This is a genomic window from Sporichthyaceae bacterium (assembly GCA_036269075.1).
GTDB lineage: Bacteria > Actinomycetota > Actinomycetes > Sporichthyales > Sporichthyaceae > DASQPJ01.
The window spans coordinates 1-48,085 of sequence record DATASX010000107.1; the positions used below are offsets into that span (position 1 = coordinate 1).

Consider the following 48,085-nt stretch of genomic DNA (forward strand, 5'->3'; position numbering starts at 1 on the left):
TCTCTCCGATGCCGCGGTGCGGCGGATCTGCTGCGACGCGGAGTTGACCGCGATCCGCCTGGACGCCCACGGTGTCCCGTTGAGCATGGGCCGCACCCGCCGCATCGTCTCCCCGGCGCAGTGGTTGGCCCTGGTCGCCCGGGACTCCGGCTGCGTGTTCACCGGCTGCGATCGTCCCGCGCCGTGGTGCCAGGCCCATCACCGGATCCACTGGTCCGCCGGGGGCCCGACCGACCTGTCGAATCTCCTGCTGTTGTGCGACCGGCACCACGACGTCGTGCATCACCAGTCCTGGGACGCCGAATTCGCAGCGGACGGCCACCCCGAACTACGGCCCCCGGCGTGGGTGGACCCGATCCGAGCGCCCCGGCGGAACCATCACTGGCACCCGCCGCAACCCCGCACGGCCTGACGCTGCGTCAGGTCGCTTGTCTGGCGATGAACTCGGCCATGCCCGGAACGGTATAGGCGAGCGAGCCATGCTCGGGTGCGTAGACGATCCCCTTCGCGATGAGGTTCGCGCGCGCGGGGCCGATGCCGCTGCGGCTCTTGCCGAGGCGGGTGGCGATGTCGGCGGTGAGGCTGCTGCGACCGCCGTCGGCCGCCACGGCGCGCAGGAACCCCTGTTCGTTCGGCGTCGCCCGCTCCCAACGCACCCGGTAGAAGCCGGCGTCCAGCAGGGCTTGCCCCAGCCGGACGCCGTTGCGGGCGTCGTTCAGGCCGATCCGGTCCGGTCCTTCCGCTGCCTGCCAGGTGTCCCGGCCGAACTGTTGCAGGAAGTACGGGTAGCCGCCGCTGTGCGCGATCACGTGATCCACGGCCTCCGACTGCCAGGCGACGCCCTCGACGGAGGCAGGCTCGGTCAGCGCCCGCCGCGCGACATCCTCGGGCAGGTGCTCCACCGGGTGGTAGGCGAACAGCCGCTCTGCGTAGGACTTGGCCTCGGCCAGCAGTCGCGGGAGGCTGGGCAGCCCGGCCAGCGCGAACAGGCACGGCCAGCCCTGCTGCCCGACCTGGTGGGCGGTGGCGCACAGGGCGACCAACTCGTCACCGGAAAGGTCCTGTGCCTCGTCGATCAGGAGCGCGAGACCGCAACCGAGTTCGGCCGTGGCACCGGAGAGGTCCTGCACAAGCTTGGCCAGGTCGGTCTCCAGTGCGCCGGTGTCCGCGCCACCGCCGGAGGCCTCGTCCAGGTCCAACCCGAAGCTCCACGACCCGGCCGAATCCAGCACCGCACGGAAACTCGTCGCGGTGCGCAGCGCTTTCAGCACCCGGCGCCCGGCCGACGGCCGCGCCAGGTCGCTCAACGGTCCGTGCAGGGCAGTGGCCAGCACTTCGCGCAGCGGCTTGCCGGCACCGGCCTCGACCTGCGCCACCAACCAGTCGCGCCGCAGCGCCGCGGAGCTCAGACTCGACAGCAGCACCGTCTTGCCGACGCCCCGCAGGCCGTAGAGCGCCAACGGCTGCGCGCCGCGACCTGCCTCGAGTCGCTGCAGCGCGACCGAGAACGACTCCTGTGCGGCCTCCCGGCCGACCAGCGCGGGCGGGCGCAGGCCGGCGCCGGGGGAGTAGGGGTTCCGGACCGGGTCCACCAGCCAACTGTAGCTGTGTGTATGTCAGTGTAACGAGTTCTTACACACAGCTAGATCTTCCTACCTCGTCGGGAGTCGGGTACCGATGAACTCCAACTGCTCCGCGGTCTGGGTACGCCAGTAGCCGAAGCCGTGGCCGCCCCTGCCGAACGACGTGACCACCGCCGGCTGATGGGGGAGCGCGACGAACTTACGGACCCGGTCGTGGAACGGGTCCTGCTTGCCGCAGACGATCCGGACCGGGATCCCTGCCAGCTTCGCGACACCGGCGGGCACGTCGTTCGCCGCGAAGTCGGCCGCCGAGTCGAACGCGACCGGTGAGGCGTGGCGGTAGCTGTCGAACAACGCGGGCGCGAAGGCAGCCACCGCGGCGACACCGGCCGACCCGAGGCGCTCGGCCAGCAGCAGCGCGCCGTAGCCGCCCATCGACCAGCCGAGCAGACCGATGCGGTCGGTGTGCAGACCCCGTCGAGCGAGTGCGGGTAACAGCTCGGTCCGGATCATCGTCTGGACGCCGCGGCCGTCGGCGCGGTCGTGCCAGTACGAGGTCGGGCCGGCTTCCACGGTGACGATCGCGAAGGCGGGGACGCCGGATGCAACTACGGCGGCCTGAGCCTTCTGCAGGCCGACCTCGTCGGGAGACAACGCGGTCTGGTAGGTGTCGCCTCGCCCGTAGAGCGCCAGAACTATCGGCAGGTTGTCATTCGGCCTGGGCCAATAGGGGTAGCAGATCGCGACATCGACCAGGCCGTTTCTCATGTGGGACGAGGGGAACGATCCCGTGACCACCTTGCCGCGGGTCGGAACAGCCGCCTTCGGTCCGGGCACCGCGAGGGTCTGATCGACCTCGGGACTGGTGGGCCGATGCATCTTGTAGATCGCCCAGCCGCCTGGCCCGAGCCCCGCGACCTCGGCCGCCGCAGCGGCGCTGAGACCGAGGAACCCGCGGCGAGTCACCGACATCCGATCCTCCGGCCCAGGCAACGCAGGAAGCCCGTATCTGATGCTAAATCAGATACGGGCTTCCGGCAGCGCGAAGTCTTACGGCGCTGGATCGAACTACAGCGGCAGGCCCAGGATGTTCAGGCCGTCCGAGGAGTCGGTGGTGCCGGTCGGGTCAGTGCCGTTCGCCAACTCGTGGGCGTAGCTCAGCGCGGTCGCGATCGGGATCGCGAAGGAGTCCTGCGCGGGGCCGTCGTCGTTGCCGCGGGAGAACTCACCGGCGGTGTCCATGCCGACCACCTGGCCGGAGGTGTTCACCAGCGGGCCGCCGGAGTCGCCGGGCAGGATGCCGGTGGTCGACTCGATCATGCCGGTGACGCGCTCGGCGGAGCCGCCGCCCTCGTCGGTGGCGGTGATCGACTTGTTCAGGCCGGTCACCGTGCCGATCGCGTAGCTCGGCGTGCCACCCTTGCCCAGGCCGTTGCCGACGCCGGTGACGGTGTCGCCGACGGCGGCCGGGGTGCTGGAGATCGGGGCCACCGGCAGGCCGCTGGCGCCGACCAGTTGGAGCACCGCGACGTCGTGCGTCGGGTCGCGGCCGACCAGCTGGGCGGTGTAGGTCTTGCCGTTCGCGACGTCGGTGGCCTGGATGGCCTCGGCGCCGTCGACGACGTGATTGTTCGTCAGAATCAGGCCGTTCGAGCTGAGCACGATGCCGGTGCCGGCCCCGATGCCGTCGGACAACCGCGACACGACGTCGACGACGTCGGAGCTGACCTTCTTCTCCGCGGCCTGCCCGGCGGACTTCTCCGCGGCGGTGAGGTTGGCGGCGGTCGACGGGCTGGTGCTCGACGGGGCGGTGCCCGAACCGAAGGCGCCGCTGAGGCCGGAACTTGCCCCGCTGCCGCTCTGGCGCCGGCCCAGGAAGCCGCCCGGGTAGTAGACCCGGGTGCCGTTGGACCACGACGGCATCAGGCCGGAGCTCGACGAACCCGACGCGGTCAGGTTGCCGTTGCCGGCGTTGGCCGTCTGGGTGGCGATGAAAGCGACAACGCCGATTGCGGCAGCGGCTGCACCGACCGCCGCGCGGCGGCGGTAGACCGTCGCTCGGGCGGCCGGCCGGGCCGGGACGCCCATCTCGCCGAACGGCGCCGCGGTGAACGGGTTGGGCGCCGCGGCGCCGGCCTGCGCCGGCTGGTCGGCGGACCAGGGCTGTGCCGACTCAGCGGTCGGCGCACTCTCCGGCTGCTCGGCCGGCAGGGCCGTCCACCAGGAGGCAGACTCGGGCTGCTCCGGCTGCTGCATGTCCTCGTTCATGGCCAACCCCCGTTTTTCGCTTCCTCGAAAGGAAATCCCCCGCCGTTTCCGGCGCCTGAGGAGAATGGTGCGCTGCCGGACTTTCCGCTTCCTGACGTTCTCCTTTGAGTCTTCTGAGAGCGATCAGGCCGAGGGCATCTTGAACTTGTAGGTGATGTGCGCCTGTCGGGGGTCGCCCTGACCCTGGGTGCCGATGATCGTGGCCGGGTCCGGGGCCGGCAGCGGGACCACCGGCATGCCATTCAGCGCGCCGTTCATCATCTGCTGCCAGATCGGCGCAGCCACGCACGCACCGCAGACCTGGGAGTAGAACTTGCCGCCGATGGTGATGTTGGCCATCTTGTAGCCGTAGTTGTCCGGGTCGCCGACCCAGATCGAGGTCGCCATCTGCGGGGTGAAGCCCGTGAACCACACGGCGACCGCGCCGTTGGTGGTACCGGTCTTGCCGGCCGCGGGCCGGTTGTTGTCGAGGTTGGCGTTCGCGCCGGTGCCGCCGGGCTCCATGACCGAGTGCAGCATGTCGGTCACCGTGTTCGCCACGGCCGGGGTGAACGCCTGGTGGCAGTCCGCCGACGGGACGGCCAGGGTCTTCCCGGCCGAGTTGGTGATGGCGTCGATCGCGATCGGGTTGCACTGCGTGCCCTGCGCGGCGAACGTCGCGTAGGAGTCGGCGATGTCCAGCGGCGAGACCTCGTTGAAGCCCAGCGTGAACGGCAGGTACTCCTGCAGTGGGGTCCCGTCGGCGCGGTGCTCGCCGGCGGCCTCGGCGGCCTGCACGGTCGAGCACAGGCCGACCTTGGCCTCGAGCTGGGCGAAGTAGGTGTTCACGGACTTGCGCAACGCCTCGCGCATCGTGATCACCGGACCGTAATCGGTGGCCACCTCGTCGTTGCCGGGGTGCCAGTTGCCGGTGGCCACCCGCTTGCCGTCGCAGTTGGTCGGCGCGGCGAACCCGCCGATCGAGTTCGGCGAATCGATCTTGTACTCGGTGCCGTAGCCCTCCTCCAGCGCGGCGGCGGCGGTGAACGCCTTGTTGGTCGAACCGTCCTGGAAGCCGTTGCTGCCGCCGTCGACGTGGTCGACCGCGTAGTCCACGGTGGTCTCGTTCTTGCCGGTGCCGTAGGCCCGGCTCTGCGCGATCGCGAGCACCCGCCCGGTCCCGGGCTGCACGGTCGCCAGCGCGGCCTGAGCCTGGTCGGTGGGGTTGGTCGCGGTCGCCAGTGCGGCATCCGCCGACTGCTGGGCTTGTGGGTCCAGCGTGGTCTTGATGGTCAGGCCGCCTTCGTAGAGCAGGTTCTCGCGGTCCTGCTCGGTGGCCCCGAAGGTGGGGTCGTTCTCGATCACATGCACGACGTAGTCGCAGAAGAACGCGTATTGCGAGGTGTCGCAACCGCTGTGCGCGGCCTCCACCCGCAGCCCCAACGGCTGCGCCTGGGCCTGCTGCATCTGCGCGGTGGTGATGTCGCCCACGTCGCGCATCCGGGTCAACACCTCGTTGCGGCGGGTCAGCGCGGGCCCCGGGTTCAGCACCGGGTTGTACTCCGTCGGGTCCTGCACGATGCCGGCCAGCAGGGCGGCCTCAGGCAGCGTCAGATTCGCCGACTCCGTGGAGAAGTAGTGCCGGGCAGCGGCCTCGACGCCGTAGGCGTTGTCGCCGTAGAACGCGATGTTCAGGTAGGCGTCGAGGATCTGATCCTTCGTCATCTCCTTCTGGACCTCGCCGGCGTACCGCAGCTCCTGCATCTTGCGCGTGAGCGTGTCGGCCTGCGCCGCGGCGATCTTGTCCGGGTCGCCGTTCGCGGCCTGGATGAGCACGTTCTTCACGTACTGCTGGGTCAGGTCCGAACCGCCCTGCTGGTGCCCGGAACCCGAGTTACGCAGCAGCGCGCGCAGCGTGCCCTCGAAGTCGATCGCACCGTGCTGGTAGAAGCGGTAGTCCTCGATCGCCAGCTGCGCCTGCTGCATCAACGGCGCGATGGACGTCAGCGGCTCGTTGATGCGGTCGGCGTCGTAGAACGTGGCGATCTGCGTGCCGTCCGAGGCCAGGATCACCGAGGCCGAGGCCGGGGTGAGCGTGGGCAATTGGTCCGGCAGGTTGTTGAACGACGCCGCGGCCTTCTTCGTCTCGATGGCGGCGACACCCACCACCGGCATGACGACCCCGGCCAGCATCGCACCGGAAAGTGCTGCGACACCGAACAGATTTCCGTACTTCGCCGTGCGGGTCGCGCCCGGGCGCGAGGCCCCGCCGCTACCCAGACGCTTTGCGGTTCTGGCTGCCAGGCGGTTGGCTCGCCGCGGCGCAATTCTCATACGGGTCCCTCCCCAAGGAACACAGACAAAGATGCTGCGAGCGGCTGTCGCCGCGTTGGGTTGGGGCCATGAGTTTGCTGTGGCCACGCCGTCAACTTGCGCGGCGCTTGCTCCGCTCCGGGTGATGTCCGGATTGCGCACTCACCGTGTGCACCCGCTGCTGCCCGGACGGGTCCGGCCGCGGCGCCGGCTCGATCTGGGCGTCGGTGGTGGCGGTCGCCCGCCGGACGTTGCGGCCGTCGGTGACGGTGACGGTGATCCGGTACATCCCGGACCGGGCGTAGTAATGGGTCGCCGAGATCGCGTACCGCTCCGGGGCGATCAACGTCATCCGGGCGGAGCCGATCGTCCCGTCGCCCCAGGTGACCGAGGCGAGCTGGCCGACCCCGGTCCCGGCCTCGTAGAGGACGGCACCCAAGGAGGTTGCGCCACCTGCCGTCCCGCGCACCGGGGCGACGCTGACCACCGGCATGCTCGCCGCGGCCGTCCGGACCGTCGACGGCGCGGGCATGTCGACCCGCAGGACGTGGTCCACGTCCGGCTCGGTGAACCAGATCGCGCCGTCCGGTCCGGTGGTGATGCCCAACGGGTGGCCGCCGGCGACCACGCCTTGCGTGTACTCGGTGACCGCGCCGTCGGGCTCGATGCGGCCGATCTTCTCGGTGTCCGGTTCGGTGAACCACACGTTCCCGTCGGTGCCCGCCGCGATGCCGAAGTCGTGGCCGCCCGGGGTGATGCCGGCGGAGAACTCGCTCACCGAGCCGTCCGGGGTGATCCGACCGATCCGGTCGCCGTTGAACTCGGTGAACCACAGGTTGCCGTCGAGGCCCTGGGTGATCCGGTCCGGCATGCCGCCCGCGGTGATCCGCTCTCCGAACTCGGTGACGAGGCCCTGGGGGGTGATGCGGCCGATGCGGTCCAGGTTGGACTCGGTGAACCACACGTCGCCGTCCGGCCCGACGGCGATCCCGATCGGCTGCGCTCCCGTGGTGATGCCGCTGACGTACTCGGTGACGATCCCGTCGGTGCTGATCCGCGCCACGTGGTCGGCGTCGGGCTCGGTGAACCAGATCGCGCCGTCCGGTGCCGCGGTGATGCCGGTCGGGTGAGCGCCGGAGGTGATTCCCTCGCCGAACTCCCGGACCGTGCCGTCCGCGGTGATCCGGCCGACCTTGTCGACGTCGGGTTCGGTGAACCAGACGTTCCCGTCCGGCCCGGCAGTGATCCCGACCGGGCGACCGGACACGGCGAACTCGCGCACCCCGCCCGCGGGCGCGACCCGACCGATGCGGTCGGCGCCGAACTCGGTGAACCACAGGTTGCCGTCCGGACCGGTGGTGATCTCCAGCGGCTTGCTGCCCGGCGTGATCCCGGAGTCGGTCGTGCGATTGGGCGGCCGGGCGGTCGCGGCGTGGCCGGCCGCCACCGGACCGGTCAGCACGAGGGCAGCGCTCAGCAGCGCGACGAGGGGGCGCACGGCCCACGCGCGGGCGCGGCGGGATGGGCGGCCGACGCCGAACATGCCGATCCCCCTCCCCGCCGAGCCCCGGAACGGACATACGCGTCGCAAACGGGACGTAGGCAGCACCAGACAACTACGCGGGGCGGCGACATGCCGGGCCACGCACCCGGACGGGTGAACGCCGGCGCTGGGTCCGTCAGGTCAGGCCGAACATCTCCCCGGCCGTCACCGGGGTCAGGCCCTTCTGGCGCAGGTGGTCGAGGATCTGGGGAAGTGCGGCCAACGTGCCGGCGTGCCCGAGGTGCAGGCTGATCACCGATCCGTGCTGGACCTTGTCGACGGCCGCCACGATGTGCGCCGCGCCCGGGTCGGTCCAGTCGGTGGTCTCCACGTCGTAGGACAGGCAGTGGGCGTAACCGGCGCGGCCGGCCTGCGTCAGCACCATGTTGCTCGCGTGCGGGCTGCCCGTGGTCCGGAACCAGGTACCGGGCGTGCCGGTGAGCTTGCGCAGCACCGTGGCGCACCGGGCAATCTCCTCGTAGGCCGCATCCGGGCTCAGCCGGGCCAGGTCGGCCGGGTGCGAGTACGTCTGATTCCCGAGCTCGTGCCCGCCGTGCAGGATTCGGTGCGCGATGAACGGGTGCGCCAGCAGCCACGTCCCGACGGCCAGCACGGTGACCCGGACGTGTGCCCGCTCGGCCTCGTGCAACATGTCGCGGGCGATGCGGGCGTCGCCGGAGCCCTGGAACGACAGCACAACATTTGCGCTGCCGCGATTGCCGTGCTCGACCTCGACTGCGGGGGTGTACCCGTTCCGCACCGCTGCAGGGGGGCGGTTGCGCGAGAGGTCGGTGACGCCCGCGTTGGGCGTGCTGACCGGCGTCTTCCCGGGCGCGGCGACCGGGGTCGGGATCGCCTTGAACACCTCGCTGCCGCACGCGCTCAGCAGACCGGTCACCAAACCGGCCTGCAGCACCCAACGGCGCGGTACGGCCACTTCTGGAAGTTAGCCCCGTTCGGCTAAGTGGACGGCAAGCTGACTCTATTCGGGTGGTATCACCCGGGTCGACGGACGACGGAGCCGCCTGTCGGCTTCCCGGCCGCAGGTGGACCAAACCTGGCGGATTGCCCGGTTGGTCCGGTTCGCGATTGCCGCTGACCAGCCCGGATGCGTCCATTCGGGCGATCTTCGTTGCACCGGCCCGGTGCAGCCGGGATCGTCTGGCCAGCGGCATCGTGGGGACAATGCCGTGCCGCGCAAGGAGGGGTCGGGTCGCCCGCGGGTGACCCGGTCGGCGCGGACACCCGGCGCGGTCGGGGCGCGGAACGGCGCCCCGACCCGTCGCGGGCCGAGCTGGAGGCCGGCCACGACTCGCCGGGGGTGCAGTGACGGGTGCGAACGTGAGGGGCAATTAGGATTACCGCACCCAACGGGTCGCGGTGTCGTTAAGCCACCGCGACGACCGGTTCGCAGTCGACTAGGTGGGACGCCCATGAGCGAGATCGTCACCTCGACCGAGTACCTGCAGGCACTCGTGCCCCGGGACGACCACCACACCTATCTCACTGTCGGCGGGCACCTGATGGATCCAGGTACCGACGAGGAGACCAACTACATCGTTCTCAGCGTGACCGATCAGGCCGACACGGACGAGAACGGTCGGTTCCTCGAACTTTACTCCTATCTGCTGCCCGACGAGGCCCGGCGGTTGGCCGCCATGCTCGCCGCGGCGGCTGATCGGTACGCCCCGGTCTCCTGACCGCGGTCGGTCCTCGACCGCGCTGTTCAAGCGTCGCCCGGCCCCGGGAACTCGGTGCCGGGCGTCGGCCGTTAACCGGGTCGTACTCATACGGTGACCCGCCGCGTCACCCTCGAGTCACACAGGCCGGGTTGCTCCGGCATACGCTGGTGGATGCAGGCCCGCGCGGCGCGGGCCGCGGAGGTGTCCAAGGACATGCGCAGCAGCAACCCTGTTCTCTCGCGGCCGGACGTATTCAGCCGCGGTGCTTACGGCTCGGCCCCCGGGACGGTCGATCCGGCCTCCCGCCCGATGACCATGAACGACGTCGTCGAGCGCACGGCCGCCCTGCTGATCGTCGCGGCCGGTACCGGCGCCGTCTCCTGGTCCGCGAACGTAGGACCAGGCCTGGCGCTGGCCGCCGTGCTGGTCGGCCTCGTCGTCGGCATCATCACCCAGATGCAGGCCCGGGTGAACCCCGTGCTGGCATTCGCCTACGCGGCGATCGAGGGTGTCTTCCTCGGCGCGATCTCGCGCTGGCAGGAACAACTCCACCCCGGCGTGGTCATCCAGGCCGTGGCGGGCACCGCGGTCACATTCGCGGTGATGCTCGCGCTCTACCGCAGCGGGGTCGTCCGGCTCTCCCCGAGGTTCACCAAGGTCCTGATCGGGGCCTCGCTGGGCTACCTGATCCTGATGCTCGGCAACCTGCTGCTGATGGGGTTCCACCAAGGCTTCAACCCGTGGCACGGCGGCCTGGGGCTGCTGACCGCTGGTGTGGGCGCGGTCATGGCAAGCCTCTACCTGACTCTGGACTTCGACATGGTCGAGCGCGGCATCCGCTCGGGTGCCCCGGAGTCCGAGGCCTGGCGAGCAGCGTTCGGGCTGACCGTGACGCTGATCTGGCTGTACATCGAACTGCTTCGACTGATCTCGATCCTGCGCGACTGACGCTGCGTCACTAGCAGCACCGCCAGTGGAAGACGAAGGCCCCCCGTCCGGATCGGATGGGGGGCCTTCGTCAGTGTTCGCGTCCGCTCAGAGGAACGAGCGGTGGGCGCGCCGCAGGTCGTGCTCGTGGACGATCGCGGTGGCGTGCCCGTGGGCGATGCCGTGCTCGTCGCGCAGCCAGTTCACTTTTTCGTCGAAACGAAGGAAGGCGGGGCCGTCCTCGATTTCTCGGAACCACTCGGGGAGCTCTTTGCCGGTCGCACGCGGAACTCGTGCGACCAGGTTCTGATGCGTCTCCTCGGAGTGGTGAAGTGACATTGGACCGCCTCTCGATGGCGAATGATTCAACTAAGGTGCCCGATACCGAGTGGTGACACAAGCCTTCGGGGACAAACACTCGGGCGGTATTAAGGCACCCCCTCCGCAGCGCGCCTGCCTGGGACGATTCGTCCCGATCGGGGGTCTCGACGAGGCCGGTGGGGAAGTGTTCGTGGACGACCTCCGGACGGCTCTGGATGCCTTGCTGGACAAGCTGTCCCGGCTTCCTGAGAGCAAGCTGACAGCGGGCCTGGACGCCGGGGCCGGACCGGCCCGCGACGGCCATGCACTGGCGCAGAAGTTGGCCGACGCGGCGGCCGGAATCGCGTCGTGGGCAGCCGCCGTGCCGCCCGCGGTGCAGCCGGTCCCGTGGGTCGGTCCGTTCGTGGTCGCCGATCAATTGGCCGTCACCGGTGCCGACCTGGTCGTGGCCGCCGACGGACTCGACGCCGAGCTGTCGGTCTGGTCCGGTGCGGTCCGGGGCGATCTCGGGTCGGTTCTTGCCGAATGCCTGGCGACCGTGCTGGCGCTGTCCGGGCGGCTGGGCGGCTGAGCAGTGAGGCGGTCGAGGAGTCAGGCGGTCGAGGAGTCAGGCGGCTGAGGACGCCGGGTCGCCGTCCGCGTGCGAATCGACCCGCGCCGGCGCAAGGGCGTCGGCGTCCGGAAGCTCGGAACGGCGGCGATGGCGCAGCAGCGCCCGCGCACCCCAGATCCCGCCGTGGTCGTGCGCGCCGTCCGGCGAGACCTCGGTGCCGGGACGTTCCACCGCGGTGGCCGCGGCGACCGCGACCGGCAGCACGCCCTCGTCGCGGGCCGGGTCGGGGTGCCGCTCCTCCTCGGGCCAGTAGCCCAACGCCGCGCAGACCGACGGGAGCACCGCCATCGCGGCGCTGGCGTAGCCGGCGGCCGACGGGTGGAACCGGTCGGGGCTGAACATCTCGTGCGGGGCGGAGGAGAACTCCGGGCCGATCAGGTCGCCCAACGACACCGTCCGGCCGCCGGCCTGCACGGCCACGATCGTCTGCGCCGCCGCCAACTGTCGGCTCCACCGCCGCGCCAGGTACCGCAGCGGCTGGGCGATCGGCTTGATCGTGCCCAAGTCCGGGCAGGTGCCCACGACAACCTCGCAACCGGCTGCTCGCAGGCGCCGCACGGCCGCGTCGAGTTCGGCCACCGCGGCGGTGATCGCGACCCGGTGGGTGACGTCGTTCGCGCCGACCATGATCATCGCGACGTCCGGCCGCTGCGCCAACGCCAGGGTCACCTGTCGGTCCAGGTCGGAGCTGCGGGCGCCGACCAGGGCCACGTTCACCAGTTCCACCGGGCGCTCGGAGACCGCCGCCAACCCGCAGGCGATCCGCGCACCCGGGGTCTCGTCGCCCTGTTCGACGCCCAGTCCGGCGGCGCTGGAGTCGCCGAGCACCGCGAACCGGATGGGCTCGCCCGGACAGAAGCCGTAGCTGGCCTCGTCGCTGGGGGGCAGTTCGGTCGGGTTGCCGACCCACCGGCGAGCGAGCTTGGCCTCGGTGAACAGCACCCCGGCGAACGTCCCGCCGACCACCGCGGCACCGCTGGTGAACAGGGCCATGCCCGCGGCAACGCGACGGGCCATCGCGGCGCGGGTCACCGTGCGCCGTCGTTGCGGCCCATCGACGCACCTCCCCGCGCAGCCGTAGCTACCCGCGGGCGTCGGCCGCGACGGGTGGCCCCGCGGTTGGATCGTCCGGACGACGACCCAGGATCATGAATGTAGCTCCGCCTCTACCCTGGCGGAGGCCGATCACAAAGGCTCGCCGAAACCTCGCCGAAACGGTGTGGGTACGCCGGCCGCGCCGCGACGATTTCCACCCGGGTTCTGGAGGCTTCGTTGGAGTACGTCGACTCGGTGCTGGACCTGATCGGCAACACGCCGCTGGTCCGGCTGCGCTCGGTGGCCGCGCACGTGGCGCCGACGGTGCTGGCGAAGGTTGAGTACTTCAACCCCGGCGGGTCGGTGAAGGATCGCATCGCCACCCGGATGGTCGACGCCGCCGAACTCAGCGGTGCACTGAAGCCCGGCGGCGTGATCGTCGAGCCGACCTCCGGCAACACCGGTGTCGGGTTGGCGCTGGTCGCCCAGCAGCGCGGGTACTCGTGCGTGTTCGTCGTGCCGGACAAGGTTTCCAACGACAAGATCAACACCCTGCGGGCCTACGGCGCCGAGGTCGTGGTCTGTCCGACGGCGGTCGCGCCCGAGGACCCGCGCTCGTACTACTCGGTGTCCGACCTGCTGGTCCGCGAACGGCCACTGGCGTGGAAGCCCGATCAGTACTCCAACCCGGACAACCCGCGGTCGCACTACGAGACCACCGGCCCGGAACTGTGGCGGCAGACCGCCGGGCGGATCACCCATTTCGTCTCGGGCATGGGCACCGGCGGCACGATCACCGGCGTGGGCCGCTACCTGAAGGAGGCCTCCGGCGGCGCGGTGCGCGTCGTCGGGGCGGACCCGGAGGGCTCGGTGTACTCCGGCGGCACCGGGCGGCCGTACCTGGTCGAGGGCGTCGGCGAGGACTTCTGGCCGAGCACGTACGACCGTGACATCGCCGACGAGGTCATCGCGGTCAGCGATGGCGATTCGTTCGCGATGACCCGACGGCTGGCCCGCGAGGAGGGCCTGCTGGTCGGCGGGTCGTGCGGGATGGCGGTCGCGGCGGCGCTGCAGGTCGCGGCGCGGGGGACCGCGGACGACGTGATCGTGGTGCTGCTGCCGGACTCCGGGCGCGGCTACCTGTCGAAGATCTTCAACGACGACTGGATGGCCGACTACGGCTTCATCACCGCCGACGCCGGGTCGGCGACCGTCGGGGAGGTGCTGGCCCGTAAGTCCGGCTCCACGCCGGAGTTCGTGCACATGCACCCCAACGAGACCGTGCGCGACGCCATCGACGTGCTGCGCGAGTACGGGGTCTCCCAGATGCCGGTGGTCCGGGCCGAGCCGCCGGTGATGGCGGCCGAGATCGTCGGGTCGATCGGCGAGCGCGACCTGCTCGACAAGCTCTTCGCGGGCACGGCGTTGCTGGCCGACCGGTTGGAGCAGCACCTGTCCCCGGCGCTGCCGATCATCGGCTCCGGCGAGCCGGTCTCGATCGCCCTGCACGAACTCGGCCACGCCGGCGCGCTGGTCGTCCTCGACGACGGCCGCCCGGTCGGCGTGATCACCCGGCAGGACCTGCTGGGCTACCTGGCTTCCTGACAGCGCACCTCGGTGATGGCGAAGTCGACCGGCACCTCGAGCTTGTCCGACCCGCAGCTGAACGGTCGGGCCGGCGGTCGCGGCACGGTCTGGACGAGCAGACGGTGCGTCGTGCCGGCCGCGCGCAGGTCGACCTGCGTCGGGTCGCCCGGCGTCCAGCCCAGGACCGTCACCTCGTCCAGCCCGGTGGCGCAGAGCTCTGCCCGCAGGTGCTGCTCGGCCGCCTGGACCGGGGCCGGCCAGCAGGTGCGGCCCCGGTAGTGGTCCAGGCTGACCCGGCCCTCGAGGTAGTCCTGGGCGATCCTGCGCCCGGTGTCCTCGGCGGCCCGGCCGTACATCAACCCGTGCGGGAAGCAGACCAGGTTCGCGGCGAAGCGGTGCCCGCCGACGTGGCTGGTCTCCCAGACGGCGGCGCCGAAGCGTTGTGCCAACGCAGTTGCCACCGGCCGTCCCGCGCGGGCGCAACAGGCGTCGCGGCTGCCGTGCGTGCAGACCGCGAGCACCGGCCCGTCGAGTTGTTCCAGATCCGGCTCGTGCCCGGCGGCCAACCCGGCCAGGTCGAGGTCGAGCAGCTGCGCGGGTTCGCCGATGCGGGTGGTGCGCTGCCATGGGCGCTGCGGCCCGGTGTGGATCAGCAGCACCTGGGTCGGCCCGCGACGGGTCAGGTGGCGCTCGGCAGGCACTCGCCGGATCAGGCCGATGCGTACCCCGGTGGCGTCGAGTCGGGCCTGTAGCTGCGCCTGGACCTCGTCCGGCCACGGGATGCCCTGCGGGGCCTTGGGCGTCCACGCGGTGGAGTGCTCGACCAGCAGCCAGGCCGGCGCGTGCGGTGCCGTCCCGGTCATCGGCTCCAGGTGGCTGTGGCTGATCTGCCGACAGGTCTGCTCGTCGGTCGCCACGGCACGATCCTGCCGGCCGGGAGCTTGCCGGGGTCGGGGCCGCGCGGTTCAGTAGGTGAAGACGCTCTGGACCTGGAAGCTCGCCGTCGCCAGCTCGCGGACGAGGGTGTCGTTGACGATCTCCAGTACCCGCAGCTGGGCGCTCTGCCCGGGGCGCAGGTTTGCCGCGGTGCCGGTGTCGGCGGTGATCTTCTGGCCGGTCTTGTCCAGCGCCACGACCGTGACGTCGAACGAGTGGGTGAGCGGGCCGGTGTTGGTCACCGTCACCGGCAGCGAGGTCTGGGTGACGCCGCTGTAGTCGGTGGTCGTCGACAGCTGGCCGATCTCCACCTTCAGGGTGTGGTTGTCCGGGGTGCGCGGCAGGGCGGCTGCGCCGGGGTTGGCCGATCCGGCGGGCGCGGCCTGCGTCACCGGCGCGGCCGGATCGGCGGCGACCGGCGCGGGGCCGCTGGGGTGCGCCGATCCGCTGCCGGTCACTCCACGCGAGTACGCGGCGGCCCCGACGCCGAGGACGGCGCCGAGCGCCAGTAGGAACGGGAGGACCATGCCGGTTCGGCGCCGGCGTCGCGGGGGAAGCGGCTGCGCGGGACGCGAAGCGGGCGTCATTGGACGGGTCGTCCCTTTCTGCTGGCGGGCAGCGGCCCCCGGGACGCGTGGCGTTCCGAGGGCGCAAAGTCGTTCAAGTGCCTCAGGATGCCCGTTCGGATGGGAAAGGTTCGCCCAAAGCCGAGTAGATTTCGGTCGAGAAAGTCAGGTTTGCGATCTTTTGTCCTGACTTGGGTTCAGGCTGTGACCTCGGCCCGTCGAACCTCGACCGGCAGGTGGGCATATCCGCGCAGGATTCGGGCCGGGCGGCGAGTGCCCGGACCGGCCGGACGCAGGTCGGCGAAGCGGTCGAACAGCATCCGGAAGCCCACCTCGCCCTCCATCCGCGACAGCGCGGCACCCAGGCAGTAGTGCGACCCGCCGCCGAACGAGACGTGCTCGCGCGCGTTCGCCCGGGTCACGTCGAAGCGCTCGGGGTCGTCGAAGACGGCCGGGTCGCGGTTCGCGCCGGCCAGCACCAGCGCGATGAACTTGCCCCGGGGCACAGGCACGCCGGCGATCTCCACGTCGCGGATCGTGTGGCGCACCGTGTTCTGCGCCGGGGAGTCGTAGCGCAGGATCTCGTCGATCGCGTTGCGCCAACCGCTCGGCTCCGCGCGGAGCCGGGCCAGTTGGTCCGGGTGCGCGAACAGCAGCGCCGAACCGTTGCCGAGCAGGTTCACCGTGGTCTCGAACCCGGCCGCCAGCACCAGTCCGGCGATCGAGACCAGGTCGACGTCGGACAGCGGGTCCGACTCGGCGGCCGCGGTGGTGATCATCCGGCTGAGCAGATCGTCGCCGGGCGTGACCCGCAACCGGGCGAAGTGCTCCCGGAACCAGGCGTTCATCTCGCCCATGGCCCACTCGGCGTGCCGCATGGTCCGGTAGTCGCGGCCGAAGTCCAGCGACGCGGCCAGGGCGTGCCCCCAGCGCAGGAACTGCGGCTGCATCGCCGTGGGCACGCCGAGGATCTCGGCGATCACCCGGACCGGCAGAACCTCGGCGTAGTCGGTGATCAGGTCCGCGCGGCCGGACTTCGCAATGCCGTCGAGCAGTTCGTCGGCGATCTCGACGACCCGGTCGTTCAGGTCGGCGACGGCTCGGGGGGTGAACGCCCGGCTGACCGCCTTGCGGTGCCGGTCGTGGCCGGGGCCGTCGCTGACGAGCATGGAGGGGGGGTCGATCGGGCTGAGCAGGTCGGGCTCGAGGGACCAGGTCAGCACGGCCCGCATCGGGCGCGGGGCGACGTCGATGGGGAATCCACTGTGCAGGTCCGGCGAGCGCAGCAGTTCGCTGACCAGGTCGTGGCGCGCGGTGGCGCAGGCGAACCGGCCGGGCACCAGCGGTGCCTGCTCCCGGATCCGCGCGTAGAACGGGTACGGGTCCTCGCGCAGCGTCGGGTCCAGGACCAGGCGGGCGTAGACCTCGCCGCGGCGCAGCCCGACGCCCAGGGCGAACTTGCCGATCGCGTGGCGGGTCACCCAGCGGGTCAAGCCCTTGGGGTGCACCCGGGCGAGGGGCTTGGCGGCGGCTGGGCTGGTGCTGGGCATCGGGACCTCCGGGCGGTGCGGGTCAGGTGCGGGCGGGGGCGGGTGCGTCGAGCCGGACGGGCAGCGAGGCGTAGCCGCGCAGGATGCGGGTGGGCCGGCGCACCGGGGTGCCGGCGCAGCGCAGTCCGCCGAAGCGCTCGAACAGCAGTCGCAGCCCGATCTCGCCCTCCAGGCGGGCCAGCGCGGCGCCCAGGCAGTAGTGCGACCCGGCCGAGAACGCCAGGTGCTCCTTGGCGTTGGCGCGGGTGACGTCGAAGCGGTCGGGGTCGGCGAACACCGCGGGGTCGCGGTTGGCCCCGGCCAGGCACAGCAGCACGAACTGGTTGCGCTGCACGGCCCAGCCGCGCAGCACGGTGTCGCGGGCGGCGTGCCGGCCGGTGTTCTGGACGGGGGAGTCGAACCGCAGGACCTCCTCGACCGCGTTGGCCCACCGGTTCGGCTCGGCGCGCAGCAGTTCGAGCTGCTCCGGGTGTTCGAGCAGCTGCACGGTGGCGTTGCCGATCAGGTTCACGGTGGTCTCGAAGCCGGCCGCGAGCACCAGCCCGGCCAGCGAAGTCAGCTCGGTGTCGTCCAGCTCGGGGCCGTGCTCCGCGCGGTTGCCCGACCGGGTCAGCTCGGTGTCGTCCGGCTCAGGGCGCGCAAATTCGGCCCGGGCGGCCAGGATCACCCGGCTGAGCAGGTCGTCGCCGGGCTCGCGGCGTAACGTCTCGAAGTGCCCGAGCAGCCAGGTGTTCAGCTCCCGCAGCGCGGTCTCGTAGCCGCGGAACGTGCGGTACTTGATGTCCAGGTCGAGGCTGGGCGCGAGTGCCTGGCCCCAGCGCAGGAACGTGTCCTGCATGGCTGCTGGGACGCCGAGCACCCCGGCGATCACCTGCACCGGCAACCGGGCGGCGTAGGCGGAGATCAGATCGACCGGGCCGGCGGAGTCGATGCGGTCGAGCAGGTCGGCGGCGATCCGTTCGACGTCGCCGCCCAGCGCGTCGACCGCCCGGGCGGTGAACGCCTTGCTGACCAGCCGCCGGTAGCGCAGGTGCTCCGGACCGTCGACGACAAGCAACGAGGGCGGGGTGACCGGGCCGAGCACGGCCGGGTCGCGGGCCCACGCGATCACGCGGCCGAGCCCGCCGGGCAGCGTCTCCGGGAACCCGGAGCGGTAGGTATCGGTGCGCAGCACCTCGGAGATCACGCCGTGGTCGGCGCTGATCAGCCCGAACCGGCTCGGCGTCACCGGGCCCCGGGCCCGGATCTCGGCGTAGATCGGGTACGGATCGGCCCGGACTGCCGGGTCGATGACCATCCGCGAGTGCAGGTCGCCCTTGCGGGCGCCGGCCCGCACCAGGGCGCCGGTCAGCCCGTAACGACCACCCCAACGAACGAATGACTTCACCTGGTCCACCGGAGCCATCGCACCTCCCGGAGGTCCGGGCGGCCGGCTCCCCACCGGACGACCGCGCAGACTTACGGCGTAAGTTTACGTTCCGACGGTGCCACGGGGAAGGCGACCTGTCAACGTTCGGTGGGGCGCGCCGCGGCCAGCGCCTGCAGCAGCAGGTCGAGGCCGAACTCGAAGTCGGCCTCCGGGTCGAGTTCGAGCAGGCTGGGGCCCAGCGCGGTCAGGTGCGGGAACTCCTCGGGGGAGACGGCGCCGGGCAGCAGCATCCCGGCCGTGCTGAGCGCCGCGGCGGCCTGCATGCGGGCCGTCTCGGTCGCGATCGAGCCGATCACGAACGAGGTCACCGCACGAACCACGCGGATGGCGTCAGTGCCGGTGAACCCGGCCTGATGGACCATCGCGTAGGCGTACTCCAGCGGTCGCAACCCGACCCAGGACATCGGCGCCCGGGACATGGCCAGCTGCATGCAGTTGGGGTAGCGCCGCACGACGTCGCGGAAGGCGCGGGAGATGGTACGGGCGCGGGTGTCCCAATCGGCGTCCGGGTCGGGCGGCAGCTCGATCTGCGCCCCGACCCACTCGGCCACGGCGTCGAGCAGCGCGGCCTTGTTGGGCACGTGGTTGTACAGCGACATCGCCGCGACGCCGAGCTCGGCGGAGATCCGGCGCATCGAGGCCGCCGTCTCGCCCTCGGTCTCGATGATCCGCACCGCGGCCTCGACGATCAGCTCCAGGGACAGCCGTCCGCGTGCCGCCGAGGAACTCGGATCCGCCGCCATGCTCGACACTCTAGGAGCACCGCCGCCCTAGGCTCATGCGTCGTGACCGATGAGAGGTTCATCGAGACGGCGCGGCAGATCTATGCCACACCGGAGTCGCTGCGCGACTTCAACGCCGACATCGTCGCCCAGTTCCGGGCCAACGGCGGAGCGATCGTGTCCGGGCCGTTGGCCGGGGCCCCGTTGCTGCTGCTCACCGTCGCCGGCCCGGATGGCCCGGAGCTGGTGCCGTTGGCCTGGGTTGACGACGGCGAGCGGTTGGTCGTGGCCGCCTCGAAGGGGGGATCCGACGAGCACCCGTTCTGGTACTTCCGCCTGCTCGACGACGCGTTCGCCACCGTCGAGGTCGGTACCGAGAGCTACCGGGTCCGGGCCACCGAGGCAACCGGTGTCGAACGCGACCGGCTCTACGAGGTCGTCGCGGCCGCGCTGCCGATGTTCCGGCACTACGCGGCCCGCACCACGCGGATCATCCCGGTGTTCGTGCTCGAGCGCCTCGGGCTGCGCGACGACGTGCCCTGAGGAGGCTGGGAATGCACCGCCTGGTTACCGGATTCCGGCAGGACGACCTCGGCGACTGGATCGCCGATCTGGACTGCCTGCACAGTCGGCATGTGCGCCACCAGCCGCCGTTGACGTCACGGCCCTGGGTGCAGGACGAAGCCGCTCGGAGCGAGCGGATCGGCACCGGGTACTACTGCCCGGCTTGCGACCGCGCGGAACTGCCCGACGGCCTGGTCCTGGACCGGATCGCCGGGCCGTTCGACGCGGACACGATGCCCGCCGGGCTGCGGCGCACCCATCGCGTCGCGGCCGGTGTCTGGGGCCTGCTGCGGGTGCTGGAAGGCACGCTGGATTACTCGATGCAGACCGATCCGGCGGTGGAGCGGGAGATGCACGCAAGCGACACCCAGCCGATCCCGCCGGTGGTCGACCACCAGGTGGCACTGCTCGGCCCGGTCCGCTTCCAGGTCGAGTTCCTCAAGCGGCGCTGACTCACTTCCAACGGCTGCGCTATTTCCACCGGAAATGGACGAACACCCGGCCGAAGTTGTCCTTGTCCTTCTCGACCCGGTGGTAGAGCCCCTTTATCTCCGGTTGCTGCAGGAACCGGAGCACGTGCTTCTTGAGCTGGCCGGACCCCTTGCCGGGGATGATCTCGACCAGCGGTGCCCTGATCCGCACCGCCTCGTCGATGACGTCGCGCAGCGCCCGGTCGATCGAGTCGCCCCGGTTGTAGATCTCGTGCAGGTCGAGCTTGAGCTTCACCGGCCCGGGTACTTCACGCCGGTCTCCGAGTGGCAGTCGTAGCCGTTGGGGACCTTGAAGAGGTACTGCTGGTGGTAGTCCTCGGCGAAGTAGAACTCCCCGGCCGGGGCGATCTCGGTGGTGATCTCGTCGAGGCCGGCCGCCGTCAGCGCACCCTGGTAGATGTCGCGCGACTCCTTGGCCACGCGGGCCTGCTCGTCGGTGGTCGTGAAGATCGCCGAGCGGTACTGGGTGCCGATGTCGTTGCCCTGCCGGTTCGGCGTGGTCGGGTCGTGGAGCTCCCAGAACCGGGCCAGCAGGTCCTCGTAGGACAGCACCGCGGGGTCGAAGACCACCAGCACGACCTCGGCGTGGCCGGTTCGCGCCGTGCAGGTCTCCTCGTAGGTCGGGTTGGCCGTGTAGCCACCGGAGTAGCCGACCGCGGTGACCCACACGCCCTCGGTCTGCCAGAACTTCCGCTCCGCGCCCCAGAAGCAACCCAGTCCGAGGATCGCCACCTCGAAGCCGTCGGGGTAGGGCCCGGCCAGCGGTCGACCGTTGACCGCGTGCAGTTCCGGGACCGGGTACGGGCGCACGTCGCGCCCGGGCAGGGCCTCGGCGGGGGTGACCATCGTCTGCTTCGCGCCGCGACCGAACAACATTGCCGCCTCCGTGGCTCTCGGGGTCTGGTTTCACCGTAGCCATAGGTTGGCCCCCATGACGGATGCGGCCGCTTACGGCTTTGCTACGAAGGCGATCCACGCAGGCCAGGAGGCCGACGCGACGACCGGGGCCGTGGTGCCGCCCATCTTCGCGGTCTCCACCTACAAGCAGGACGGCGTGGGCGGGCTGCGCTCCGGTTACGAGTACAGCCGCAGCGCCAACCCCACCCGGACCGCGCTGGAAACGTGTCTGGCCGCCCTGGAGGACGGGACCCGCGGACTGGCCTTCGCCTCCGGGCTGGCGGCCGAGGACACGTTGCTGCGCACCGTGTGCGGCCCGGGCGACCACGTGATCATCCCCGGCGACGCCTACGGCGGCACGTACCGGTTGTTCGCCCGCGTGCACGCCCGCTGGGGGCTGGAGTTCGACGCGGTGCCGCAGTCCGACCTCGCCGCCGTGCGGGCCGGGCTGCGGCCGAACACCAAGCTGATCTGGTGCGAGACCCCGACCAACCCGCTGCTGGGGATATCCGACATCGCGGCGCTGGCGGGCATCGCGCACGAGGCCGGAGCGTTGCTGGCCGTGGACAACACGTTCGCCTCGCCGTACCTGCAGCAGCCCTTGGCCTTGGGTGCCGACGTCGTGCACCACTCGACGACGAAGTACCTGGGCGGGCACTCCGACGTGGTCGGCGGGGCGCTGATGGTCGCAGATCCCGAACTGGGCGCACAACTGACGTACCATCAGAATGCGATCGGCGGAGTGGCCGGGCCGTTCGACGCCTGGCTGGTGCTGCGCGGGGCCAAGACGCTGGCCGTCCGGATGGATCGGCACTGCTCGAACGCCAGGGCTGTCGTGGAGTTCCTCGAGGGCCACCGGAAGGTGCACCAGGTGCTGTACCCGGGGCTGGCCGCGCACCCGGGCCATGACGTGGCGGCCCGTCAGATGCGGGATTTCGGCGGCATGGTCTCGTTCCGGGTCTCCGGCGGTGCGCAGGCCGCGCTGCAGATTTGCGAGCGTGCCCGGTTGTTCACGCTGGCCGAGTCGCTGGGCGGTGTCGAGTCGCTGATCGAGCACCCGGCGAAGATGACCCACGCGTCGGTCGCGGGCTCCGCGCTAGAGGTCCCAGACGACCTTGTGCGGCTCTCGGTCGGCATCGAGGACGTCGAGGACCTGCTCGCCGACCTGGCGTTCGCGCTGGGTTGAGTCGCGGCGCAACGTCTCCGGCATGCGCAGCGACATCAGCAGGCCCAGGCCCAGCACCGCGCTGGTCGATCCGAACGCGGCGCCGTAGGAGATGTGCTGGGCCAGCGCGCCGGTCACAAGAGGGCCGACCACGGCGCCCAGGTCGCTGGTCATCCCGAACACCGCGACCACCGTCCCGGCCCGGCCGCCGACGACGTCGCCGACGACCGCTGCCGGGCTGGCCGACAGGAACGAGGACGTCACCCCGTAGAGCACCATCGAGAACAGGTACGCGGGCAGGTTGTGTGACAGCGCCAGAAGTCCGGTCGCCACGCACCCGCAGGCGCTGCCGATCAGCAGCATCGGCCGCCGGCCGGTGCTGTCGGCCAGGCGCCCGGCCGGGTACAGCGTCGCCACGTCGGCCAGCGAACTGGCCAGCAGGCCCAGCCCGGTCCACAACGTTCCCCGGTGCAGCACCTCGACCACGAACAACGGCACCAACGACGAACGCACCCCGAAGATCGCCCAGCCCACCGCCGCGTTGACCGTCAAGGCGGCCTGGTAGGCCGGGTTGCGCAGCGTGGGCCACAGCTTGGCCGGCGGCGTGGCGTCCAGGGTCTTGGTGTCGGCCAGCGCGCCCGGCCGGTGCAGTTGGGCCAGTGCGATCACGCCGGCGAGGCCCAGCGTCCCGGCGTAGATGAAGAACGGCAGCCGCAGCGAGATCCCACCGAGCACACCGCCGAGTGCCGGCCCGGTCAGCCCGCCGAGCAGGAAGCCGCCCCGGTACATGCTGCTGGCCCTGGCACGTTGGCTCGAGTGCACCGCACCGAGCAACAGGGATTGCGCGGAGACCGTGAACATCACCGAGCCGACGCCCCCGACCGCCCGCAGCGCCAACATCTGCGTGTAGTTCCCGGCCAGGCCGGTCAACAGGCTGGAGAGCGCGACGATCCCGATGCCGACAGCCATCACCAGCCGTTCGCCGAGCCTGTTGACGATCGCCCCGGCCGTCGGTCCGAACGCCAGCCGCATGAACGCGAACGCGGAGATCACCAGGCCGGCCGCGGTCTGCCCGACGCCGAACTTGCGGGCGAACACCGGGATGACCGGGGCCACGATTCCGAAACCCAGCGCGACGGAGAACGCCACGGCGGCCAGCACCCAGACCTCGCGAGGCAGGTCGGAGGCTGCTCTCCGGCGGCGGATCAAAGAGCGCACGCGGGCGCCATCACGTCAGGGACCGGGACCACGAGGGCGCCAACGCCGGCAGACGTCGGTCTTGTTCCTGGCCGGTCACCCCCGTGCCAGACTGGCGCCTCGACGACGGCGGAGGGCCTGGACATGAGCGCCTCGGAACCGACCCCACGCACGCTGTGCGAGGCCTTCCGAACCGTGGCGGCGCGCCACTCCGAGAAGCAGGCGCTGAGCACCCCGGACGGGCAGGTCACGTTCACCTGGGCGCAGTACCGGGCTCGGGTCGACAGCATCGCCGCCGGGCTGCACGGCCTCGGCGTGCGCCGCGGCGACACCGTCGGGCTGATGATGGTCAACCGCCCGGAGTTCCAGCTCTGCGACGTCGCGGTGCTGCACCTGGGGGCGACGCCGTTCTCGATCTACAACACCAGTTCGCCCGAGCAGATCGAGCATCTGTTCGTGAACGCCGGCAACGAGGTCGTGATCGCCGAGCCGCAGTTCGTGCCGCGCCTGGTGGAGGCCGGCGCGAAGGTCGTGATCAGCCTGGGCGAGTGCGCGGGCGCCCGCGACCTGGCGAAGGTCGAGGCCGACGCCGACCCGAGTTTCGACATCGAGGTGGCCTGGCGGGCGGTCGAGCCGGACGACCTGGCGACGTTGATCTACACCTCCGGTACGACCGGCCCGCCCAAGGGCGTCGAGTGCACGCACGCGCAGTTGCTCGCGCACAGCGAGGCCTGGGGATTCTGCGCGCCGGCCGGGCCGGACGACGTGACGATCTCGTTCCTGCCCGCCGCGCACATCGCGGAGCGGGCCGTCGTGCACTGCTTCCACCTGCGGTGGGGGACCTCGCTGGTCACCGTCGGCGACCCGAAGGCGCTCGGTGCCGCGCTGGTCGCCGTCCGGCCGACGGTCTTCGGGTCGGTGCCGACGATCTGGCAACGCATGCGCGGGGCCCTGGAGGTCGCCATGCAGGCCGATCCGGCGCTGGCCGCCGGGATCGCCGCCCGGCAACCGCAGGTACTGGCCGCCGTGCGGCAGAAGCTGGGTCTGGACCGGGTGCGCTTCGCGGTCAGTGGTGCGGCGCCGATCCCGCCGGAGACGCTCGAGTTCTTCATGGGCCTGGGGGTGCCGATCCACGAGGTCTGGGGGATGTCGGAGACCTGCGGGGTCGGGCTGGCGAACCTCCCCGGTCACATCCGGCTGGGCACCGTCGGGCGGGTGGTTCCGGGATCGCGCGTCGCGTTGGCCGACGACGGCGAGCTGCTCTTCGCCGGCCCGGCGGTCATGCGCGGATACCGGAACCAGCCGGAGGCGAGCGCGGCGGCGATCGACGCCGACGGCTGGCTGCACACCGGCGACGTCGCCACTATCGACGACGACGGGTACGTGCGGATCATCGACCGCAAGAAGGAGATCATCATCAACGCGGCGGGGAAGAACATGTCCCCGGCCAACATCGAGAGCGCGATCCGCGCCGCGGCACCGTTGATCGCCGCGGCGGTGGCGATCGGTGACGGCCGCCCCTACGTGACCGCCCTGATCGTGCTCGACCCCGATGCCGTCGCGGCCTGGGCCGCGCAGCGCGGCCTCGACCCCGCCGCCGACGGTGAGCAGGTCGCCGTGGAGGTAGCCGCGGCTGTGTCGGCAGCCAACCAGCGCCTCTCGCGGGTGGAACAGATCAAACGCTTCCGGATCCTCCCCGAATTCTGGGCGCCGGGCGGGGCAGAGCTGACGCCGACGATGAAGCTGCGCAGGCGGCCGATCGCCGAGCGGTACGCGGGGGAGATCGAGGAGTTGTACGCCGATCCGCCGGGCGCTGCCGTACGAAACCTGCCGACGGAGGTGAGTCGATGACGATGGGTCAGGAGATGACCGCCAGCCGGACGTCGAGGTTCGGCAGCGCTCTGGTCCGGGTCGGCGCCGAGGCGCCGGACCTGGTCACGGCCGCCGAGCAGGCCGCCCGGGCCGCCCTGGACGGGCTGGGCGGTGCCGTGCCCGACCTGTCGTGCGTGTTCGTGTGTGGGCCGTCGGATGCCGCGCCGAGCGCCGGCGAGGCCGCCTGCTCCGTGTTGGGCGGCAACACGGTGATCGGCTGCAGCGCGCCCGGGGTGATCGGCCCGGGTGCCGGGGTCGAGGGCGCGTCGGCGGTGTCGGTCTGGTCGGCCGTGCTGCCCGGCGCACAGCTGCGCACGTTCCACCTGCGGGTGATCCGGGCGGAGGACACGCTGACCGTGCTCGGGCTGCCCGAGGGCGCCGACGAGTTCGCCGTCGGGGTGCTGCTCGCCGACCCGCGCACGTTCCCGATCGACGGGTTCGTCGCCGGGTCCAACGACGCGTTGCCCGGCCTGCCGCTGGTCGGCGGCCTGGCCATGAGTTCCGACGGCGGGCCGACCTGGCTGTGCCAGGACGGCGTCACCCACTCCGCCGGCGCGGTCGGGGTGCTGATCGGCGGCGAGGTCGAGTTGGCCACCGTGGTCAGCCAGGGCTGCCGGCCGATCGGCCCGACGATGGCAGTCACCCGCTCCGACGGCAACGAGCTGTTGGAGCTGGCCGGCAAACCGGCCTGCGAGAAGCTCCAGGAGATCCTCGAGGCCCTCCCGGCGGCCGAGCAGGCGATGGCCCTGACCGGGTTGCAGATCGGCATCGCGATGGACGAGTACGCCGACACCCACGACCGCGGCGACTTCCTGATCCGCGGCGTCGCCGGGCTCTACCCGGACCGCGGCTCGGTGGTCGTCGGCGACATCATCGAGATCGGCCGCACGGTGCGCTTCCAGGTTCGCGACTCGGCCGCCGCGCACGACGAACTGGCCGAGGTGCTGGGGCGGTTGAAGGCGGACTCGGGCAGCCCGGGCGGTGCGTTGCTGTTCTCCTGCAACGGCCGGGGCCGGGCCATGTTCCCCAGCGCCGACCACGACCCGCAGGTGCTCGGCGCCGCCCTGGACGTCGAGCCGATCGCCGGGTTCTTCGCCGGTGGCGAGATAGGGCCGGTCGGGGGCCGCAACCACCTGCACGGGTTCACCGCGTCGATCCTGACCTTCGGGGCCGGCACGACGCGTGCCCACTGAGCCGGTCGGCCCGCGGGCCGCGCTGGCCGTGGACGTCGGTGGTACCAAGCTCGCTGCGGGGGTGGTCGACGAGACCGGTCGGGTGTGGCACAGCGCCCGGGTCCCCACCCCGCCGGGGGGAGACGGGGACACCGTCTGGCAGGCGCTGGTCGGGCTGATCGCCGACGTCCGAGGTGCGGCGTCCGCGGCGGGGGCGCCGGAGCCGGCGGGAATCGGGGTCGGGTGCGGCGGGCCGATGCGCTGGCCGGCCGGTGCGGTGTCGCCGTTGAACATCGGGGGATGGCGGGAGTTCCCGCTGCGCGACCGACTGGCCGGGCTGGCTGACGGCCCGGTCCGGGTGCACAACGACGCGATCGCGCTGGCGGTCGCCGAGCACTGGCGCGGCGCCGGGGTCGGCCACCGCGACGTGCTCGGCATGGTCGTGTCAACCGGCGTCGGCGGCGGTCTGGTGCTCGGCGACCGGGTCGTGGACGGGACGTCGGGCAACGCCGGGCACATCGGCCACGTGGTGGTCGACCCGGCCGGGCCGCAGTGCGCCTGCGGCGGCTTCGGGTGTCTGGAGGCGGTGGCCGCGGGCCCACGGACGGTCGCCTGGGCGCTGGCCAACGGCTGGGCCGCCCCGGTGGCGGACGGCCGTTCGCTGGTCGCCGCCGCGCGGGCCGGGCACCCGGTCGCTGTGGCCGCGTTGGCCCGGGCCGGAACCGCCGTCGGGGTGGGCATCGCGTCGGCGACGGCGTTGTGCGACGTCGCGGTGGTCGTGGTCGGCGGCGGCCTGACCGGGGCGGGGGAGTTGCTGTTCGGGCCGCTGCGCCAGGCGTTGGCGCGGCATGCCCGGCTCGGGTTCACCCGCGATGTTTCCGTGGTGCCGGCAGCGTTGGGTGCGGATGCCGGGCTGGTCGGAGCGGCCGCGCTGGTGCTCGCGGGCGACCGCTACTGGTCGGCGGACTGAACCGCGACCGGTTCCGGATCCCGCAGCGAGGGAGCCGTGCGCGGGATCCGCAACGAGATCAGCAGGGCCAACGCCGAGGCGGGCGCGACGATCCAGAACACCTCGTGGGTCGCGTCGGTGAACGCGGACACGAACGCCGCGTGCCGCGCGGCGGACAGGTCCCGCAGCCGGTCCGGCAGGACGCTGAGTCGGTCCACATCGACCCCGGCCAGCACCGGGTTTCCGGACCGGTTGCGCAGCACCGCCGCCAGCGCCGTCGCGCAGACCGCGGTGCCGACCGTGCCACCCAGTTGCCGGAAGAACGAGACCGACGCGGTAGCGACCCCGATCTCCGCGTGGACCACGGACTGCTGGGCGATCAGCACCAGCACCTGGGACACCATCCCGATGCCCAGCCCGAGCAGGCCGAGCACCAGCACCGTCGACCACACCGAGGTGTGCGGTCCGAGCCGAGTCAGGGCCAGCGCGGCCACGGTCACCAGCGCGGTGCCCGCCGCGGGGAACATCCGATAGTGCCCGGAGCCGGCGATCACCCGCCCGGCGCCGACTGAGCTGAACAACAGGCCCGTGGTCATCGCCAGCAGCACCAGGCCGGAACCGGTGGCGCTGCGGCCCTGCGTCACCTGCAGGGTCAACGGGACGAACAGGATCGCGGCGAACAACGTCGCGCCGAGCAGGAACGCGATCGAGACCGCCGGCCCGAAGCCCGGCGACCGGAACAACCGGGACGGCAGCACCGGCTCCGCGGCGACCCGCTGCTGGGCAGCCAGCGCGGCGAGCAACCCCAGGCAGGCCAACCCGGGCAGCCAGCTCTGCGCCGCCGAGAACCCGGCCTGCTGGCCGCGGACGATCCAGAACAGGAAGCCGAGCACGCCGCCGCTCAGCAGCAGCGCCCCGGCCAGGTCCAGCCGGTGCGGGCTGCGGACCTCCGGGGCGTGCAGGTTGCGGCGCACCACGGCGAGCACGAACAGGCCCGGCACCAGGTTGACGTAGAACAGCCAGCGCCAGGAGGCGTGGTCCACGATCACCCCGCCGACCGGCGGCCCGATCAGCGCGGCCACCCCGTACACGGCCCCGAACATGCCCTGCCACTTGGCGCGGGCGCGGCCCGGCACCAAGTCCGCCACCACGGCCAGCGCCAACGTCATCAACCCGCCGCCGCCGAGGCCCGCGACCGCCCGGGCACAAGCCAACTCGGTGATGTTGTGCGCCAGGCCGCACAGCGCCGAGCCGACCAGGAAGATCGTCGTGGCGGCCAGGAACACCGGGCGCCGGCCGCGGGCGTCGGACAGCCGGCCGTAGAGCGGGGTCGAGGCGGTCGCGGTGAGCAGGTAGGCGGTGACCACCCAGGACGTGTCGCCGACGTCGCCGAGCGCCCCGACGATGCGCGGCATCGCGACCGCCACGATCGTGTTGTCCAACGCGGCGAGCAGCACGCCGACCAGCAGGGCGGTGATCACCGTCGCCACCTGACGGTGGGTCATCCCGGTGGCGGTCGGCTCGGTCGGTTGGGGCATCGCGGGAACAGGCTAACCCCGTCCAACCCTCCCGACTTCTGCTGCCTGTCCCACGTATCGAGGCGCTTCGATGGGTGGGACAGGCAGCAGAAGTGGCGGAGTTGGGGGCCGGCAAACTGCGGCGATGACGGAAGCCCAGCGGGAGACCCCGGCCACGGTCAGCCTGGCCGACGTCCTCGCGGCCCGCGAACTGCTCGGCGACGTGTGCCGGGTCACGCCGGTGCAGGGCTCTCGGGTGCTGGCCGGCAAGTGCGCCGGCGAGGTCGTGCTCAAATGCGAGAACCTGCAGCGCGCCGGGTCGTTCAAGATCCGCGGCGCCTACGTCCGCATCGCCCGGCTGTCGGCGGCGGAGCGGGCCCGGGGGGTGGTCGCGGCCAGCGCGGGCAACCACGCTCAAGGTGTCGCTCTGGCGGCGTCTCTGCTCGGGACCACCTCGACGGTGTTCATGCCCAACGGTGCGCCACTGCCGAAAGTCGCGGCCACCGAGAACTACGGCGCCACGGTCCGCTTCGCCGGGCATGACGTGGCGGCCGCGATCGAGGCCGCCATCGAGTTCGCGAACGAGACCGGGGCGGTACTGATCCACCCGTTCGACCACCCGGACGTGGTCGCCGGTCAGGGCACTGTCGCACTCGAGATCCTCGAGCAGTACCCGCAGGTCCGCACGATCGTGGTGCCGACCGGCGGCGGCGGGCTGCTGGCCGGGATCGCCGTGGTGGTTGCCGCGCTGCGGCCGGACGTGAAGGTCGTCGGGGTGCAGGCGGCCGGCGCCGCCGCCTACCCGGGGTCGATCGCCGCCGGGCACCCGGTCACGTTGGCCGGCACCGCGACCATGGCCGACGGTATTGCCGTCGCCTGCCCCGGCGACGTGCCGTTCGGGCTGATCAGGGACCTGGTCGGTGACGTCCGGACGGTCTCGGAGGAGCATCTGTCGCGGGCCCTGCTGCTGTGTCTGGAACGCGCGAAGCTGGTCGTCGAGCCGGCCGGGGCGGCCGCGGTCGCGGCGCTGCTGGACGACCCGCAGGCCTTCGAGCCGCCGGTGGTCGCCGTGCTGTCCGGCGGGAACGTCGACCCACTGCTGCTGCTGCGGGTGCTGCGCCACGGGTTGTCGGCGGCCGGCCGGTACGTGGCGTTCCGACTCCGGGTCACCGACCGTCCCGGCGCGCTGGCGGCCCTGCTGCGGGAGCTGGCCGAGGCCGACGCGAACGTCCTCGAGGTCGAGCACCTGCGGACGAACCCGCGGTTGCACGTCGACGAGGTCGAGGTCTACGTGCAGATCGAGACCCGCGGCGGCAAGCACACCGACGCGGTGCTGGCCCGGCTACGGGCGGCCGGCTACTCGCTGGCGTTCGGCTGAGGCACCCGACTTCTCGTGGCGGGTCGGGCTGTCGGGGCCACCTGATAGCCCCACCCGCCATGAGAAGTGCAAATGGGGGGCACCATTGGCCGGTGGACGCGATCGTGGTGGAGGGGCTGACCAAGCGTTACGGCTCCGCCGTCGCGCTGGACGGCCTCGACCTGGTCGTCCCGGCCGGGACCACGTTCGGGCTGCTCGGGCCCAACGGTGCCGGGAAGACCACCACCGTCCGGATCCTCACCACCTTGTTGCGGCCGGATTCCGGGAGCGCGATGGTCGCCGGGGTCGACGTCGTCCGCCACCCGACGGTCGTGCGCCGCCGGATCGGCTGCGCCGGGCAGTACGCCGCGCTGGACTACACGCTGACGGGCCGGGAGAACCTGGTGATGTTCGGCCGGCTCTACCGGCTCGGGCGCCGCCAGGCCACCCGTCGGGCGGACATCCTGCTGGAGGCCTTCGGGCTGTCCGCGGTCGCCGGTCGCGAGGTCCGGACCTATTCCGGCGGCATGGCCCGGCGGGTGGACCTGGCCGCCGCGCTGGTCGCCACCCCGAGTGTGTTGTTCCTGGACGAGCCGAGCACCGGGCTGGACCCGCCGTCCCGGCTGGAGCTGTGGGACCTGCTCGCCGAGCTGGTCCGCGGCGGCACCACGCTGCTGCTGACCACCCAGTACCTGGAGGAGGCCGACCGCCTGGCGGACCAAATCGCGGTCGTCGACCACGGTCGGGTCATCGCGTCCGGCACGCCGGCGGAGCTCAAGGCCGAGATCGGCGGCGACCGCATCGACGTCCGGCTGGCCGACGAGGCCGACTGCGACCGGGCGGTGGCCGCGCTGCGCGAGGTCGCGCAGGGCGAGCTGGTCGTGCAACGGGCTCTCGCCACTGTCGGCGTGCCGGCCGCCGGTGACGCCTCGTCGGTGATCGCGGAGGTGGTCCGCGCGTTGGACCGCCACGACGTCGCGATGCTCGACATCACCACGCACCGCCCGACACTGGACGACGTGTTCCTGACGGTCACCGCCGCCGCGGCCCCGGACACCGGAAGCCGGATACAGCGGCGCGGTGGCTCGGGACCGGAGGCGGCATGACGACCGCCGAGCAAAGCGGGCGCCGGTCCGGCGACACCGCCGCAGGCCCGGACGCCAAGGCCGGTTCGGGCTTGCGGGAATGGACCGCCGAGGCGCTCTGGGCGGTCTCCGACGCAGCGGTGCTGACCCGGCGGAATCTGATCCACACCGTCCGGCTGCGCGAGTTGTGGCCGTTCATGATCCTGCAGCCGCTGGTTTTCGTGCTGCTCTTCGCCGCGGTCTTCGGCGGGTCGATATCGCTGCCCGGTGGTGGCAGTTACCGCGCGTTCATGATGGCCGGCACGTTCGCGATGGCGGTGGCATTCGTCACCTATCCGAGCGCGGTCGGAATCGCTTTCGACATGCAACTCGGGTTGATGGACCGCTTCCGGACGCTGCCGATCCACCCGGCGGCGATATTCATCGGGCGCACCCTCGGCGACCTGTTCCGCATGGCGATCTCGGTCGCGGTGATGTCGATCTGTGGCCTCGCGGTGGGCTGGCGCGCTACCGCCGGGTTCTGGCACGGCGTGGCAGGGTTTGCGCTGCTGGCCGCGTTCGGGTTCGCGATGAGTTGGGTCGGGGCCTATCTCGGCCTGGCCGCGAAAAGCCTTCAGGCAGCGCAGAGTCTGCCGATGCTGTGGCTGTTCCCGGTGACGTTCGTGTCGAACGTGTTCGTGCCTACCCAGCACATGCCTGACGGGGTCAGGTTCGTGGCCGAGTGGAACCCGGTCTCGTCGGTGGCCACGGCGATCCGGTTCCAGTTCGGCAACCCGCACTCGTTCAACGACCCGAATTCGTTCCCGGCCCGGCACAGCGTGGCCTTGACCCTGGTTTGGTCGGCGCTGCTGACACTCCTCGGCGTGTTCGCCTGCACACGGCGGATGCGCGCCGTCGCGGCTTGAGCCTTTTCGTCCCGATTCTCCCCGACCTGTCCGGGGGTAATTCACCCGGACGGCCTAGCGGGCGAATATTCACCACTTGCATTAGGGTCAATATCAGGCGTTTGCCGAAATTGGTGACCGGGCGCGAATTGTTCGGGTTGTTCGGCCGTTCGGGGCAGCGCAGAGTCGCTTGTGGCGAGACCACCTGAAGTCCGCGCCCGAGGGGGAACTGTGCAGAAGAAGACTCGTGCCGCAGGCGTGCTGTTCGCCGCCGCGGCGCTCACTGGGATTGTCGTTCCGGCGGCCACCGCCGCGCCGGTCTACCACGACGGCGGTTGCGAGCGTGAGTACCACGGCTGGGAGTGCCGCAGCGTCGAGCACCGGGAGTTGGACCCGTACTACGACGGAATCGCCGGTGGCGAGACCCGCCGCGAGGACTCCGGCGAGCACTGGCACCAGGGCCAGGTCCAGGGCTGGCAGGACGAGTCCGGCCACTGGTGGCGCGAGGTGCCCGGCGACGGGTACTGGGGCGACGGCCCCCGGGACGACGGTCCGCGGGACGACCGCGGCGACCGGCGCGGCGACGACCGTTACGACGGCGGAAGCCGCTGAGCAACCTGCTGCCTGGACGGCCCGGCCCGCGGAGTTTGCCGCCGGCCGGGCCGTCCTCGCCAAGATCAAGACCTGAGCGCGGGCCAAAGATTGACTCGACTCCTTACGATCGAAATCGCTGAATTGTCCCGTTCTGGCTGGAGGGGTGAAGTTGAACCTGTTGAACCGGGCTACCGGAATCGTCTTCGCGGCAGCGGCGGTCACCGCGGTTGCCGCGCCCGCGGCCGGTGCCGCGACGGTCGGCGGGACCGCCACGCACGCCCCGGCCCTGGCCGGTGCGCCGACCGACCGACACGACCGTTGTGAGGAGGTCGGCTCGCACGGGGACCGCAGGCAACCTGTCGGTGGCTTCGTCGGTGACACCCTCGGCGGCGTCTACAACCGTGGCGACGACGACGGAGACGGGCGCCGCTCCGACGAGAACTGCCGATCGGACCGCGACCGCGACAGCGACGACCGGGCCGGCAACGACCGGGCCGGCCACGACCGCGACAACAACGACCGCGACAACAACGACCGGTGGAACGACGACCGGAACAACGACGACCGCGACAGCGACAGCGACGACCGGAACAACGACGACCGGAACAACAACGACCGCAACAACAACGACGACCGGTACGGTCGCGACCACGGCGACGACGTGTTCGCGCACCACGCGCGGCACCACCGGCACCACCACCACGCCAAGCACGGCAAGCACCACCAGGAGAAGCGGCACAACGACGACCACGGTGCCGGCATCTGAGGTCTGCCGGTCACAACCGGGCACCCGGGGTGGGGCAGGGCTCAGGACCGCCCCGCCTCGGGGCTGGGCTCAGCCCTTGTACGGCCGGGCGGAGACGACCTTCACGGTGATCGCGGCGCCGCTGGGGGTGGAGTACGAGGCGGACGCGCCGGTGCGCTTGCCGAGGATTGCCGCGCCCAGCGGGGAGCGCTCGGAGTAGACCGCGAGGTCGCCCATGTCGACCTCGCGGGAGCCGAGCAGGAACTCCTCACTGTCGCCGTCCTTGAACTGGACCTTGACGATCATCCCGGGGCTGACGATGCCGTCGTCGGCCGGCGCCTCGCCGACCTTGGCGTGCTGCAGCAGTTCGGCCAGCTGACGGATCCGGGCCTCCTGCTTGCCCTGCTCCTCCTTGGCGGCGTGGTAGCCGCCGTTCTCCTTGAGGTCGCCCTCCTCACGAGCGGCCTCGATCTTCTTCGCCAGTTCCGTGCGGCCGGGACCGGAGAGTTGGTCCAGCTCCGCCTGGAGGCGGTCGTAGGCGTCCTGGGTCAACCAGGTAACGGATTCGGCCGGCGACTGGGTCACAAGATCTCCTCGGGAATGCACAAAACAGCCGATACTCCCGTCAGGGGCCTCGGCACCGGTTCGGGTGATGCTGGGCAGGGCAGCCCGGATTGTCCACCCGATCGACGTCCACCTTACGGTGGTCGTGGCCGGCCGAGGCGGAACAGTACCGGGCAGCTCGATTGTTCTACCCGGGTCGGCGCCGGCGATGCCGCGGCAACCCGGCACTACGGAAGGACTACGAGGGGTGCTCACCAGCGACACCGAGCGGCTGCGCCTGATGGCCGTCCACGCCCATCCCGACGACGAGTCGAGCAAGGGCGCGGCCACCATGGCCCGGTACATCGCCGAGGGCGCGCAGGTGCAGGTCGTGACCTGCACCGGCGGCGAACGTGGCGACGTGCTCAACCCACGCCTGAAGGACGACCCGCAGGTGGCCGCCAACATCCACTCGATCCGAGCCGCCGAGATGGAGAAGGCCCGGGAGATCCTGGGCGTCTCGCAGGCCTGGCTGGGCTTCGTCGACTCCGGACTGCCCGAGGGCGACCCGAAGCCCCCGCTGCCCGACGGCTGCTTCGCGGTCCTCCCGGTCGAGGAGGCCGCCGAACCCCTCGTGCGGTTGATTCGCAGCTTCCGTCCGCACGTGGTGACGACCTACAACGAGGAGGGTGGTTACCCTCATCCGGATCACATCCAGACCCATCTGGTGTCGGTGGCGGCGTTCGAGGCGGCAGGCGACCCGGACCGCTACCCGGAGGCCGGCGAGCCCTGGCAGCCGCTGAAGCTGTACTACGACGTGACGTTCTCGTTGGCCCGGGTCACTGCGCTGCACGAGGCGATGCTGGCCGCGGGTCTGGAGTCGCCGTACCTGCCGTGGTTGGAGCGGTGGAACGACCGAGCCCCGCGCAACGTGACCACCCGAGTGCGCTGCGCCGAGTGGTTCCCGGTCCGCGACCAGGCGCTGCTGGCCCACGCCACCCAGGTCGACCCCGACGGCTTCTTCTTCAAGGTGCCGATGGACCTGCAGCAGCGGGTCTGGCCCACCGAGGAGTTCGAACTGGCCCGGTGCCTGGTCGACGTGACTCTGCCGGAGGACGACCTGTTCGCGGGCATCCGGCAGACCTCGCCCGCCGAGGGTGTGGCGTGAGTCTCGCCGCCTGGGTGGTGTTCGCGGCCACCCCGAATCCGCAGCAGCCGTTCGACAAGAGTCGCGTCGAGCCGGGCTGGATCGCGCTGATCTTCCTGGTCGGCCTCGGCGGCGCCCTGACATTCCTGTGGTTCTCGCTGCGCAAGCACCTCGGTCGGATCGACGTCGGCAAGCACCAGCGCGACCGCACGGCGCCGACGCCCCAGGAGGGCGCCGGCCCGACCTGACAGGGTGGACCGATGGCGAATCGGTTGACGGACTGCACGAGCCCGTACCTGCTTGCGCATCAGGACAACCCGGTCGACTGGTGGCCGTGGTGCCCGGAGGCCTTCGCGCAGGCGCGGGAGCGCGACGTCCCGGTCCTGATCTCCGTCGGCTACTCGGCCTGCCACTGGTGCCACGTGATGGCCCACGAGTCGTTCGAGGACCCGGCCACCGCGGAACTGATGAACCGTCAGTTCATTTGCATCAAGGTCGATCGCGAGGAACGGCCGGACGTCGACGCGGTCTACATGGAGGCCACCCAGGCCATGACCGGCCGGGGTGGTTGGCCGATGACGGTGTTCGCGACCCCGGACGGTGAGCCGTTCTACTGCGGGACCTACTTCCCGCCGACCGCCCGACCCGGCATGCCTGCGTTCGGCGACGTGCTCAACACGATCGCGCTGGCCTGGGCCAAGGAACCGGTCGAGATCTCCACCGCGGCGCTGCGGCTGCTTTCCCAGCTGGCCGAGGGCAATCAGGTGGCGACGCTGGGCACCGCGCCGGACGAGCAGCTGCTGGCGCGAGTGGTCACCGTGCTGTGCGCCCACGAGGACGTTCGGCACGGCGGGTTCGGCGGCGCGCCGAAGTTCCCGCCGGCGACGGTGTTGCTTTACCTGCTCCGGCACCACGCGCGCACCGGATCCGGCCCGGCGCTGGCGCTGGTCACCCGGGCCTGCGAGGCGATGGCGCGCGGCGGAATCTACGACCAGTTGGGCGGTGGGTTCGCGCGGTACGCCGTGGATCCCGGTTGGGTGGTGCCGCACTTCGAGAAGATGCTCTACGACAACGCGCTGCTGCTGCGTGTCTACACCTCCTGGTTCCGCCTGACCGATTCGGAGTTGGCGGCCCGGGTAGCGAATGAGACCGCCGACTGGCTGTTGCGCGAGATGTGGACGACCTCCGGCGGGTTCGCCTCGGCCTTGGACGCCGACTCCGACGGCGTCGAGGGCAAGTACTACGTGTGGGCCCCGGAGGAACTGCGCGCCGTGCTCGGCGAGCGCGACGGGGCATGGGCAGCGGCGTGCTTCGGGGTGAGTGCGGCGGGCACGTTCGAGCACGGCACCTCGGTGCTGCAGCGGCGTTTCGAGCCCGACGACCTCGACCGTTACGCGGCGGTGCGGACCTCGCTGCGCACCGCCCGTGCGCAGCGGGTCCCGCCGGCTCGCGACGACAAGGTCGTGGCGGCCTGGAACGGACTGGCGGTTGCCGCGCTGGCTGAGGCCGGGGAGTTGCTCGGGCGGCCGGCGTTGGTCGGCGCGGCCCGGGCCACCGCCCGCACCCTCGCCGACCTGCACACGGTCCCGGGGACCACCGGCGACCGGCTGCTGCGGGTCTCCCGGGCGGGTCGGGCCGGGCCGCAGGCGGGCGTCCTGGAGGACTACGGCGACGTCGCCGAGGGCTATCTGACGCTGTATCAGGTCACCGGTGAGACGGAGTGGGTGCAGCGCGCCGGGCGCCTGCTGGACACCGTACTGAGCCACTTCGGCGACTCCCGCGGCGCCTTCTACGACACCGCCGACGACGCCGAGGTGCTCGTGCTGCGCCCGCGGGACTGGGGCGACACCCCGACCCCGTCGGGCACGGCGGCGGCGGCCGGGGCGCTGCTCACGTACTCGGCCCTGGTGGGCTCCGCACGGCACCGCGCGGCCGCGGCGAGCGCTTTGGCGGTCAGCGGGGCGCAGGCCACGAAGGCGGCCACCGCGGTCGGTTGGGGCCTGGCGGTGGCCGAGGCGTTGCTGGACGGGCCGCGGCAGGTCGCGGTCGTCGGCGACCCGGCTGACGATGCCACGCAACAACTGCACCGGTCCGCGTTGCGCTCGCGCGCCCCTGGGGTCGTGGTCGCGCTCGGCGACCCGGCCGATGCGCCCGGCGTGCCGTTGCTGGCCGACCGGCCGCTGGTCGCCGGGCGCCCGGCCGCCTACGTCTGCCGGGACTTCACGTGCTCGATGCCCACCACGGACCCGGCCGAGTTGGCCGAGCAGTTGGCGGCGCGTTGAGTGATCAGCGGCTGTAGGCGACCATCGAGACCGCGACGTACTGCACGATCCAGCCCGCGATCGTGAACGAGTGGAAGACCTCGTGGAAGCCGAACCAGCGGGGCCACGGGTTGGGTCGCTTCAGGCCGTAGATCACCCCGCCGAGCGAGTACAGCCCGCCGCCGACGACCAGCAGCACGAAGGTCCCTACGGCGCCGGTGCGCAGCAGGTCCGGGACGAAGAACGCCGCCGTCCAGCCCAGCGCGATGTAGATCGGCGCGGACAGCCAGCGCGCGGTGTGGATCCACACCGTCCGCAGCAGTACGCCCGACAACGCACCGCCCCAGACGATCCAGAGCATCTCCTCGCCCCGACGTCCGCCGACCAACAACGTCGCGAACGGCGTGTAGGACCCGGCGATGATCAGGAAGATGTTCGCGTGGTCGAAGCGCTTCAACCACTCCCGCGTCCGGGGGCTCCAGTGCCCGCGGTGGTAGGCCGCACTGACCCCGAACAACAGGGAGACAGTGCCCGCGAACACGGCGCACGACAGCCGGGCCCGAGCGTCCTGCGCCACGGACACCAGCACGATTCCGGCCGCCACCGAGGCCGGGAACGCGACCAGGTGCAGCCAGCCCCGCAACCGCGGCTTCACGTAGTTCTCGGTGCGGTCCAAAACGTTGGTGGATTGTTGTTCGATCACCACGTCCCCCAGGTTACGCCACCGTAGGTTCGGCCCCAGGTTACGGCACCGTAGGTTTCTTGTCCCGCGTTCGGCGGACGGCGGTTCGTTGCGCGATTGGTGAAGATTCCTCGACGGGTCCCTGGGCGCGGCCCCGGTCGGTGCGACACGTCGGTATCGTGCCGACGTGGACCGGATCTCGCGCAGCGGGCGCAGCCCGGCGCGAGCCGCGCGCGACCGGGTGAAGGAACACGTCTACCGCGCGTACGAGCGGCGCCTGGTGCGCCGATTGCCGACCGACCAGGGGCCACGTCACGTCGGGGTGATCCTGGACGGCAACCGCCGGTGGGCCAAGGCCGCGGGCAGCCGTCCGGAGGACGGGCACCAGGCCGGGGCCGACAAGATCCGCGAACTGCTCGGCTGGTGCGTCGCCGCCCGCGTCGAGGTGGTCACGCTGTGGCTGCTGTCCACCGACAACCTGGACCGGCCGGCCGAGGAACTCCAACCGCTGCTTCGGATCATCGAACGCACCGTCACCGATCTGGCGGCCGCCGGCTGGCGGGTGCATCCGGTGGGCGCGGTCGACCTGCTCCCGCCGGCCACCGCCCGCGTGCTCAAGGAGGCAGCTGACGCCACGTCAGATGCGCCCGGTCTGCTGGTCAATGTGGCCGTCGGATACGGGGGCAGGCAGGAGATCGCCGACGCGGTGCGATCGCTGCTGCAGGACCAGGCCGCCCGCGGGATCTCGATCGAGGAACTCGCCGAGGTGCTCGACGTCGAGCACATCGCCGAGCACCTCTACACGCGCGGTCAGCCGGATCCCGACCTGGTGATCAGAACATCCGGTGAACAACGGCTTTCCGGCTTTCTGCTGTGGCAGAGCGCGCACTCGGAATTCCATTTCTGCGAGGCGTACTGGCCGGACTTCCGGCGCACCGACTTCCTCCGCGCGCTGCGTGAGTACGCGCGCCGCGACCGGCGCTTCGGTGGCTGAGGCTGCTCGACCGATGGGTGTTTCGGCACCTTTCACGCGAATCGGGCGCTCGGGTTGGTCCCGCCGGGTGCTACGAACGGCTGACTCAATTTCGCCCCGACGGACCGAAGTGGCGTGTCCTTAAGTAATCCAAAACTTCGTGACGTACCGTCAATGCATCGGGTGGCAATCCGGTCGCCCGATCCGGGAGGCCCTCGTTGCCCACGAAGCAGCGGCTCTCAGCCACCACCTGGTGGTACGCGAGTGACGGAGTGCCGGTTCACCGGCCCACCGGATCTCCTACCCGCAGCGGTGTCGAGAGGGGGGCCGGTACCGGGCCCTCGTGGCCAGGTCCGGTCCCAAGCGTCAGACCCTCGCGCGGCGTCGGTGCCCCGCACGCGCCTGGAGCGCCCCGTGGCAAACGCGACACGACGCCGCCCGCCCAGGAACATCCGCCGGACCTACGTGCTGGACACCAGCGTCCTGCTCTCCGACCCCCGGGCGATGACCCGATTCGCTGAGCACGAAGTCGTCATCCCGATCGTGGTCATCACCGAGCTGGAAGGCAAACGGCACCATCCCGAACTGGGCTACTTCGCCCGTGCCGCGTTGCGCATGCTGGACGAGCTGCGCATGGAGCATGGTCGGCTCGACTCGCCGCTGAAGATCAACGACGAGGGCGGCACCCTGATCGTCGAGCTGAACCACAGCGAGGTCGACGTGCTCCCGCCCGGGTTCCGGCTCGGTGACAACGACACCCGCATCCTGGCGGTGGCGCGCAACTTCGCCGCCGAGGGCCGCGAGGTCACCCTGGTCTCCAAGGACCTGCCGATGCGGGTCAAGGCATCGGCCGTCGGGTTGATCGCGGAGGAGTACCACGCGGGTCTTCCGGTCGAGGCCGGCTGGACCGGGATGGCCGAGATCGAGATTGCCTCCTCGGTGCTCGACGAGATGTACCACGGGCACGACCTGGAGATCCCCGAGGTCGCTGCGCTGCCGTGCCACACCGGTCTGGTGCTGCTGTCCGAGCGGGGCAGTGCGTTGGGCCGGGTGATGCCGGACAAGACCGTTCGGCTGATCCGTGGGGACCGCGACGCGTTCGGGCTGCGGGGCCGTAGCGCCGAGCAGCGGATCGCGCTGGACCTGCTGCTGGACCCGGAGGTCGGCATCGTCTCGATCGGCGGCCGGGCCGGGACCGGTAAGTCGGCGCTGGCGATGTGCGCTGGGCTCGAGGCGGTCATGGAGCGCCGGCAGCACCGCAAGGTGGTCGTGTTCCGTCCGCTGTACGCGGTCGGCGGCCAGGAGCTCGGCTACCTGCCGGGGTCCGAGCAGGAGAAGATGGCGCCCTGGGCGCAGGCGGTCTTCGACACCTTGGGTGCGTTGGTGGCACCGGAGGTCGTGGAGGAGGTGCTCGCCCGCGGGATGTTGGAAGTCCTTCCGCTGACGCACATCCGCGGCCGATCGCTGCACGACGCATTCGTGATCGTCGACGAGGCGCAGTCGCTGGAGCGCAACGTGCTGCTGACCGTGCTGTCCCGCATCGGGTCCAACTCCCGAGTCGTGCTGACTCACGACGTGGCCCAGCGCGACAACCTGCGGGTCGGTCGGCACGACGGCGTCGTCGCGGTGGTGGAGACGCTCAAGGGCCATCCGCTGTTCGCCCACGTCACGCTGACGCGCTCGGAGCGCTCGCCGATCGCGGCGCTCGTCACGGAGATGCTGGAAGCCCCGATGGAGAGCTGAACCCCCGCGGACGTCAGCGAAAGCGTGGCCGACAGGCCACACTTTCGCTGACGTTGCGGGGGTCAGGGGTGCGTCATGCGACGGACGTCGAGGGCGGCGTCCAGGTCCGCGGCGCTGATCCGGCCGGCGTCGACGTGCCCGCGGGCGATGACCACCTCGCGGATGGTGCGCTTCTCCTTCAGCGCCTGCTTCACCACCGCGGCTACCTCCTCGTAGCCCAGCGCGTGGTTCAGCGGGGTCGCGATGGACGGGGAGGATTCGGCCAACTCGAGGCAGTGCTCGACGTTCGCGGTGATGTCCGCGACGCAGCGCGCGGCAAGTAGTCGGCAAGCGTTGGCCAGCAGGCGGATCGAGCCGAGGGTGTTGCGGGCCAGCACCGGCAGCATGACGTTGAGCTCGAAATTGCCTGCCGCACCGGCGAAAGCGACCGTCGCGTCGTTGCCGATCACCTGCGCGCAGACCATGGATACGGCCTCCGGGACCACCGGATTCACCTTGCCCGGCATGATTGACGAGCCTGGCTGCAGGTCCGGCAGGTTCAGCTCGCCGAGCCCGGTTCGCGGCCCGGAGCCCATCCAGCGCAGGTCGGTGCAGATCTTGTAGAGCCCGACCGCGATGGTGCGTAACTGGCCGGACAGTTCGACCAGGCCGTCGCGCGCGCCCTGCGCCTCGAAGTGGTCCGGCGCCTCGGTCAGCGGCAGGCCGGTCACCTGCGCCAGGTCCGCAATGACCTTGGCGGCGAAGCCGGGCGGGGTGTTGATACCGGTGCCCACCGCGGTGCCGCCCAGCGGCAACTCGGCGAGCCGGGGGAGCGCGGCGTGCAGCCGTTCGATGCCGTAGCTCGCCTGCGCCGCGTACCCGCCGAATTCCTGACCCAGCGTCACGGGTGTGGCGTCCATCAAGTGGGTGCGCCCGGACTTGACCACGTCGACGTACTCCGCTGCCTTGGCGCCCAACGCCGCGGCCAGCACCTGCAGGGCCGGCACCAGGTCGTGCACGACCGCGTCGGTGGCGGCCACGTGGATCGAGGACGGGAACACGTCGTTGGACGACTGCGAGGCGTTGACGTGGTCGTTGGGGTGCACCGGGGCGCCGAGTCGCTCGGTGGCCAGCGTCGCGATCACCTCGTTGGCGTTCATGTTCGACGAGGTGCCCGACCCGGTCTGGAAGACGTCGACAGGGAACTCCGCGTCCCACTGATTGGCGGCCACCTCCCCGGCCGCCGCCACGATCGCTGCGGCGCGTTCGGAGTCGAGCACCCCGAGTTCGGCGTTGACCCGCGCCGCGGCCGCTTTGATCAGTCCCAACGCCCGGATATGAGCCGGTTCCAGCCGCTCGCCGGAGATCGGGAAGTTCTCCACCGCCCGCTGCGTCTGTGCCCGCCACTTCGCTGCGGCGGGCACCCTGACCTCACCCATCGAGTCGTGCTCGACCCGGTACTCCGTCTGCGTCATGGGTCCATGCCTACCCCACGGGCGGCAGGGCTCAGCCGAGTGCCTTCGGGTCCTGCCGCCCGGCCGGCGCCCGGAACTCGATCCGGGCCACCCACCCCGGACCTTGGCGCACCAGTGAGCGATGGCTGATGCACGGCGCGGCGGCCGCTCGGCAGGACGGCAGCACACCGGTCCACTCGCCGTCGCCGTCACGTCCCATGCGGTAACCGGCGCCGGTCCGGAACCGGTACGGCGCGGCGAAGCAGATCTGCAGCCGGCGCAGTTGTGCAGCGGCCCCGGCGCGGCCCAGAGACTGACGGGTGGTCAGCGTCCCGGCCTTGTGCCAACTGCGGCCCGCGCTCGCGTCCCGGAACCCGAACGCCACCCAGTCGTCGGTCACCGGTGTGTACCCAGGACAGGAGGGGTGCGAACCGCCGTACAAGGTCCCGAACAAGGTGGCGCTCTCGTTGCCGCCGCTCGCGCTGATCGTGAACACAGTGTTTGCTCCGGGCGGCGGGTTCACGCTGCAGATCCCGGCCAGCGGACTGCACACCATCTGGTCGGTGTCCGGCCGCTGCCGGTCCGGGTCGTTCGAGGCGTCGACGCCGGGATCGTTGCTCGACGTCCCGTGGTGCCCGGCCGGCGGCGGTGGGTTGATCGGCGGTGTGTTGCCCGGGAAGACGACCTGCACCTGCCCGCCCTGGCCGAGGGCGGCGATGTGGACCCGCTTGTGCTTCGGCGGGTCAGGCTTGGTCAGTGAGGCCGGGACCGCGATCGCCTTGGGCGCGGCGGCGGGGGTGGGAGGAGCGCTGCGGTGCGGCTTGGCGTCGTGCTTCGCGTGCCTCGCCGCGTGGGCCTGGCGGATCACTCCGGCCTCCTCCGGAACGCACCCGGTCGCCCCGGTCTGCGGGTACTGGCAGCCGCCACCCCCGCCACCGCCGTCTGTACCGGAACCGCCGCCCACGAAGCCGCCGCCACCACCGCCACCGCCGTCTGTGGTGTAGTCGCTGCCGCCGCTCGGGAACCCGCCGCCCGGCGCCCCACCGTTATTGCCGGAGAGCCCGCCCGAGGTGCCCGGGCTCGGTTGCCCGTCCTCGGACGCGGCGCCCTGTCCGCCGTCGCCGCCACGTCCGCCCGGGCTGGTGGACGATCCGCCGCCGCCACCGCCGCCGCCCCCGGCCACCGCCAGGACGGAGTTCTGGTCGAACTGCCCCTCGGACAGTTCGTCGGTGCTCATCACGAAGGTGGCACCGCCCCCACCCCCGCCTACGCAGCTGGTGCCGCTGGCCGGGGCCCCGCCGTCTCCGCCGGTGACGACGCCTTCGTCGAACCCTCCGCTCAGCCCGCCGGATCCGGCTTCGCCGGAGCATGCGTTCGAGCCCCCGACCGAGCCGATGTACAGGAAGAGCTTTCCGGAGGCCGGCTTGACGACGGTGACCGTCCAGGTGCCGCCGGCACCGCCCGCACCACCGGCCGCGGTGCTGCTGCCGCCGCTGCCACCGTCGGCCCCACGCATGATCAGCTTGGCCGAGGTGACCCCGGCCGGGAAGTCGACCTCCCCGACGTTGCCCTGGTCGGCGTAGGTGCAGCCGGTGGCGCAGGGGACTGTCGTGGCCGACCCGGCGGCACGGGCAGTGCCGACGGCCGGCAGTCCGAGCCCGGCGGCGGCCAGCACTACGGCTAATCCTGCGTGCGTGAAGAGCCGAGGGGCCTGTGCGGTCATGCCTGCTCCTGGGGACACACCGGTGGTTTCCGCAGCGTGACAGGCAGCGGGGCGTGGCCGGTGGACCCAGAGGGGTGTGTCGCACTGTCAGGAAGACCAGGCGCCCGGAACTTTCAACGGCGTCTCGGTGAAGGAGATACCCAGCACCATGCCGAGCCGGACGAAGCAAATCGACGTGGCGATTGCCCGTCCGGCCGACACGAACGGCTACTCCGCCGCGGCGTCCAGTGCTTCGGCCACCCGGCGGTGGGCGGCCCAGATCTCCTCGGGGAGTCCGGGGAACTGCTCCAGGTGGGTCTGGCGATGGCCCATCTCCTGACGCCAGCGCGCGACGTCGATCGACAGGAGCTTGTCCAGGTCGCCCGGCGCCAGTTCGACGTCGGTCAGGTCCAGCTCCTCGGCGGTGGGAACGATGCCGACCGGAGTCTGACGCCCCGTCACTTCACCGTTCTTCAGTGCGAGCAGCCACAGCAGCGGCCGTAGGTTGTCGCGGTACCCGGGCCACAGGAAGTGGCCGTCGGGGCCGCGCTGGAACCAGTTGACGTGGGCGAAGATCGGCTTCTCGGCGGCTGCGCCGATGATCTTCAGCCAGTGCGCCGCGTAGTCCGCCTCGGGGTAGGACAGGAACGGGCGCATCGACATCGGGTCGTAGCGCAGCTGGCCCTCGACGCCCTCGGCGGCGAAGGTGGCCTCTGCACCGAGTGTCAGCCCGTCGTAAACGCCCTCGGCGACGTCGTGAATCGCGCGGATCAGCGGCTCCCGGTCGCGGGTGCGGCCGCCGAAGATGATCGCGTCGATCGGCACACCCTTGGGGTCCTCGAAATCCGTGGCGATGTTCGGCACCTTCGACAGCGTGGTGGTGAACCGGCTGTTCGGGTGCGCCCAGGGCTCGCCCTCGCGTTCCCGATCGGCGATCGGGGTGCCCTTCCAGTCCAGCCAGCCGTGCACGTCGGCGGGCGGGTTCGGAGTGCGACCCTCCCACCAGACCTGCTGGGTGTGCGGGTTGTAGGCGACGTTGGTGAAGATCGCCCCGGTGCCCGGCTCGATCGAACCGAGCGCGGTCGGGTTGGTGGACTCGTTCGTGTCCTTCGCGACGCCGAACACACCGAACTCGGGGTTGATGGCGTAGAGCTTGCCGTCGTTCTCGTCGACCCACAACCAGGCGATGTCATCGCCGTAGAACTCGACGTGGTAGCGGTCGCCGAGGTCGTCCGGCGCCAGCATCATCGCGAGGTTGGTCTTGCCGGACGCCGAGGGGAATCCGCCGCAGATGTGGTACTTGCGGCCGGTTTGCTTGTCGGTGATGCCGATCAGCATGAACTGCTCGGAGAGGAACTCACCCGAGGCCCAGCCGTCGTAGGACGCCTGCCGCAGCCCGTGCGCGATCTTGCCGAGCAGCGCGTTGCCGCCGTAGGACGAACCGAAGTGCAGGATCGTGCGCTCGTCGGCGACGGTCACGAAGTAGCGCTGATCATTCTCGGTGCCCTGCCCGAGGTTCTCCAGGTCGCCGGTGACGTGAACGGCCCGGACGAAACTGTTCGGCTCGGCCAGCGCGTCGAGGTACTCCGCGCCGACCCGCGCCATCCGGATCATGTGCAGCACAACCGGACGGCAGTCGGTCAGCTCGACGCCGGCGGCGAACCGCTCGAGCGGCGAGCCCGGCTGCGACATCAGGTACGGGATCACGTACATCGTCTTGCCGGCCGAGGCGCCGCGCATCCGATCCTTCTGGATCTTGGTCATCTCGGCGGACGGTCGCCAGTTGTTGTACGTGCCGCGCTCGCGCTCAGAACCGGTGGCCACGATCGTGCGCTCCTCGGAGCGCGCGGTGTCCTTGTGGTAGCTGCGGGAGTAGTAGAGCCCGTCACCGGCCGGCTCGAGTTCGCCGGCGGCGAGCGCCTCGGCGACCAGGCGGCTGTCGTCGGCGGCGGAGACCACCTCTACGTTCGCTGCACCTGTGTGCTCTGCCCAGTACTTGACGTACTCGCGGACGTGCGGGTTCTTGAGCCCAGCCGCATCCAGCGCGGCTTCGACATCGGCCACCGTGCTCAGCTCTCTCTCGTCCTTCGCTCGGTCGGGCGTCACCACGCCAAAAAGGCGCGGACGCCACGGCATTCAGGGTTTCAGACCGTGCTGGTGGTTACGCCGGGGGGTCCACGGGCTGATCGTCTGTGCAGATCGCCCTGGCAGTCCTGCGGTTCGACGGGACCGATGCCGTGCGACGGGGCGAGAAAGTGTTCGCCGGCCGCTGTCGGCATGCGCCCGGCGAATCTGGTGGCACGACGGGTCGCACCAGATCCTACCTGGTGCGGGGACCGGCGCCGTCCCGGTCGGGTGCGCTGCCAGGTTCACGCCGACCGTTCGCATCGGGTGAGGCTCTGCCGACCGGTCGGGGGCAATTCGGGACATCAGGTGGCGAATCCGTCTCGATCGGGCATAATCAACCGACAACTTACTGGCGGTAAAGACCTGGAGGGTCTCGTGCGACGGCTTCTGAGCACCGGCCTGGCGGCGATGCTGACGGTCGCGCTGACCGGTATCGGCGGAAGCGCCGCCCAGGCAGCCGGCGACCCGGCCGACACCCCGTGCACCGCCGAGCTCACGGTCGACCTCGACCCGGGCGTCTCGCTGCAGCCGTCGTCCGGCTCGTTCCACACCGAGGGTCAGGACGGTTCGCTGACCTGCAGCGGCCCGGTCGACGGCCAGACCCCGGTCGCCGGGGGGAAGGGCGGGGCAGTCGGCCGCTACGGCATCGACTCCCCGAACTCGTGCTCCAAGCTCGACGGGAAGCTGGAGTTCACGATCACCGCGAGCCTGCCGACCGAGCACGGGCAGATCAACTTCACCGACCACGGCACCGGCGAGTACGGCCCGGGCGAGGGCAGCTGGTTCTTCGGCGGGTCCTTCAAGGGCCAGAAGACCTACGGCACCTACAAGCTGACGCCGGTCGGCGGCGACTGCCTGGTCCGCCCGGTCAGGCAGCTCTACATGCAGGTCACGGCCTGGGTCGTGAACGGCAAGGCGGACACCGAGGCGGCCTCGCGGATGACCCTGGCGCGCTGAGCCTCACCGGCTTGCCGGCGTCCGTCGGTGCCGTTCGAAGCTGGCGTGCACTGTGACATTGGTTCACTCGCTGCGCTCGCTCACGCGAGGAGGTCGTCGGTCTCGCGCTGCCGAACGCTCAGCGCGACGGCCGACTCCGCGGCCAACGCCCCGACGAAGCCCGGGCCCGGATCGAGGTCCCACAGCTGCGGCCCACCCGCGGGCGCAGCCAGGGAATCGGCAGGCACCTCGCGCAGCGGCACGGTCAGTCCCTTGCCGGACGCCTTGAGCATCGCCTCCTTGCGGGTCCACAACCGTAGGAAGCCGGCGGCGCGGTCGGCCGGGTCGAGGCCGTCCAGCAGCTTGCGCTCGCCCGGCGTCAGCGTCTCCGCCTCCAGGGCGGGGTCCGGTCGCAGCCGGGAGAGGTCCTCGACGTCGATGCCGACCGGGACCGTGGCCACCGCGATCCCGACCCGGCCGCGGGAGTGGGTCAGCGAGAACTCCAGCCCGCCCCCGATCAGGCGCGGCTTGCCGTGATCGGCCCCGCACTCCGGGCAGGTCCGGTCCAGCCGGATCGAGGCGGGCGGCCGGTCGAGCAGTCGACCGAGCACCAGCCGCAGCAGCGCGTGCGCGGTCGCGTGCGCCGCCCGGTCCTCCGGCCGCCGCAGCCGAAGGTGCCGGGCCTGCTCCGCATCGTCGAGCAGGCCCAGCACCGCGGTGTTGGGTTCGGCCGGGGTGCCCCACCAAACCTGCACCGATCCCTCGATCGACGCATCGGTGCGGGTGGACACGGCCGCAGATTAGCCCGCCTGTCGACGCAGCGCGGTGCGGCGCCGGCTGACGGCTCGTTGGGTCGGCGTCTCGTCGATGTTGTCCAGGACGTCCTGGCCGTAGAGCTCCTGGACCCAGTTGGTCTGGTAGACGGTGTCCAGGTAGCGCTCACCCAGATCCGGGGCCAACGCCACCGCGGTCATCCCCGCCGTGCCGTTCGCGGC

General features: G+C 71.2%; 46 protein-coding genes. 22 read left to right on the forward strand and 24 right to left on the reverse strand.

The genetic code is table 11. From position 1 onward, the window contains the following. Window positions 1-412: HNH endonuclease (locus VHU88_19755; protein HEX3613933.1), on the forward strand; the 412-nt coding region annotated here is incomplete at its 5' end. 7 nt (window positions 413-419) lie between these two features. Here VHU88_19755 and VHU88_19760 read toward each other — a convergent pair. The 6 genes from VHU88_19760 to VHU88_19785 form a co-directional block, all read right to left on the reverse strand. Beyond that, the gene (locus VHU88_19760; protein HEX3613934.1) at window positions 420-1,592 is read right to left on the reverse strand and encodes an ATP-binding protein; all 1,173 of its coding nucleotides are present in this window, start codon (window positions 1,590-1,592) and stop codon (window positions 420-422) included. A gap of 60 nt (window positions 1,593-1,652) precedes the next feature. After that, window positions 1,653-2,555, reverse strand: a complete 903-nt coding sequence (locus tag VHU88_19765) for an alpha/beta hydrolase-fold protein (protein HEX3613935.1) — start codon at window positions 2,553-2,555, stop codon at window positions 1,653-1,655. Window positions 2,556-2,651: 96 nt separating this feature from the next. Further along, window positions 2,652-3,851, reverse strand: a complete 1,200-nt coding sequence (locus tag VHU88_19770; protein ID HEX3613936.1) for a S1C family serine protease — start codon at window positions 3,849-3,851, stop codon at window positions 2,652-2,654. A 123-nt stretch (window positions 3,852-3,974) separates the two neighbouring features. Then, window positions 3,975-6,164, reverse strand: a complete 2,190-nt coding sequence (locus VHU88_19775) for a transglycosylase domain-containing protein (protein ID HEX3613937.1) — start codon at window positions 6,162-6,164, stop codon at window positions 3,975-3,977. Between the two features lie 91 nt (window positions 6,165-6,255). Next, window positions 6,256-7,686, reverse strand: a complete 1,431-nt coding sequence (locus tag VHU88_19780) for a hypothetical protein (protein ID HEX3613938.1) — start codon at window positions 7,684-7,686, stop codon at window positions 6,256-6,258. Window positions 7,687-7,822: 136 nt separating this feature from the next. Beyond that, window positions 7,823-8,623, reverse strand: coding sequence for a polysaccharide deacetylase family protein (locus tag VHU88_19785; protein HEX3613939.1), 801 nt, complete (start codon window positions 8,621-8,623; stop codon window positions 7,823-7,825). Between the two features lie 496 nt (window positions 8,624-9,119). On the opposite strand from VHU88_19785, the gene VHU88_19790 reads away from it, so the two are divergent. Both VHU88_19790 and VHU88_19795 read left to right on the forward strand, forming a co-directional pair. Further along, window positions 9,120-9,386 carry a hypothetical protein gene (locus VHU88_19790; protein ID HEX3613940.1) on the forward strand — a complete coding sequence of 89 codons (267 nt, stop codon included), beginning with the start codon at window positions 9,120-9,122 and terminating at the stop codon, window positions 9,384-9,386. Between the two features lie 153 nt (window positions 9,387-9,539). Next, on the forward strand, window positions 9,540-10,316 hold the full coding sequence (locus VHU88_19795) for a Bax inhibitor-1/YccA family protein (GenBank protein ID HEX3613941.1): 777 nt from the start codon (window positions 9,540-9,542) through the stop codon (window positions 10,314-10,316). Window positions 10,317-10,403: 87 nt separating this feature from the next. On the opposite strand, the gene VHU88_19800 is transcribed toward VHU88_19795, so the two are convergent. Next, window positions 10,404-10,634, reverse strand: coding sequence for a DUF4287 domain-containing protein (locus VHU88_19800; GenBank protein HEX3613942.1), 231 nt, complete (start codon window positions 10,632-10,634; stop codon window positions 10,404-10,406). Window positions 10,635-10,806: 172 nt separating this feature from the next. Between VHU88_19800 and VHU88_19805 the strand changes: the two genes are divergently transcribed. After that, window positions 10,807-11,187, forward strand: coding sequence for a hypothetical protein (locus VHU88_19805; protein ID HEX3613943.1), 381 nt, complete (start codon window positions 10,807-10,809; stop codon window positions 11,185-11,187). Between the two features lie 36 nt (window positions 11,188-11,223). On the opposite strand, the gene VHU88_19810 is transcribed toward VHU88_19805, so the two are convergent. After that, complete coding sequence (locus tag VHU88_19810) at window positions 11,224-12,246, reverse strand: SGNH/GDSL hydrolase family protein (protein ID HEX3613944.1); 1,023 nt, start codon at window positions 12,244-12,246, stop codon at window positions 11,224-11,226. Window positions 12,247-12,501: 255 nt separating this feature from the next. On the opposite strand from VHU88_19810, the gene VHU88_19815 reads away from it, so the two are divergent. Then, window positions 12,502-13,869: a cystathionine beta-synthase gene (locus tag VHU88_19815; GenBank protein ID HEX3613945.1), complete on the forward strand. Its 1,368-nt coding sequence runs from the start codon at window positions 12,502-12,504 to the stop codon at window positions 13,867-13,869. On the opposite strand, the gene VHU88_19820 is transcribed toward VHU88_19815, so the two are convergent. The 5 genes from VHU88_19820 to VHU88_19840 all read right to left on the reverse strand — a co-directional run bounded on the left by VHU88_19820 (window position 13,854) and on the right by VHU88_19840 (window position 19,075). Next, entirely contained in the window at window positions 13,854-14,768 is a 915-nt protein-coding gene (locus tag VHU88_19820; GenBank protein ID HEX3613946.1) for a sucrase ferredoxin, read from the reverse strand. The two genes, VHU88_19815 and VHU88_19820, sit on opposite strands and share 16 nt — an antisense overlap. 48 nt (window positions 14,769-14,816) lie before the next feature. Beyond that, window positions 14,817-15,314, reverse strand: a complete 498-nt coding sequence (locus tag VHU88_19825) for a hypothetical protein (protein ID HEX3613947.1) — start codon at window positions 15,312-15,314, stop codon at window positions 14,817-14,819. 236 nt (window positions 15,315-15,550) lie between these two features. After that, window positions 15,551-16,903 carry a cytochrome P450 gene (locus VHU88_19830; GenBank protein HEX3613948.1) on the reverse strand — a complete coding sequence of 451 codons (1,353 nt, stop codon included), beginning with the start codon at window positions 16,901-16,903 and terminating at the stop codon, window positions 15,551-15,553. 22 nt (window positions 16,904-16,925) lie between these two features. Next, window positions 16,926-18,308, reverse strand: a complete 1,383-nt coding sequence (locus tag VHU88_19835; GenBank protein HEX3613949.1) for a cytochrome P450 — start codon at window positions 18,306-18,308, stop codon at window positions 16,926-16,928. Between the two features lie 101 nt (window positions 18,309-18,409). Then, the gene (locus VHU88_19840; protein ID HEX3613950.1) at window positions 18,410-19,075 is read right to left on the reverse strand and encodes a TetR/AcrR family transcriptional regulator; all 666 of its coding nucleotides are present in this window, start codon (window positions 19,073-19,075) and stop codon (window positions 18,410-18,412) included. 42 nt (window positions 19,076-19,117) lie between these two features. Here VHU88_19840 and VHU88_19845 point away from each other — a divergent pair, with 42 nt between their 5' ends. Next, complete coding sequence (locus VHU88_19845) at window positions 19,118-19,597, forward strand: nitroreductase/quinone reductase family protein (protein HEX3613951.1); 480 nt, start codon at window positions 19,118-19,120, stop codon at window positions 19,595-19,597. A gap of 11 nt (window positions 19,598-19,608) precedes the next feature. Beyond that, window positions 19,609-20,070 (forward strand): DUF3565 domain-containing protein, encoded by a 462-nt coding sequence (locus VHU88_19850; protein HEX3613952.1) that lies wholly within the window; start codon window positions 19,609-19,611, stop codon window positions 20,068-20,070. Window positions 20,071-20,089: 19 nt separating this feature from the next. Here the strand turns inward: VHU88_19850 and VHU88_19855 are convergent, their stop codons facing one another. Further along, window positions 20,090-20,344: a Smr/MutS family protein gene (locus tag VHU88_19855; protein HEX3613953.1), complete on the reverse strand. Its 255-nt coding sequence runs from the start codon at window positions 20,342-20,344 to the stop codon at window positions 20,090-20,092. Then, entirely contained in the window at window positions 20,341-20,985 is a 645-nt protein-coding gene (gene msrA, locus VHU88_19860; GenBank protein HEX3613954.1) for a peptide-methionine (S)-S-oxide reductase MsrA, read from the reverse strand. The genes VHU88_19855 and msrA overlap by 4 nt, the downstream gene beginning before the upstream one ends. Window positions 20,986-21,040: 55 nt before the next feature. On the opposite strand from msrA, the gene VHU88_19865 reads away from it, so the two are divergent. Continuing rightward, entirely contained in the window at window positions 21,041-22,192 is a 1,152-nt protein-coding gene (locus tag VHU88_19865) for a cystathionine gamma-synthase (GenBank protein ID HEX3613955.1), read from the forward strand. Here VHU88_19865 and VHU88_19870 read toward each other — a convergent pair. After that, window positions 22,103-23,389: an MFS transporter gene (locus tag VHU88_19870; GenBank protein HEX3613956.1), complete on the reverse strand. Its 1,287-nt coding sequence runs from the start codon at window positions 23,387-23,389 to the stop codon at window positions 22,103-22,105. The genes VHU88_19865 and VHU88_19870 overlap by 90 nt on opposite strands. A gap of 123 nt (window positions 23,390-23,512) precedes the next feature. Between VHU88_19870 and VHU88_19875 the strand changes: the two genes are divergently transcribed. The 3 genes from VHU88_19875 to VHU88_19885 are packed head-to-tail and all read left to right on the forward strand — an operon-like array spanning window position 23,513 to window position 27,382. Further along, the gene (locus VHU88_19875; protein ID HEX3613957.1) at window positions 23,513-25,219 is read left to right on the forward strand and encodes an AMP-dependent synthetase/ligase; all 1,707 of its coding nucleotides are present in this window, start codon (window positions 23,513-23,515) and stop codon (window positions 25,217-25,219) included. Next, window positions 25,216-26,433 carry an FIST N-terminal domain-containing protein gene (locus VHU88_19880; protein ID HEX3613958.1) on the forward strand — a complete coding sequence of 406 codons (1,218 nt, stop codon included), beginning with the start codon at window positions 25,216-25,218 and terminating at the stop codon, window positions 26,431-26,433. The genes VHU88_19875 and VHU88_19880 overlap by 4 nt, the downstream gene beginning before the upstream one ends. Further along, window positions 26,423-27,382 (forward strand): ROK family protein, encoded by a 960-nt coding sequence (locus tag VHU88_19885; GenBank protein ID HEX3613959.1) that lies wholly within the window; start codon window positions 26,423-26,425, stop codon window positions 27,380-27,382. The genes VHU88_19880 and VHU88_19885 overlap by 11 nt, the downstream gene beginning before the upstream one ends. Here VHU88_19885 and VHU88_19890 read toward each other — a convergent pair. Continuing rightward, entirely contained in the window at window positions 27,364-28,899 is a 1,536-nt protein-coding gene (locus VHU88_19890; GenBank protein HEX3613960.1) for an MFS transporter, read from the reverse strand. The genes VHU88_19885 and VHU88_19890 overlap by 19 nt on opposite strands. Before the next feature lie 124 nt (window positions 28,900-29,023). On the opposite strand from VHU88_19890, the gene ilvA reads away from it, so the two are divergent. The 5 genes from ilvA to VHU88_19915 all read left to right on the forward strand — a co-directional run bounded on the left by ilvA (window position 29,024) and on the right by VHU88_19915 (window position 33,564). Further along, a complete protein-coding gene (ilvA, locus tag VHU88_19895) occupies window positions 29,024-30,256 on the forward strand; it encodes a threonine ammonia-lyase (protein ID HEX3613961.1) in 1,233 nt (410 codons plus the stop codon). A 92-nt stretch (window positions 30,257-30,348) separates the two neighbouring features. After that, window positions 30,349-31,341 carry an ATP-binding cassette domain-containing protein gene (locus VHU88_19900; protein ID HEX3613962.1) on the forward strand — a complete coding sequence of 331 codons (993 nt, stop codon included), beginning with the start codon at window positions 30,349-30,351 and terminating at the stop codon, window positions 31,339-31,341. Then, window positions 31,338-32,225, forward strand: a complete 888-nt coding sequence (locus VHU88_19905) for an ABC transporter permease (protein ID HEX3613963.1) — start codon at window positions 31,338-31,340, stop codon at window positions 32,223-32,225. The genes VHU88_19900 and VHU88_19905 overlap by 4 nt, the downstream gene beginning before the upstream one ends. Before the next feature lie 210 nt (window positions 32,226-32,435). Then, entirely contained in the window at window positions 32,436-32,816 is a 381-nt protein-coding gene (locus VHU88_19910) for a hypothetical protein (GenBank protein HEX3613964.1), read from the forward strand. A 151-nt stretch (window positions 32,817-32,967) separates the two neighbouring features. Next, window positions 32,968-33,564, forward strand: coding sequence for a hypothetical protein (locus VHU88_19915; protein HEX3613965.1), 597 nt, complete (start codon window positions 32,968-32,970; stop codon window positions 33,562-33,564). 69 nt (window positions 33,565-33,633) lie between these two features. On the opposite strand, the gene greA is transcribed toward VHU88_19915, so the two are convergent. Continuing rightward, window positions 33,634-34,128 carry a transcription elongation factor GreA gene (gene greA / locus VHU88_19920; GenBank protein ID HEX3613966.1) on the reverse strand — a complete coding sequence of 165 codons (495 nt, stop codon included), beginning with the start codon at window positions 34,126-34,128 and terminating at the stop codon, window positions 33,634-33,636. Between the two features lie 226 nt (window positions 34,129-34,354). Between greA and mca the strand changes: the two genes are divergently transcribed. The 3 genes from mca to VHU88_19935 are packed head-to-tail and all read left to right on the forward strand — an operon-like array spanning window position 34,355 to window position 37,515. Then, entirely contained in the window at window positions 34,355-35,254 is a 900-nt protein-coding gene (gene mca / locus VHU88_19925; protein HEX3613967.1) for a mycothiol conjugate amidase Mca, read from the forward strand. Next, the gene (locus tag VHU88_19930) at window positions 35,251-35,481 is read left to right on the forward strand and encodes a hypothetical protein (protein HEX3613968.1); all 231 of its coding nucleotides are present in this window, start codon (window positions 35,251-35,253) and stop codon (window positions 35,479-35,481) included. The genes mca and VHU88_19930 overlap by 4 nt, the downstream gene beginning before the upstream one ends. 12 nt (window positions 35,482-35,493) lie before the next feature. Next, window positions 35,494-37,515: a thioredoxin domain-containing protein gene (locus VHU88_19935; protein HEX3613969.1), complete on the forward strand. Its 2,022-nt coding sequence runs from the start codon at window positions 35,494-35,496 to the stop codon at window positions 37,513-37,515. A 4-nt stretch (window positions 37,516-37,519) separates the two neighbouring features. On the opposite strand, the gene VHU88_19940 is transcribed toward VHU88_19935, so the two are convergent. After that, the gene (locus VHU88_19940; GenBank protein HEX3613970.1) at window positions 37,520-38,200 is read right to left on the reverse strand and encodes a hemolysin III family protein; all 681 of its coding nucleotides are present in this window, start codon (window positions 38,198-38,200) and stop codon (window positions 37,520-37,522) included. A gap of 163 nt (window positions 38,201-38,363) precedes the next feature. Here VHU88_19940 and VHU88_19945 point away from each other — a divergent pair, with 163 nt between their 5' ends. Both VHU88_19945 and VHU88_19950 read left to right on the forward strand, forming a co-directional pair. Next, window positions 38,364-39,170: an isoprenyl transferase gene (locus VHU88_19945; protein ID HEX3613971.1), complete on the forward strand. Its 807-nt coding sequence runs from the start codon at window positions 38,364-38,366 to the stop codon at window positions 39,168-39,170. 393 nt (window positions 39,171-39,563) lie between these two features. Then, window positions 39,564-40,892, forward strand: coding sequence for a PhoH family protein (locus VHU88_19950; GenBank protein HEX3613972.1), 1,329 nt, complete (start codon window positions 39,564-39,566; stop codon window positions 40,890-40,892). Between the two features lie 62 nt (window positions 40,893-40,954). Here the strand turns inward: VHU88_19950 and VHU88_19955 are convergent, their stop codons facing one another. The 3 genes from VHU88_19955 to VHU88_19965 all read right to left on the reverse strand — a co-directional run bounded on the left by VHU88_19955 (window position 40,955) and on the right by VHU88_19965 (window position 46,136). Continuing rightward, window positions 40,955-42,346 (reverse strand): class II fumarate hydratase, encoded by a 1,392-nt coding sequence (locus VHU88_19955; protein ID HEX3613973.1) that lies wholly within the window; start codon window positions 42,344-42,346, stop codon window positions 40,955-40,957. A 31-nt stretch (window positions 42,347-42,377) separates the two neighbouring features. Further along, window positions 42,378-44,048, reverse strand: a complete 1,671-nt coding sequence (locus tag VHU88_19960; protein HEX3613974.1) for a glycine-rich protein — start codon at window positions 44,046-44,048, stop codon at window positions 42,378-42,380. 207 nt (window positions 44,049-44,255) lie between these two features. Beyond that, complete coding sequence (locus VHU88_19965; protein HEX3613975.1) at window positions 44,256-46,136, reverse strand: phosphoenolpyruvate carboxykinase (GTP); 1,881 nt, start codon at window positions 46,134-46,136, stop codon at window positions 44,256-44,258. Between the two features lie 393 nt (window positions 46,137-46,529). On the opposite strand from VHU88_19965, the gene VHU88_19970 reads away from it, so the two are divergent. Next, window positions 46,530-47,111: a hypothetical protein gene (locus tag VHU88_19970; protein HEX3613976.1), complete on the forward strand. Its 582-nt coding sequence runs from the start codon at window positions 46,530-46,532 to the stop codon at window positions 47,109-47,111. Between the two features lie 80 nt (window positions 47,112-47,191). On the opposite strand, the gene VHU88_19975 is transcribed toward VHU88_19970, so the two are convergent. Then, complete coding sequence (locus VHU88_19975; protein HEX3613977.1) at window positions 47,192-47,881, reverse strand: 4'-phosphopantetheinyl transferase superfamily protein; 690 nt, start codon at window positions 47,879-47,881, stop codon at window positions 47,192-47,194. Window positions 47,882-47,890: 9 nt separating this feature from the next. After that, window positions 47,891-48,085: hypothetical protein (locus VHU88_19980; GenBank protein HEX3613978.1), on the reverse strand; the 195-nt coding region annotated here is incomplete at its 5' end.

Coding starts and splice junctions, on each gene's coding strand:
- VHU88_19765 (HEX3613935.1), bottom strand. CDS start 2,555: ATGTCGGTGACTCGCCGCGGGTTCCTCGGTCTCAGCGCCGCTGCGGCG.
- VHU88_19770 (HEX3613936.1), bottom strand. CDS start 3,851: ATGAACGAGGACATGCAGCAGCCGGAGCAGCCCGAGTCTGCCTCCTGG.
- VHU88_19775 (HEX3613937.1), bottom strand. CDS start 6,164: ATGAGAATTGCGCCGCGGCGAGCCAACCGCCTGGCAGCCAGAACCGCA.
- VHU88_19780 (HEX3613938.1), bottom strand. CDS start 7,686: ATGTTCGGCGTCGGCCGCCCATCCCGCCGCGCCCGCGCGTGGGCCGTG.
- VHU88_19790 (HEX3613940.1), top strand. CDS start 9,120: ATGAGCGAGATCGTCACCTCGACCGAGTACCTGCAGGCACTCGTGCCC.
- VHU88_19795 (HEX3613941.1), top strand. CDS start 9,540: ATGCAGGCCCGCGCGGCGCGGGCCGCGGAGGTGTCCAAGGACATGCGC.
- VHU88_19800 (HEX3613942.1), bottom strand. CDS start 10,634: ATGTCACTTCACCACTCCGAGGAGACGCATCAGAACCTGGTCGCACGA.
- VHU88_19810 (HEX3613944.1), bottom strand. CDS start 12,246: ATGGCCCGTCGCGTTGCCGCGGGCATGGCCCTGTTCACCAGCGGTGCC.
- VHU88_19825 (HEX3613947.1), bottom strand. CDS start 15,314: ATGGTCCTCCCGTTCCTACTGGCGCTCGGCGCCGTCCTCGGCGTCGGG.
- VHU88_19830 (HEX3613948.1), bottom strand. CDS start 16,903: ATGCCCAGCACCAGCCCAGCCGCCGCCAAGCCCCTCGCCCGGGTGCAC.
- VHU88_19835 (HEX3613949.1), bottom strand. CDS start 18,308: ATGGCTCCGGTGGACCAGGTGAAGTCATTCGTTCGTTGGGGTGGTCGT.
- VHU88_19840 (HEX3613950.1), bottom strand. CDS start 19,075: ATGGCGGCGGATCCGAGTTCCTCGGCGGCACGCGGACGGCTGTCCCTG.
- VHU88_19850 (HEX3613952.1), top strand. CDS start 19,609: ATGCACCGCCTGGTTACCGGATTCCGGCAGGACGACCTCGGCGACTGG.
- msrA (HEX3613954.1), bottom strand. CDS start 20,985: ATGTTGTTCGGTCGCGGCGCGAAGCAGACGATGGTCACCCCCGCCGAG.
- VHU88_19865 (HEX3613955.1), top strand. CDS start 21,041: ATGACGGATGCGGCCGCTTACGGCTTTGCTACGAAGGCGATCCACGCA.
- VHU88_19875 (HEX3613957.1), top strand. CDS start 23,513: ATGAGCGCCTCGGAACCGACCCCACGCACGCTGTGCGAGGCCTTCCGA.
- VHU88_19880 (HEX3613958.1), top strand. CDS start 25,216: ATGACGATGGGTCAGGAGATGACCGCCAGCCGGACGTCGAGGTTCGGC.
- VHU88_19890 (HEX3613960.1), bottom strand. CDS start 28,899: ATGCCCCAACCGACCGAGCCGACCGCCACCGGGATGACCCACCGTCAG.
- ilvA (HEX3613961.1), top strand. CDS start 29,024: ATGACGGAAGCCCAGCGGGAGACCCCGGCCACGGTCAGCCTGGCCGAC.
- VHU88_19905 (HEX3613963.1), top strand. CDS start 31,338: ATGACGACCGCCGAGCAAAGCGGGCGCCGGTCCGGCGACACCGCCGCA.
- VHU88_19935 (HEX3613969.1), top strand. CDS start 35,494: ATGGCGAATCGGTTGACGGACTGCACGAGCCCGTACCTGCTTGCGCAT.
- VHU88_19955 (HEX3613973.1), bottom strand. CDS start 42,346: ATGACGCAGACGGAGTACCGGGTCGAGCACGACTCGATGGGTGAGGTC.
- VHU88_19960 (HEX3613974.1), bottom strand. CDS start 44,048: ATGACCGCACAGGCCCCTCGGCTCTTCACGCACGCAGGATTAGCCGTA.